Raw genomic sequence first — 57,671 nt, forward strand, 5'->3', positions numbered from 1 at the left:
TGACATATTGTCATTCAGTTTTCAATGTTCATTTTAAAAGCAATCTCTTTTATTATACTTACAATAACTTCAAAAGTCAATTGCTTTATGTCGTTTACTTAAATTATTATATTTCAATTTTATAAGGTTTTCAATGGTAAGTTTTACACCATTTCAATCTTCTTTAAAATTGCTTTACAATTGTTTTTCGACGACTTTTATATCTTATCAAGACTGTTTGTATAAGTCAATCATTAAATCGATATAAATTAAAATAATTATGTGTGCATAAAGTTAGATGTATTATAGCTCACAAATGAATATTCTATCATCTTTTATAAATAATGCAATAGAAAAAGGTGCACTTATAAAAATAAATTAAAGTGCACCTTAATTGATACATAATCACCGTTATTTTATAGTACTTGCAATCACCTTTTGTGCGATAGACGTATAAATTTTTCCTAGTCTATCATCTGGTTGATATATGGATGGTGAAAAATCTTTAGGATTCCATGATGGCTGTTCAAGTGGCAATTCGCCTAATAATTGTGTATTAAGTTCATCAGCTAACTTCATGCCGCCGCCTTTACCAAAGACATACTCTTTATTTCCTGTTTCTTTACTTTCAAAGTAACTCATATTTTCAATAACACCGATTATTGAATGTTCCGTATGCTTTGCCATTGCCCCAGCTCGTGCAGCGACAAATGCAGCAGTTGGATGTGGTGTCGTTACTATAATTTCCTTACTTGAAGGTAACATCGTATGGACATCTAGTGCAACATCTCCGGTGCCAGGAGGTAAATCTAGAATCAAGTAATCTAATTCTCCCCATTTTACTTCAGTAAAGAAATTCGTTAGCATCTTTCCAAGCATCGGACCGCGCCAAATAACGGGTGCATTTTCTTCAACGAAAAATGCCATTGAGATAACTTTCACACCATATCTTTCGACTGGAATTACTGTCTTTCCTTCAATGCCCGGTTTCTCATCAATTCCCATCATATCGGGGACACTAAAACCATATATATCAGCATCAACAAGACCTACTTTTTTCCCTTCTCTTGCTAAAGCAACTGCGAGATTTACAGCTACGGTTGATTTTCCTACGCCACCTTTACCAGAAGCAATAGCAATAAATTCTACTGGATTATCTTTTGACAATAAGCCTTCAATTGTATTAGGCTGCTCTTTAGTAGTTCCACGATATTGTTCTACAATTTCGTCCGGTAATTGTTCAAATCTTATTCCTACTGTATTTGCCCCATTTTCTTTCAATGTGTTGACAATTTTCATCTGAAGATCTAATTGTGTTTTTCCACCAAGTTGAGCCATAGCAACCTTCACGCTGACATGTTCGATTTCTTCTTTTATTTTTATTTCTTTAATGCCGTTGATTTCACTCAAGGGCACATTAAGTATTGGATCTTTAATTGCACCAACGAGCGCGCTTACTTTTTCTTCTGATAACAACTTTAATCCCCCTTTTAGTTGTTTTAATACTATTCATTATGTATTATTTTAACATTCGAATTCAGTATAAACGTTTTATAATTATAAAAAAAGCAGTTAGCTCAAGCCTTTACACTGAGCAAACTGCTAAATTTTATAATTTACGGCTATTGGTAGTCTTCTTTTCTTGAATAAAAAATGAGCATATAAATGCAATGATAATGAAAGCAGTTACGACCATAAATGCTAAATCTACTCCTGCCGCCACAGCTTGTCTTTGAGCTACTACCTTACTCGTTTCTTGAGAAATAGAAGATTGTATCCATTTAGCACCAATACTCATCAATGTTACCATTAGTCCAGTCCCCAGGGATCCAGCCATGACGCGTGCAAAATTCATAATAGCTGTTCCGTGCGAAATATCTTTATTGTCGAGCACGTTAATCCCTGTGGTATTAATTGGCATCATTAGTAAAGAGATTGCTACTAATCTTAACGCATAGATTATAACTAGAAACATATAAGATGAATCATACTGCAAGAAACATAATGGTAACGTAGCTAGTATGAGTAGAATAAATCCAGTATAAACGAGTGGTTTAAGACCATATTTATCATAAAACTTTCCAGTAAATATAGATAATATACCATTTAATATTGCGCCAGGCATAATGACCATACCTGATAAAAACGCAGACAATCCTAAACTATTTTGCACATATAATGGAATAAGTAATGCAGGACCGACATTCGTCATCATTAAAATCATAGAAGTAATCGTACTAAATGTAAAAACTCTACTTTTAAATACGCGCAAGTTTAAAATAGGATTATCGATGTGTAGCTGTCTATAAATAAAGATACCTACAATCGTGAGACCAATTACAAATGAAACTACGACTAATAAATTAGTAAATCCTAAGTTGCCCGCACTACTAAATGCATATAATATCAATCCAAAACCAAGTGTTGAATATATCACAGAACGCTTATCCAACATCGTATATTTAATGTCATTATAACTCGTTAAAGCGCTACATCCGAAAATAAAAATAACAGCTGAAATAGCCACAACTATTATGAATGGCACACGCCAACTCGTATTATCGATGATTAATCCCGAAAATGCAGGCCCTATCGCAGGTGCCATTTGAATGACTAAGCCAGCTAAACCCATGGCAAAACCTCTTTTTTCTTTTGAAAATAAAGAAAATAAGGTGAATTGCATCAAAGGCATGATAACGCCGGCTCCCATAGCTTGAACTACTCGGGCGATCATAAGCACTGCAAAATTAGGTGCAATTGCTGCAATAATAGAACCTAATAAAAATGTTCCCATAGAGGCAATGAATAAAGTCTTACTTTTAACTCTATCCATCAAGTATGCAGTCAGTGGAATCATTGTCCCATTAACTAGCATAAACCCCGTTACAAGCCATTGTGCTATATTTTCACTGATATTTAACTCTCGCATAATGTGAGGAAGTGCAGTATTTAACAGTGTTTGGTTAAGAATCGCGATGAATGCACTAAGTAACATTACTGCTACAATGATATTTCGTTTATGTTTAGATATCGATTCAGCCACCATATTACTTCCTTTCATCAAAGTAAACTATTTAATTATTTTTCCAATTTCTGTCTTATTAAACAAGGGTTTTGCTCACATTATGAGTTACGTTGATTTCTATTTAAATTTTCACTATCAGGATAAAAGACAATTTTACACATATATAAAAAGCCAATAATGAGCATAATTACCCAAAAATCTATTTTAATATATGCGTAGTTAATATGAATGACAAAGTAAAAAAGAATGGTTGTTACTACATATGATATGAGATGAAAGGTACCACCATTAAAATAATCATTTTCTGGTAATTTTTTTCTAAAATAGTCCATTAAATGTTCTATAGCAAAAAAGATAAAATAACCAAAAACAATGTAGCTACCATAATATATTAAATTGTCTATGAAACTTTTATCATAATCAAAACTTCCTAGATGAAAGTATATGAGCAAACGACTTAAACCAAACAGCCCAAACCCTAAGAAAGTTAAAAATACTGCTCCGGAGACAACAAAGACAGCAAAAACTAATAATGTTACTAATATGTTGTTATTAAATCGTTTCATTCTTTCTGCCTCCTCCTAAAATTATACAATAGTATTTTAACACTATTTAGTAGCTATTGATATGGAAAGACCGCCTATCATAATAGATAAACGGTCAGATGAAAATTAATCATGCTGTTCTTTATACGTCCATGACCATGAAATCATTAAAATAATCATTAATATAACAATACTTCCTAAAATGTTCTGTAAATTTGCTCCAAACAATCCATGTGTCGTTGCATATAAGTACCCCATCAAAGAAGAACCTACTGAGGAGCCCAAGTTTTTAGTCAGAGCATAAAATGACATCATTTTTTTCATATATATAGGACTTGTTTCTTCTTGCACGATTACACTATCCTTTGTATAAACAAATCCAAAGCTTAAACCAGCAAAAATCACCGCAGTCGCAATGAGCAATGGTAAATCTAAATTTAAATAGATAATTATACTCGCAACAAGTAGCACTGTAAACGCTCCAATATACAGCATTTTTCTACTACATAAATTTTCAATTTTAGCCAAATTAAAATTCAAAATAATCCAAGCTACAGATAAAGGAAATATGATGAAACCACTTTGCAATGGAGATAATCCCAAATGATCTTGCAAATAGATTGGAATATATAAATTATAGCCCATGAGCGAAAGTGCAATAACAAAGTCTGTAATAAATACTAACGTTATTGATCGATTAAATTCAACAATAGGTAAAAAAGGTTGCTTTATTTGCGCTTCAAATTTAAACAAACCGAACAATACAATGACAGCTAATAGAATACTTATAATATTTATTACTATCATATGTTGATAAAGTAGTCCTATCATTAATAACAAAATAAATATATAAAATAATGTAATGCCTTTAACATCAAAGTTAGACGCTTTAACTTCCTGTTCATTAGGAAAGTGGTAAGTTATAAAGACAAGTATAATAGCAATGATAGCAATAGGTATATTAATAAAAAATAGCCAATGCCATGTTGCAAATTCTAAAATGCCTCCCCCAAGTACAGGGCCAATAATACTAGAGACACCCCAAACACTACCAACTATACCCATAATTTTATATCTTAGAGGAATTTCAAATGCTAATTTTGGCACAATTTGAGTTAACGACATCATTACCCCTGCACCAAGTCCTTGAATAGCTCTTGACGTAATTAAAAATGCAAATGTTGGACTAAGGCCAGACATTAAACTTCCAAGACCAAATAAAAATAATCCTGTTGCAGCTATGTATATAATTTTGTATCTAGTCAGCAATTCTCCAACAATAGGATTGGCTATTACAAGAGCAACAAAATATATTGTAAAAACTAATGATATATTGTTTCCAGCATGGAGGTCTTCTCTTATAGTAGGCATGGCTAAAGAAATAATCGAAGTTTCAATTGCAGCCATAAACATTGTTAAAATCAGGGCAACAACCACACCAATTGATTTTAATCTCATATTAGATACCTCCCTTTCTTTCAAAATATTGCCTATATATATTATCAATGTTTGTAATTAAAGTATATATCACTGCTTAATTATCTTCTTAAAAATATAAAAAATAAGACTGATGGCCTATATGCTAAGACCACCAATCTGTTAATTTATATTATTTATTACATAAAATAGAGGATAGCAATTAAATGGAAAAGTGACGCAAGTACAATAAATAGATGCCATATCATATGAAAATAATTTCTATTCTTTTGAGCATAAAACCAGGCGCCAATAGAATACGCAACTCCACCTAGAAATATAAATAAAATAAACCAAAGCGATGTTCTCATTAAAATGATAGGAAGAAAAATGACGCCTACCCATCCCATTACAAGATATACGATTAAGCTTAATTTAGGATTAACACGGGTCGCAATTGATTTGTATAGAATACCCCAGATGGTTGTTCCCCATAATAAAGTAAATACGGCCCAACCAATCCATCCTCCTACAACATGTAAAAGAACTGGCGTATACGTCCCTGATATTGCAACATAAATCATACTGTGGTCGATAATCCTCAACACATATTTATGAATACTATTATTTTTCATTGTGTGATAAATGGTTGATGATATAAACATTAAGAAAATGCTAATAACAAAAATTGAAACACTTAAAGACTGTAGTGCACCACCATCATTATAACTATGCACTGCTGCATAAGGTAAGATAAGCAACGTCAGAAATGCTGCAACTCCGTGCGAAACAGCATTACCTATTTCTTCTCCAAATGTTAGTGGGATGATGTCTTTAAAACTTTCTACTACTGAATCCTTTGACTTCTTAATTGATATGTGAGGCATCTCTATATCACCGTCCTATGAAATAATATTCATTCGTTCTAAATCAGCTGTCGCTGTAGCTACACTATCTTTACCTTCTTTATTCTTCAACGGTGAAAACTCTTCATCGCGTTCAACTTGTAACGTGATAAAGCTTGTTGCATAACGGAATATATCAAAATAAAATAATTCGAATTTAAGCGTTGGCTTTTCAACTATACCAAAATCTTCATCTAACTGTTTTAAATTTTTAATAGCTAAATGATAAGGTAAATCATAGTTAACAGCTTGATTAATAAAAGCAAGTTTAAATGCATGTATACCAATATTGGCATTATTAAGCTTATTTGCCAATTGCTCATCTAACTCTGAATATTCTAGCACGGTATCTTTACAATCTTTATTAACTAAACGTCCAACACTTTCGCCTTGCTTAGGCTGAATAGATTTAGTTGTTATGTCTAAATCGTGCACAACAGTGAAACCAGCAAATAGCGGATCAAGTACTTTCACTAATACATTATCTATATTATTTAAGAAAATATATTTAACGCCATTATCCATCATCTGATCTAAATACCCGGCTTTTTTCAGTGATTTAAACACCCCACCATTACCATTTGGTGTTTCCATGATATAGCCTTGTTTATTAAGAACCAGCTGACCTTGCTCACTCAACGCTACCATGTTGTCTTGTTTGAAGAAATGGACATTTTCAGCATTAAAACCAAAGAATTGATGATCTTCAAAATATGTAACTGTAGCCTCATGATTAATATCACTTGTCATGATATACCAGTGAATTAAATGTCCAGTTTGATGTTGTAATTTCAATAATTGACGTGCTTGCAATTCAAATAGACTTATTCCTTTAATTTCAAAAGAACCTTTAGGACCTTGATAACCTAACCTTGTGCCTTGTCCCCCAGCCATTAATAATACCGCAAACTCACCATTTCTTATTGCTTCTATACCTTTTTGCTCATATGCATGTTTATCTTTATCATTCATAGCTGCTTGATTTACATAATTAATCTCTGAAATATCATTAATATCATCTATTTGTCGTCGATTAACATATAGATCTTGATATAATGCTTGTATTTCAGCCAAATCTAATGAATCAACCTTCTCCTCTAATTGCTCTTTTTCATTATTACTCATTAATTTTTCATATTCACATAAATGTGCTTGATTATATTTTTCAAGTTTATTTTTATCCAAAATGCTAATACGCTCCTTATGTAAATTACATATCAAATGCTGCTATTGATTACAACATTGTCAATAATAATTTATATTCATTTCAAATCACATCATAATATAAAACGCTTTGGAAGCGGAACAGAATCCATTATGAATTTGTTGTGCTGCCCTGGCAAGATTGACTTGCATTGAAAAAAGCTTAGTATTAGCGTATTTTCAATCTTAGTCAACTACTACCAAGATTTAGTTCATAACTTAAAACATAATGATGTCCCTAGCTCATGCAAAGTATTTTCCTATATAAAAGAAAAAATCCTCAAATGCGGGTTGAAATAAAGTATATGCTGCACCGACTGTTAACGCAGTAGCCAGTGATAAATCCATCCATCCCCCTGTTTTCACGGTAATTGGAAAGTGAATATTCTGAGGAAGTGGATAAAATAATTGAACTCCTCTAGGTGTTAACATATCTAGTATAACATGAGATAGCAATCCCCCGATAATTGAAACTAAATAATACAATGGACTATGAATTAAGACAAGCGCAGATGCAATTAAAAAAACGAATATAAGCGAGTGTGTGAAAGTGCGATGACCAAAAAGTAATCTTATTATAAAACTTATTAATTTTAATCTTCTTCCAATTTTACTTCTCATATGGCATATATCTGGCAATAAACTTGCCATTGTAGCTAAACACATGACAGTAACAGTAGTAAATATATCTGTTTGATAATACTGTGTTGTCCATGCTCCTACTAAAAGACCACACGATGCATGTGTCTTTCCCGTCATAGTTCACACTCCCTTTTCTTTCAAATATAATAGCATAATTTGACCCTAAAAGCGAACATACTTTCGCTCAAATAATTAGTATGTCACAAATTTAAAAAAGTATCACATAAATACTTGAAAACGATTGCAATTTGCATTATTATTAAATTACAAATTGTTAAAAGGAAGTGTTCTATAATGGCAATGACAGTAAAAAAAGATAATAATGAAGTTAGAATTCAATGGCGTGTTGCAGATATTAAAATTCCAACACAAGATATTAAAAACATTTCACAAGACCAAGATATACATGCTGTTCCTGAATTAGATGAGAAAAATATTTCTCGCATTGGATCTACATTCGGTAAAACAAATCGCGTTATTATAGATACTAACGATCACGAATATATTATTTATACACATAACGATCAAAAAGTTTATAACGAACTTACAAAATAACATTTTATAAATTAGCATAGAAGCATTTAGAGCAGTCTGAGACATCATTATGTTTTAGACTATGAACTATATGGCAGCAGTTAGCGGGGCGGGGCTACGAATTCATAATGAATTCTGTTCCGCTCCCCTCATTTTACGTTAATTTAATAAATAACATCCATTCATAAAAAAAGCATACGTAGTTAAAGCCTTATCAGCTTTTTTACGTATGCTTTTACAATTTTTATAACTCATTTTATTACAAAAATAAATGTGCCATTAAAGAAATAATTGGTAACGTAATCAATGTTCTTATTAAGAAAATCATAAATAACTTCCCTACACTTACTGGTATTTTAGAACCTAAAATAACACCGCCAACCTCAGATAAATAGATAAGTTGAGAAATACTTAAAGCACCTACGACAAATCGAGTTATTTCACTATGAGCACCTTGAATTAATATTGAAGGTAAAAACATATCCGCGAAACCAATTATCAAGGTTTGTGATGCTGCAGCAGCTTCCGGAATTTGTAAAATATTTAATAATGGAATAAATGGTTTTCCAATAAATTCAAATACCGGTGTGTAATTAGCAATTATAGTCGCTATTGTTCCGATTGCCATAACCACCGGAAGTACAACAAACCACATATCAATAACCGTTTTAAAGCCAGATTTGAAAAAATTAATAAAACCAGGCGCGTTTAAACCTACTTTCGTCGCTTCTTCTAAGCCATAGCCTAAAGCACTTTTACCCTCTGGCAAATCTTCATCATGAATTGAACCGTTCGTATCTTTAGCATATTCATCTGGAATTGTGTTTAACGGCCAAATTCTTGGCATAATAACAGCTGCAATTAAACATGAAAGTATGACAGATGAATAAAATAATAAGAACCTAGATTCCATGCCAACCGTTCCAGCTATAACAATTGCAAATGTAATAGAAACAACACTAAACGTTGTTGAAATTACAGTTGCCTCTCTTTTTGAGTAAATACCTTTTTCATATTGTTTACTGGTAATGAGCACTCCCACAGTACCATCTCCAATAAATGAGGCCAAGTTATCTACTGTTGAACGACCAGGTAAAGTAAACAATGGTCTCATGACCGGTCTAAACACAGGCCCTAAAAATTCTAACAAGCCATAGTCCATTAAAAATGGTAAAAATAATGCTGCAAAGAAAAAAACTGCAACCAATGTAGGTAATAAATCGGAAAATATTAATCCACCTGTTTCATTTGAATAAATCACATGAGAGCCAAATTTAAAATAAGTCATCCAGACAAAACATACTGCTAATACTCTTAATATAAGCCAGCCCCATTTAACATTAAAAGCACTGTACATTAACCCTTCTGGATTCAATTTATTCTTATAGAATGTAGAACATAAAATAGATAATATCCCAGAAAGCGTAACAATAAACAAGATGATTAGCGGCATGGCCTCTCCTAAAAGAGATTTAAGTGCGCCTGCTAAATAAGCAACCGGTAACGTTGTGGTTTTTTGACCATCTTGTACAACTGGTACTGGAATTAAAAATAAAATGATACCTATGATGGACATCACAATAAACTTTGCGCGACCTCTAATAATTTCTTTCTTCGAATAACCTTCCATTTAAACACCTTTTCTATTTATATATTGTGTCTACTATATACATTCATTTTGCATTTAGAGTCTAAACAATCCCCATAAAGCAATTAATAATTTTTGTAAATGCATTTTTATGAAATTTTTCGTATTAATAAACTATATCTTATTTTACCTAAATCTTCAATACCTAAAAAAAGATTGAAATAATATGTCACAAATTGTTACATCCATAAATGTTAAACATTAGATATTACAAATTGCTAAATACTATTTCAATCTCTTAAGTGATTATAATTTTTTCAATAAAAATAGGAAATATGGCACGCCAATAATTGCTATTATGACACCTACTGGGATATCTAAAGGTGGATGTATGCCTCTGGCTAAAGCATCACTGAATAAAATAAGTGCTGCACCTATAAGACCAGACATCAAAACAATATGCAAATAGCGTTGTCCGACAATTGAACGCGCAATATGCGGTGCAATTAATCCTAGAAAACTAATACCACCCACTACTGAAATCGATGCACCTGCAAGAACTACAGATAATATCAGTAATGTCATTTTTAAACCTTTTACTTTGGCACCTAATGCGATTGCCAACTGATCTCCCAAATTTAAAATATCAAGTTGATAACTTAAAATTAAAATCAGTGGAATTGCAATGATAAACCATGGAAAAATCGCCAATACATTTTCAATCGTATGCCCATATAAGCTACCAGTTAGCCATAATAAAGCATTATTTGCATCCATAGGATTTCGTATTAGTAGAAACTGTACAATTGCTGTACAAATCGCACCAATTGCTAATCCAATAAGTGCTAAACTAGACCCTTTTACATTAAATCTAGATATGAGAATAGACAAAATCAAACTAATACATAGCGCACCGATAAATGAACCCACTGGTAATAAAAACAAGGGTGCTGATGGAAAAACCATTATAAGTATAACCGCAGCTAAACTTGCACCTTTAGAGATACCGATAACATCTGGAGATGCTAACGGATTTCTAACTACACCTTGAATTATCGCACCTGAAATCGCTAGACTGCAGCCAACGAGTAAACCTAATAATGTTCTTGGAATACGATATTCATTTAAAATAAAGTCATCAAAAGTGAACATATGTTTTAACGCATAAATGGGTGAAAACATAGTAGAACCGACACATAAGCTACTGACAAATGCAATCAATAGCACAATCAGCACAATAGTATAACGTCGAATTAGTACTTTTTTAGTCAATTCTTTTCACCCCTTTTAACGTAAATAATAGGAAGTATATAGCGCCGACAAACGACGTCACAATACCTACTGGAGACTCAAATGGAAATGTAATAAGTCTACTTAGTACATCGGAAAGCAGTAATAAATCGGCACCAATGATAAACGTTAAAGGAATTAATACTGAATAATTTTGTCCTACATAGTGTTTAACAATATGAGGTACAATTAATCCGATAAATCCGATTGGCCCAACAATAGACACAGACGTACCTGCAAGTACAACGATTAATAAACCAGCTATAATGCGAACTAACTGTGTTTTTTGACCCAATCCTTTGGCGATGTCATCTCCTAGATCCATAATACTAAGCTGTCTACTAATCATCAATGTAACAACCACCGCAACAATAATCCATGGAACAACTGCCAATAATTGCGTCCATTTTAAACCATTTAATGAACCTACAAGCCAAAACATTACTGTATCGTTTGAATCTTCATTTAATAAAATGATACCTTGCGTTAAGCTGCTAAAAAAGAGATGAATTGCCATTCCAGCAAGCGCTAGTTTAACGGGTGTGATTTGACGTGTCGATCCGGATAAAACATATACCGTTAAACCACCTAAAAATGCGCCTAAAAATGCTAATGGTGTCGCAAAATTTCCTAATGAAGGCACTAATACTGTTACTAATACAACAACAAATGAAGCGCCTGCGTTCACGCCGAAAATTTGAGGTGAAGCTAGCGGATTTCTAGTCATTGCCTGCATTAGCAAACCTGCGAGTGCCAATGCACCACCTATAATTAAGCCCCCAATCATTCGAGGCATTCTTACATTATGAATTAAAAATGTAGCTCTTGATTCATGTGTCGTAAAAAAATAATCTATCACATCGTGAAAATGTATTTTGGATGATCCAACCGCTAAATTAAAGTAGATACAAATAAAAAGAAAGCACAAGCTCACCACATAGGTGAGCATAGTGCGTTTCTTGTTTTGTTTTTCGATAGCGGATTGACTAGATAGTTTTGTCATAGTCTTTCCTTACCACCTTACTTTTGCTCTTTCGTTGATAAATCTACAATTTCTTTCGCCATTTGTTCTGAAGAAATTAAACCACGTGCACGTGCCCATAAGTCTCTATCTACAACATCAACACGATTATGTTTAACTGCATCTAATTTTTTCCAGACTGGATCTTTTTGGAATTCTTTATATGATGGTTCTTCTGGACTTGCTTTATCTGTCATGATAAACATTCTTTGTGGATTAACATCTGCAAGTGTTTCTGAATTTAATTTCAAATATGGTCCTTGTAAATATTTACTTAAACCTTTCGTTACATCATCATTTAGTGCTTCTTTGAAACCTAACTCACCTAAAAGTTGTCCAACATATGAGCTACTAGGGTGTGCTAGTAAACCTGATTTAGATGCAACAGCAGGTAATACTTTTTCATTTTTGTCAAATTTGATTTGCTTTTTATATTCTGCCATTAATTTATTATGTTTGTCTAAGCGTTTTTGACCTTGTTTTTCTTTATTCAATGCTTTGGCAATCGTTTTATAAGCGTTTATGTTTTCTTTATAGTCCCCATCAAAGCTTTTCAACATCACTGTTGGTGCAATTTTATTTAATTCTTTATAAATACCTTTATGACGCTGACTATCAGCAATAATTACATCGGGTTTTGTTTTACTAATTTCTTCTAAATTAGGCTGTTTACGTGTCCCTACTGATGTATAGCCTTTGATTTTATCACGTAATGGTTTGATTATGCGATTTGGTTTGTTATCATCTGCCACACCCACCGGTTTAACATCTAAAGCAGCAAGTGCGTCAATGAATGAGTATTCTAGGACTACTACACGTTTTGCATCTTTAGGAACCTTGACATTCCCTTGTTCTGTTTTAACTTCAATCGTATCTTTTGAAGACGATTTTTTATTAGAACTACTTGATCCATTATCACTGACATTGCCACAAGCAGCAGCAGTTACTAATAAAAACAGTAGCCCAATGATACTTATGTATTTCCAAGCCTTCATTCCATGTCACTCCTTAATTATAGTATTTACATTATATAGTGTATTGATAACGATTATCAATGTCAACCTAATTTTATTAAAATTTATATAGAGAAAATATGTTGTGTAAATACAAATGTTATTTATTTTATCTAAAATATTTCCTATTGATTAAAGACTGAAACAAGGATAAGTCAAGCATAGATTCTGGTAAAACAGTCTGGGACAGAATTCCTAGAAAAATACTGAGCGGGACAGAATTCATAATGAATTCGTAGTCCCGCCCCGACAAGGTTGACTAGGATTGAAAAAATTTGGTATAAGCTTATTTTCAATCCAGTCAACAACTAACAATGGAAACTTCAACATTAATCCGTTACATTATTTACAGATATAAGTCTTAATATAACAGTTTCTGTTACTGTTTATGTTCTTAAACATATGACAATCAAACTAATTATCACAATTTATACCAATCATATCCTTTATTGGTCTGCTTCTTAATTTTTTAGATGTTGATGGTGTTGATGACATTGTCGCATCGTATTTTTATCAAAATTTGCAATTAACGCATTTATAAGGTCATCATTTACATAATTCTTTTCTAAATGGCGCATATACATTGACTGGGTTAGTGCTTCATGACCTAAAGTAAAGGTTATGGTATCGCCTAATTGATAGCCATCTTGATTATTTAAGTCAATCATTAAATAGTCGCTTGATGCACCTATAATTTTCAATTCTTTATCCATCGGTTGAATGTTGTTAGTCACTGTATCTATATAACCAATATTGACGATAGCTTGTAAATATGACTGCTTTGTCTCCATATTTACTCTTGGCTTAATTTCGATAATTTGCGCTTCTAACGTAATCGCATGTTGATATAAATTAGGCATAGGCTGACCTGACGTAGTATTTTCACCCCTAAATAATGTATCACCAATGCGTAGGTCATTAATTTTTCCTAAGTCATTATACATTAATTGTGGCAACATACTGGAATTGCCCCCAGAGATAAGTTTTAAACGATATCCAAGTTCTTTCTCTACCGCACAAATAAATTGATTCATCGTAAAAATATCATCATCACTAGGTGCCTCAGATTTAAAACTCATAAAATTAAATGCCAAGCCAATAACTTTGATATGTTTTAAAGACATAATTTCATGTAAATATTGCAACACATCATAGGTTAAAACACCTTCACGTCCATCTTTCCAGTCCACCATCAACACAATTTGATGCGTAGTCCCTAAGGTCTGTGCAACCTCATTTAAACGATATATTGACGTTAGTTCTGTTTGAACACTTATCTTAACATGCTGAATAATCTCTTTATCACAGTCTTCTGCATGGGATTTCAACAGGATAAAATTTACATCTGGATCACCAAATCGCTGAATATTAGCTAATCTTGAATCTGCTATTTCAGTTAATCCTACTTGCTTCAAAACCTTCAAAATTTCACGATCACCTGCAATCGCTGTGACAACTGGTGTAAAGTTAATATCTTTTGAAGCTAAAAAAGACTGCAATACTTGAGCATTATATTTAATTTTAGCTAAATTAATATTCAATTTAGGCATGAGCTACACCTCACTTTCTAATGGATTATCAAATTCTATACATTTTTCACGTGCAAGTTCAGGATATAGGTATTGTTGAAATGAGGAATGATCTTTAACTTTCGCTCCAAAAAACACCTTTTTTAAAATATCTGCATGTGGTCTAGTGTCATCTATTGCCGTATAAATCACTTGCTGAACAATGCCGTATAAACCATGTTCTGTAATACCTTCATATTGTGTAAAATGATGAACTAATTCTGCAAGATGATACTGTATAACCGTTCGTTGTAAGTTAGCAACAACTTCTTCGATTGAAGCACTGTATATATCATGATGCGTCAGTCTTAAATCTGAGAATTGTTGACATAGTGTTGGCATATGAATACTTATTCCATTTATATCTCTAAAAATAAATTTCATTTGATAATCATTGCCTAAATGTACAATGATATTTTGCATGCTAGCATCTAATGCTACCCCATAATCTTGGATAGCATTAATTAATGGCGTCAATAAAGTATCACTATATGAAGAAATAAAATGTATCACACTTTCTTGTGTGACGCCGTTACCAAGCCATTCTAAATAGCTATCAATAACTGTATGTTGATCAACCGGATTAGTATTAACTAAACTTGAAGAAGCAATAGTAGATCCTGGTTCAAAGATAGCTGGCTTCTGATTGACACTACAAGCTAATTGGCTTGAATGTTCAATATCTGCCTTTACATGTGATACAAAAGGCTTACATGTAACTTCTAAGTCAGAATCATCCTTAAAGATATGTTGCAAAATTTGAGTTATTTTTGGTGCATCTTCCATAGTTATAAAACAATCTCTACGAATTGAATGAATATCTCGAACATCAACTGATACTTCAACTTGATAAGGTTGATGTATTAAATCTAATGTCTTAAATGATTCAGTAGCTTTAGCTTCAATTGTTAAAGGCGTTGGCAACAACCAGTTTTCACTAACCCATGATTCAAAAAATTTTGCAATGACATGCTTATATTGCCATGGATGGACAATCATAACTCGATAGCGATCCAATTTAAGACCCAACGGTTCAATATAGCGCTTAAGTTTACTTCGATATTGAGGAATAACTTGATTTAGAATAAACTGACTATCGTTATTTATTGTAGCTGTCTTGATTTTATCTTGATGCACGAGCATTATCGGTAAATGAATTGTTTTTTCAAATTCTGCCGTATATTTTTTTACTGCCTCTATGGACATAGGTAATTTCATTTTCTCAAGCGGCTGAAGCGCTAGCCCTTCAGTCACTAAACTTTCAGAATACATCAAATCTTGCGTGACACCATTATCAGCTAAATGCTGTAACCAAGTAAAAAAATTTAATGCCTCTGGTAATCTAGCAAATGTCATACTTTGAGTAATTACATCGTGTCGATGTTCAAAATGTTTATAACTTTCAATTAAACAATCTCTGCTATGGATAAGTTCTTTAGAAAGTTTTGTAGATATTTTTATACTAAAAGAATCTCTTAATATATCAATAAGTTGTTCAACTGACATGATTGAATTCTTATGATTACCACATTGATAAATAATATCTTGTGTGAACTCAAACCGTTGAAATGAACTTTTTCTAATGACAGTCATATAAAGTACATGACAATGATATTGAATTTCTAGTTGCTGAGGGCTTTCTGTAATCTTAGTACCTTGTGCAAAAAGACGTTCTTTGATTAAAGTATTCATAAGTCGAAATTGGATATTTTTATCAGCACGCACCTTAATGTGATGTTTTATCATGCCCTGCCTCCATCCATTTACTTCATTATAGTTTTATCTATGTATATCAATTGTTCAATTGATAATAATTATCATTATCACTAACATGGATTATACAAATAAAATGCTTATTTGTAAAATTTTTTCATATCAAGTATTGAAGTAATCACACCAAATTTTTTGTACACAAAAACGCGCTTCGATTTTATCTATCGAAGCGCGTAATATTATTTATTTAATGATAACTTATTGTAAGCCTTGTCTCTCTTTATTATTGTTATCATTGTTTTTTTCATTTTTTTGTTGCCATTCTTTTTTAGTCATAACGTCATCAACTTGCATATTCACTTCAACAACGTCTAAACCAGTAATATATTTTACTTGTTCTTTAACTAAATCAGTGACTTTACGGAAAATTTTAGGTGCAGATTCACCATATTCTAGAATAACTTTTAAATCTACAGCTGCTTGTTTTTCTCCAACTTCAACTGATACACCAGTAGTGACATTGTTTCCACTTGAGAACGCATTAGAGAAACTATCAGCAATACCACCTTTCATATCTAGAATACCTTTAACTTCACGAGCTGCAATTCCGGCAATTTTTTCAACAACTTCATCGGAAAATGTTAATTTATTTTCAAATTGTGGTTCTTGATTTTGTTGTGCTTGTTTTTGTTGCTCTTGTCTTTCTTTTTCGTTAACACCCGTTTGATTATCATATGCTTGTTTAGCTTTGTTATTATCTACAGTCATAGTCATTCTCCTTTTAATTTTATTTGATTTAATAATTGATGAATTTTTTCACTTCGTTTATTTTGTTAACTCCATCTATTTAAAAAATTCATAAAATCTTGAGTACGGTCTTTAATATACCCAATGCCAATACCTATTAAACATAAGACAATGATTAAAATTGTCTTCCAGAATCCTAAAGTTAGGAATAAAATTGCTATGAGTAAAAAGGCAAAGAATCCAATGATACGCCATTTATATGCTTTAATCATATTAATAATGTGTTGGCTAGAATCTTGTCCATTATGATTATTATTGTCAGCCATATTATCCCTCCCTTACAATACGCGAGGACCAGATGTTTTTTGGTCTCTCACATTTACTTCTAATTTTCTTACTGGAATTTCGGCAAAATATTCAATGTTTTGCTTAATGTCTGAACGAATACCTTCAACTAAAGAAGTTGCCTGAACATCATTCGGTACTAAGAAATCCGTTTTAACATCGATATAAGATTTGTCTTTTTTGTTATATAGCTTTGTAATCACATTAGGTTGTCGAACTTGGTCATAATTTTTTAGAGTGTCATAAGCTGTGCGTTCAATTGCTTTTCTTGAGATGTATACATGACCATCATCAAAATCTTTATATAAGCCAGGTTTTCTATAGGTTGGTTTAAAAATGCTAAATACTAAAATTAAACCAATCAATATTAAAAACGCAGCTAATCCAATTAATAGTGGTTGGAACCAATTGAATTGTAAGAAATAGTCTTGATATTCTGAAATACGACTATCTTGTATATACATAAACAAGAGGAAGCCAACAATAACCACTATTAATAGGCCGAGGATGAAATTTTTCAATCTTTTCACCTCAAAGCACCTCCTTAGCTATTGTTGTATGAATTATTTATTATGGTTTACCCTTAATTAAATTTAAAAAACATTAATACATTCTATAAAAACATTTTTCTAAATTTATTATTAAGAGTAATTTATTTCCACCTTATGATTATTCCCAATTTTTTGATTTGAAAACCTTTTATTACTAAATATTAATGACAATATGATAAATATTTTGATTAGGCTTATATTGTCTGCCGTTTTAGAACACACAAATCATTTATATTTAGAGATTAAATGCTTGATAATGGTTATTAAAAAACATTCCTTTTTTTGTTCAAAAAAATACCATGAAGCATTAGGATTTACGTCTAACACTTCATGGTTCCAAACAACCCAAAACATATTTATTTTTTAAGCTATGAACTAAATATTGTAGTTGACTAGGATGGAAAATACGCTGATACCAAGCTTTTTTCAATCCTAGTCAATCTAGCCGAGGCGGGACTACAAATTCATAATGCATGCTGTCCTCGTCCCTCTTTTGTCATTTCAATGGATTAATATATATTCAAAGCCTCTTATAGCTTAATCACAAGTTTTCCTATCATTTGATTGCTTTCAATAATTTGATGCGCATCATATAAATGCTCAGCTGATAAGCCCTCAATAACTTTTGTTGTTGTAGGTTGATAGATACCCGCTTCTATTTTCTTTGCAACATCTGTCAGATACTCTTGATGCTTAATCATATCATCTGTATTAAATACTGGTCTCGCAAACATAAATTCATGTGTTAACGTAAGACTTTTGGGCTTTAATGCATTTAAATCTTGCTTTTCTTTAAATGCCACAATGGTTGCTATCTTTCCAAGCGGTTTTACAAGTTCAATCATCGTATTGTAATACATATCAGTATCGTATGTACAAAAAATAAAATCTACAAATTCACCATGTTCACTGTGCAATTGTTGTACTAAATCATCATGATGATTTAATACGATATCCGCACCCATCTTTAATGACCATTGAATAGATTCTGGTCGAGATGCCGTAGTTATAACTTTTAAACCATATGCTTTAGCAATTTGTGTTGCAATACTACCGACACCACCTGCACCGTTAATAATTAATATTGTCTTATGTTGATTAAGCTCAGGATCAGTAGCAATGTTAAATACATCAAAAAGTACTTCTGATGCTGTAATTGCCGTTAATGGCAAGCTTGCACTCGCTTGGGCAGAAATATTTGTTGGTGCTTTAGCTATTAGACGCTCATCTACAGCATGATATTCAGCATTTGCACCGGGTCTTGATGATGTGCCTGCATAGAATACGACATCTCCAATATCAAACATTGAAACCGACTGTCCTACAGCTTCAACTTTACCTACGGCATCATATCCTAAAATACGCTGTTGACCATTAATAGGTCTGATACGTGTTTTCCCATCTACTGGATTAACACTTATTGCTTCTACTTTTACTAAGACATCGTGTGCATTTAATACCGGCATATTAATGTCTGTTTCATAGAAAAAATTACCTTCACTTAATTCAAAGGGTCTATTTGCTATAATTGCCTTCATTTCATTCACCTCAAAGTTTTTCTAAGTTACTCAGAAACTTTTACGATTTGTTTACCAAAGTTATCTCCGGTAAATAAGTTTTTAAATGCTGTAGGTATTTCATGGAAACCATGCGCAATGGAAACTTCAGTTTTAATTTTACCTTCTTTAACCCATTGTGCTAATTGTTCACTTGCTTCTTTAAATGTATCCGAAAATTCTGCAACTAAAAAGCCTCTCATCATAGCTTGTTTTTTTATTAATGTTCCTTGAATACGTGGACCAATATCCCTTTCTGGATGATTATAAGATGATATAGCCCCACAAACCGGAATACGAGCAAAACGGTTTAAATGTTTAAATACTTCATCACTAATCGCACCACCTACATTTTCAAAATAAACGTCAACACCATCTGGAAGCGCTGATGCTAATGCCTCAGCAAAATCGTCTTTTTTATAATCAATACCTGCATCAAAACCAAGTGTTTCTGTTAAATAATTAACCTTTTTAGTACCTCCTGCTATACCAACCACTCGAGCACCTTTAATCTTAGCAATTTGACCAACAACTGCTCCGACAGCACCAGATGCAGCAGATACTACAACGGTTTCTCCAGCTTTAGGTTGACCAATATCCAGTAATCCATGATAAGCTGTTTGACCAGTCATACCCAGTGTACTTAAATATAATTCTAATGGCACATCTGTTGATGGTACTTTATTCACTTGATTACTTGGTAGCGTATGAAATCTTTTCCAAGGTAACATCCCAATAACAATATCACCTTTTGTAAAGTCATCACTCTCGGACACGACAACTCTTGCCAAAACATGACCAATAATTGGTTGATTTAATTTAAAAGGTTGTACATAGGAATCTGAAGGTGTCATTCTGCCTCGCATATACGGGTCAACAGAAATATATAATGATTCAATTTGAAGCTCACCATTTTTAGGCGTTTGAACATCAATATTTTCATATTTGAATGTTTGATCATTAGGTATTCCTTCAGGATATTGATTTAATACAATTTGTTCATTTTTCATGACAAAGCACCCTTTCTCTCTTTCTTTCAAGTATAGTAGTCAAACGCCAATAGCTCAATTTCATTGCTTTTAAAGTTAGGTATATCCAGTAATTCTATGATTTCTTCCATAAAAATTGGATTATTTCATTGGCAACTTTGTTATTTTCGTGAAGTTGACTATGTTGCGCCGTAGCACCAGTGTATTGTGACTCTTTATAAGATTTGGGACTGTCAGCCAATAAATATTTTAATGACTTTGAAGAACTGTTAGATACGCGACCATCAGAGTGCGTACCATCTTGGATATCACCGTAAATATTTAATACATCAATCTGTTTGTCTTTATAGTTATTTTTGAGACCAAGTAATTGTTGATAATTCTCTGTCATTTTACTCGGCTTCCCATTTTTATCAACACTAATTTCGTTTACCTTTTCATTAAAATTTAAAACACCATTAAATGTTCCCGCAATGTTTACTTCTTTATTAAGTTGAGGTAATTGCGTATCTTGACCATATAATTTCATAAAATAAGCAAAAGATAAGTTTCCCATAGAATGCGCGACAAAATTGTACTGCTTAATATGAAAGTCGTTTTTTAATTTAGTTAACACATTTTTGATATGACTTGCATTTTGCTTAACATTACCATTTTTATTATCTTTTAATTCTATTTTCACAATTGGATTAATTGCATTTTTAGCTAACTTTCCTTTAAACGTAATATCTCCATTCTTGTCTACAATTGCTGTTATGACTTGATTGGTCACACCATGATTTACAGCTTGTTGCACCATATATTTCTCTGAATTTGCACTGCCACCATAACCATGCAAAAATAATGTTGCTGTATGCGAATGATTATAACTTGAACTATTTTGTTTTGATTGTGAGGATGATTGACATCCATAAGTTAAAAATAACATCAACGTTAATATTGCTATGAGTAAACCTGTTTTTTGAAATTTCATTGATTATACCACATCCAATTATTTTGTATTCAGTATACCTAAGTTAGTAAAAATTGCCATGAAAAAAACTCATATACTGATGTCTATGACTAGATGAATTACCTTTGACTTTAAAATATCTACTACTTCAATATATTGCCTTTTCTATAATAGCATTTTATGTTTTACAGAATAAAAAACACCCATCACAAATTAATTGGATGAGTGTTCTTAATCATATTAGTTATTTTATTTCTTTTGATTCAGCTAATTCTTTATACCAATAAGCACTTTTTTTAGGATAACGTTCTTGCGTTTCGAAATCGACATAGAATAAACCATAGCGTTTTTCATAACCATTTGACCAAGAGAATACATCCATCAATGACCAAATGAAATAACCTTTAACATTAGCACCATCACGGATAGCGTCGGCTATTACTTCTAAGTGTTGTTTAACATAATCGATACGCGCATCATCATGCACAGTTTTTTCAGATTCTATAAATTCATCTTTATAACCTAAGCCATTTTCTGTGATATAGATTTTATGGTAATTCGGATATTCTTTAACTACACGCATAATTTGATCATATAAACCTTTAGGATAAATCATCCAATCCCAGTCCGTTCTTGGTACATCAACATCAAACTCACGTTGTCCTACGCCTTTAAGTTGATATTTAGAGCCACCTTTATCACCTGTAGCATTGTGTGTAATTTCAGATTCTCCATCATAACCTCTCATCCAATCACTCATATAGTAATTGATACCTAAGAAGTCATTTAAATCTTTGGCAGCATCTAATGTACGTAAATCTTCATCAGATATATCAAGCTTTCCTCCGTTTACAGAGAGGATGTGTTGCACACCTTCTCTAGTTTCACGTGAGTAATGACCTAAATAAGTTGCATCTAAAATAAACTTGTTATGAATAATGTCTTCTAATTCAGCAGCCTTTACATCTTCAGGATTAGTAGGATCATATGGGTATTTTGTTGGTAATGCATGTACAACACCAATCTCTCCAGAATAGCCATTATCTTTGAATAATTTAACTGCTTTTGCATGAGCTACCATCATATTGTGATGTGATTGGAAGACCTTTGCAAAATCATATTTAATACCTGGAGGGAACTTACCAACTAAATATTGACCATCGCCGATAGGTCCAATTTCATTGAACGTTGTCCAAAAGTTAACTTCTGAAAATTCTTCAAAACAGAATTTGGCATAGTCAACAAAATAATCAATCGTGTTACGATTTAAGAAATCACCATCTTTATGCAATGTTTCTGGAGTATCAAAATGGTGTAATGTCACAAATGGTTCAACATGACGTTTATGACATTCTTTAAATAAATTATGATAGAATGCTACACCCTTTTGGTTTACTTCGCCATAGCCATCTGGAAAGATACGTGACCATGCTATTGAAATTCTTATCCCATTCACTCCGAATTTTTCACTTAATTCTAAATCTACAGGATAGCGATGATAAAAGTCACTAGCAGGTTCTGCCGTATACCAATAATTTTCTTCTAAATACGTATCCCAGGCAACACGACCTTTACCGTCTGCTTGCGTTGCACCTTCAGCTTGATATGCAGCAGTTGCGCCACCGAAAATAAAATCTTCTGGTAATTTCTTCATTATACATTCATCTCCTAATTATTTTTCAAATTGTTTCTGAACGAATTCTAAAGCTGCTTGCCCATCTCGTGTTAAATTGATATATTCTACCCCTTGCGTTTTCGCAAGTTTAATACCTAATCTATCAGTGTCTTGTTTAATATCTTCATAGTTTGAAGCTACTTGAGGTGCTAAAATAATTAACTGATAATCTTTCATAATATCCATATGTGCACCGTAACCACCTGCTGCTGCTTTTACTGGCACATTGTATTCTTCAGCTGCTTTATTTAAAGCATTAGCTAATAAACCACTTGTACCTCCACCAGCACATAACACTAACACATTGGTTTCTTCATTAATGTTATTCGTTTGTGCGACATCAGCTTGATGTGTTTCCTCACTTGCTGTTACTTCACTTGCTCCAGCAGTTGCTAAAATTGCGTCTGCTTTTTTAGTATCAAAGTTAGCTGATACTTTTTCTTGTAATTCTGTATTTGCTTCTTTATTGCCTAGTTCTTCTTCTAAAATTTGCTCATCATATACTTTTACAAACGGATAATAAATAATGACGTCGACTACGATTAATACAATCGCTAAAACGAACGACCAAAAAGCAAAACCGGTACCCATCACGATACCTAAAGGACCAGGTGTTGTCCAAGGTAAAAATATACTAAAACTATTCATGCCAATGACATCAACAAAGAATTTGAAAATCCATACGTTAACAATTGGCGCAAATATAAACGGTATAAAGAATACTGGATTCAAGACTAATGGTGCACCAAATAAAATAGGTTCATTTACACCAAAGAAAGTAGGCACTACTGATGCTCGACCAATTGCTTTATTTCGTTTTGATTTTGTTAACCACATAAACATAAATGGTACAACTAATGTGGCACCTGTACCACCCATAGTTACCACGAACATTTGTGTCCCTGGTGTAATCACTTTGTCTGCATGCTCACCAGCTTGTAATAAATGCAAGTTGGCTTCAAGGTTTGCATACGTAATCGCTGCAATTGCCGGTTCAACTATAGAAGGACCGTGAATACCTACAAACCAGAAGAATGCAAATGCACCAAAGATAATTGTTACACCTACCCAACCGTCTGCAGCAGTGAACAATGGCTCAAACACTTTTAACACTGAATTGGCAACATTGGCATGAATTGTTGCTCTTGAGAGTAAATCTAAGCCATATAAAATTAAGATAACTGCAGATAAAGGGAAAATGTCTTTAAATACTTGCGAAATATTTGGTGGCACTTCTTTCGGCATTTTAATTGTGATGTTACGTTTAATAAAGAAATTATAAACAATAACTGTCACAAAGGCAGAAATAAAGGCTGTTAATAACCCTTTTGTTCCCATAAAACCACTTAAAAATCCACCATCTTTGGCAGGATCAGCCGCTAAAAATAAGAATCCACACATCGCTGCCATCATTGTTGAAATAAAGTTAATTTGATTCGTTTTCTCCAATTTACGGTTAAATGAATCCGTCAACGATTTCGCAGTCGTGCCGGCTACTAAGAAACCTACAATCCCCATCGTGTAGTTATAAGGTTTCATAAGCATACCTTCAACAGTCTTACTCCAAAAGAAACCAAAAACGTTAGGAACGTATGCAATTAAAATAAAAATACTAGAAAACAAAATTACAGGTATCGCCGCAATGAATCCATCACGAATGGCTCTTAAATAAATATTACGTGATATCTTTTCAAAAAAAGGCTTGCCCTTCTCGATTTGCTCAATTAGTTTATTCATCAAGGTCTTCACCCTCTTCTGTACAATTCAATTAGATGTTTCATTAAATCTTTTAATAATAATGTCGTCATTAAATGGTCTTGACCATGCATCATTGTGACACTATAGGCAATATCATCTCCTTGCGCTTCTTTTGCAAGTAAGCTTGTTTGTGCTTTATGTGCATTAGCAATACACGTGTTTGCTTCCTCAACTAAGCTTTCAGCTTGGTCAAATTTCCCATTTTGTGCTGCAGTAAGTGCTTCTAACAATTTTGATCTAGCATCTCCTGCATAAGCTACGATTTCAAAGCCAAGTAATTGAACTTCTTCTCTATTCATTAATCTTCCACCTCACAAATTACTGTTTCCAAGATGTTGCAGTAGTTGCTAACACTTTATTTAAATCATCTATATTTTTAAATCCTGTTGTACGTAACCATTCACGAGCCGCTTCTTCACCTTGTTCAATATAAACTTTAACTGAACCAGCCCATGTTGCACGACCACATAGAACGCCATTAAAGTTTGCGCCTGCATCATGTGCGAATTTTAATGTTTCTTGGAATAATTCTGCAGAAACACCTGCACTTAAATAGATATATGGTAAGTTTGTTGCTGCATCTTGTTCTTTAAAGTATTGTGCTGCTTCTTCTTTGCTATAAACAACTTCTCCTTGAGCAAATCCCTCAACATAGTTCATGTTGACTGGAACTTCAACTTTCAACACATCTACATTAAAACGTTCTTGTGAGAATAATTTCATCGCTTCATTAACTTTATGTGGTTTTACTTTAGCGAATTCAGCACTTTTATTATCAGCAATCTTATCATCATAAGATAAAACTTCTAAGAAGAATGGAATATCTTCTGCAACACACTCTGAACCAATACGTTCGATATATGCTTGTTTTTGAACATTAATTGCTTCATCATCATCCACATCATAATAAAGCAAGAATTTCACAGCATCTGCACCTTGTTCTTTTAAGCGTTTTGCTGACCATTCAACCAAGCAATCTGGTAACCGTCCTTTTGCATTGACGTCATATCCTGTTTTTTCATAAGCTAACAATAAACCACAAGATTTGTTGCGCACTTCAGAAGCTGGAAGACCGTATTCTGGGTCTAAAAGTATTGATGATGCATATTGCGTTAATTCTTCTGATACAAGTGATTTTAAACGTTCAATTTGTTCTACTGATGGCGTTTCAGTTTGATGTTCTGCCATCATACGTTTTAATGCACCACGTTGGTCAAAAGCAAGCGCTGAAATAATACCTTGTTCATTGCTAAGTTTTTCAATTGAAGCTACTTTTTGTGTTGATTTAGTCATTTTTTACACCTCTACAACTTTAATTTGTTGATATAATTGATCGTAATGCGCGATATTGATATGTCCTGTTTGCTTTTCTTGTGCATTGAGCATGCCAAGTGTGTTCGCTTTTTTTAGCAAATCTTCATCAGATTCATGGTGCAGTAAAGCTGAAGCAATACCTGCTACTGTAGAGTCTCCAGAACCTACTGGATTTACTACCTCTATTGTTGGAATATTCACTCTATAATATTTATGATGATGTTTTGCAAAAGCACCTTTACTACCTAATGACACGATAATCCACTCTATTCCTTCAAAAATAGGTTGTTCTAGTGCAACTTTTAATTCATGAACATCTTCTGAAATATTTAAGTTAATTAATTGATTGAGTTCATCAATGTTAGGTTTAATTACTGTTGGTTTAACTTGAGCATTTAACACGCTTTCCAATGATGCACCGGAACTATCTACAATTGTAGGAATATCTCGTGCCGCTGCCAATGCTACTATGTCAGCATAATAACTCGTTTCAAGTCCTTTTGGTAAACTACCTGACATCGCAACGACTTGTGCTCGATTTAACAACTGTGTTTCTAAATATGTTTTAAACTCTGCTGCTTCATCTGTGCTTACTGTAGGTCCTTGTTCTAAAATTTCAGTCTGTTGTCCCTCATGTAATATGGCGATACAATTTCTTGTTTGACCTTGAATGTGATAAAAGTTACGTTGAATTTGATTGGAATCAAGTTGACTTTCGATAAATGTACCTAATTCACCACCAAGCAAACCACTAGCTAAGACCTCATCACCAAGCTCACTTAAAACACGTGTAACGTTAAGTCCTTTTCCTCCAGCAGTTTTACCAATTTGACTCACACGATTTACTGTGTCTAATTTAAACTGGTCTAAGTGATATGAAATATCTACTGAAGGGTTTAAAGTTAATGTTAGTATCATTGTTAACCACCCTTAATCGTGATATACACCTTGTTTCCATTTTTCTAAAAATTCATCGAAGAAATGAGGATCCGATTGGTTATCATTATGAGCTTCTAAATGTTCAATTTTTGCAATAAGTTTTTTATTTTCTTCTGTTGGTTTATATTCCGCTTTGATAAAAGCATCTACAATATCAAACAATAATAATTTACCAATAATTGCGCCACCAAAGCTAACTACATTGGCATTTAATTCTTCTTTTGAATATAATGCAGATGTCATATCTCTTACTAAAGCAGTTCTAACGCCTGGAACTTTATTCGCAGCATTGCTAATACCAACACCCGTACCACAAATACAAACGCCTAAGTCTGCTTCACCACTCGTAACTGCTTCGCCTACTTTTTTACCAAAGATAGGATAATGTGTACGTGTAAAATCATAAGTTCCTACATCTAATACTTCATAACCTTCTTCTTTTAAATGTTTAGAAAGTTCCATTTTTACATCAGTAACGATATGGTCACATCCGATTGCAATTTTCATTATTAATTCCTCCTATTAGCACATTTTATTTAACATATCTACACGGATTTGATGACGACCACCATCATAATGGCCATTAACAAATTCTTTAGCAACATTTTTAGCTAACGTATCACCAACGATTTCTGCTCCCATAGTAATCATACGCGCATTGTTATGGCCTCTAGTCATATACGCAGAACGTTCATCAGATACTTCCGCAGCAATCATACCTTTAACTTTAGTAGCTACCATAAAACTACCTGCTCCGAATTTGTCTATAGCGATACCTAGATTGTCGTCGTTTTTTTGAACTTCGTTTACAACAGCCAATGTTGCATCAACAAAATCTAAATCTTTACCTTCTGTTACATCTACCACATCGTGATTTTGTTCAATTAAAAATGCTTTGACTACATCTTTCAAACGTTTACCGTCTACATCTGAACCAATAATTACAGTCATAATGATTCTCCTTTTTTAATAAATTTCGCGAGTATTATCTATTTTTACAAAAGCGCTTTCAAACTCTCTATGTTTAAATTATAAACATAAATAAACATAAAATCAACATTTATTGTTTGAATTATGTTTGACAATTTCGATTTTGACTGTATTTCAAACATCCTTTTCGTATCCAAAAAATAAAGACAAGATTGTCAAATTGAACAACCTTGTCTCAGTTAATTAGTTGGTTAATGAATTACTTCTGTGTATTTTTTTAGTTTTTCTATTTTTTCATCATCACTTTGATTGATAATTACTGCTGTTAGCTCAGTTAAATCACACATTTGGGTGAAATCCTCTTTATCTATCTTGGAATCATCTATAAGCAAGTACTTTTCTACAGAATGATTTAGTGCAATTTGCTGTGTATAAGCCTCATCAATAGTTGATGTTAAAACGTTTGAACCTTTTATCGCATTACAACTAAAAAACATTTTACTAAAACGTTTTGTCTTAAGTAGCGTATTTGCCATTTCACCAACAAAAGATTCTGTGAGCTCTCTCATTTCGCCTCCTAATAAATATACATTAAAGTGAAGCGATCGTTTTTCAAATAAAATTTTAAATACTGGCAAACAGTTTGTAATTACAGTTAGATATTCTTTTTCCATAATATTGGCCAATAACTCTATTGTTGTTCCTGGTCCTAAAAATATCGTATCACTTTCTTCAATTAGTGACACAGCCTTTTGGGCAACTTCTTTTTTTTGTTCTATATTTTGTGCATGCTTTTCTTGATGTGATTTTTCTTTAAACTGGAATACTGAGTTGCTGCGAGCACCACCATGTATCTTAGTCAATACCCCTTTTTCTTCCAGTTCAGCAAGATCTCGTCGAACGGTCATATCAGATACATTTAAATCTTCGACGATTTCATTTGTTCTAACTGTTCCTTTTTTATTAACTATCTTAGTAATTTCATCTAAGCGATCATATTTATTCATAGATATCCTTTCACATCCTGATATTAGTGAATTTTATAAATTTTGAATACATATTTTAAGATAATAACGAACTCTCCAGCAATCTAAGTATATCAGATGTATGGAATTAATAATAACAACACTTTTTAAACTTTAGTATATCTATAGTATAATTAAATATTGAAGATAAATGATCAATATGATTTATAGAGGTGTTTATATTGAAACAACAAATAGAACAATTGAAGGAAATTATTAATACATCGCAACGTATTGTCTTTTTTACAGGAGCCGGCGTATCAGTAGCAAGTGGCATACCTGATTTTCGATCTTCAGGGGGATTATATGACGATGTTTCAAAAGATGGATACGCTCCAGAGTATTTGCTAAGTATTAATTATTTTGAAGACGATCCTAAAGGTTTTATGAATTTCGTTCATCAGCGATTACTTTTTGCAGATAAAACACCCAACCCAGTTCATTATTGGATTGCAGAGTTAGAAAATAAAGGTAAATCCCTCGGTGTGATTACTCAAAATATAGATGGCTTACACGAAGATGCAGGCAGTAAAAATATAGACGAAATACATGGCACACTCAATCGTTTTTATTGTTTGAATTGTGGAAAAAAATATACTAAATCATATGTCATAGAACACGATTTAATATACTGTGAAGATTGTGGTAAAGCCATTCGTCCTGACATCGTGCTATACGGTGAAATGTTAGATCAATCTGCTGTATTTAGTGCATTAAACAAAATCCAAGAAGCAGATACAGTAATCGTATTAGGTTCTTCTTTAGTAGTCCAACCTGCTGCTGGATTTATATCAAATTTTACAGGAGATTACTTAGTCATTATTAATAGAGACGCTACACCGTATGATCATCGTGCTGATTTAGTCATCCATGATGATATGACAAAGGTAGTAGAAGACGTACTAAAGATCAGCTAAAAGGGAGCGGGACAGAATTCATAATGAATTCTTAGTCTTGCCCCGGCAAGGTTGACTAGGATTGAAAAAGCTTGGTATAAGCGTATTTTTAATCCAGTCAACTACTGCCAATATAGAGTTCATAACTTAAAACATAATGATGTCCCAGTCTCGGTTTAAATTCTATTTGTTGGTGCCCCGATTTGCAACTTTCCTTGCTCGTAGTATATCTTTATTGGGGCACCATTTATGTTATATTTAACGCTATATTTTGACTAATTCGCGTTTTTTCAGGGTATTGACGATTTACCTTTCAATCTATTGAAGATATGTTAAACTTCCCTTTGTGACCATAACATCATTTTGTAAGTCTACCAAAACTTTATTAGCTAACGCTCCTTCTGTTTCATTGATATACGTTTTAAAATGAGACGTATTACAGTGGATATTATATGCTTTTTCATCGTTGTAAACTTCATAAAAATAGAATCGTTGAGAATTATTACGATCCTGAAGTGCATACATGGCAAGTACATCGTCTTCTGCAATGATTGAAGCCTTCATATTTTTTAATACACTTTCTCTAAAATTTAATTCTTCATTTTCTTTTACTAAAATTTGTGCAAATTTTAAGCAGAAATGTTCTGCACCAATCCATTTCGATGATGCTAATTTCTCTTTTAAAAAGATTGGCTCTACCTCAAATGCTTTTTGTTGCGTCAACTTCTTTCCAACTTGATTAGTAAACTCTTGATATTGGGAAGAATTTAAATGTTGTTGATAAGCATATTCATCTTTATATACCTCAAAAACAATAAATTGATTAGGATTTTCTGTTATTTTACTAGCGTACATTGCCAGTGTACCATCCTCATTTTGATAAGAAGTTGATAAGTTATTCACACCTGCTTGATGAAATACCTCTATATCATGATTACTGACTTCTAATTTAAATAGATGTGCTACTGGTTTTTCCATGGTTCAAACTCCTTCTCGATTCCATTAATCATAAATATAGTATTCAAATGATTTAAATTACTAATAGTTTAGACTACTAGTTAAAAAGTATCAATTGTATAGAGCAAAATCCGACAAAGATGTTTAGGATTTGAGCAGATCCTAGCAATAAGCGAAAATGTTTTACCAAATTTTTGTAAATGGTGACAGCATGATTAACACGCGTTGTCCGTGAAAGCGTTCTTAATTGTGTGAAAATTATGTAACGATACCAAAAGACAAATGAGAGTTCTATGAGCTACTTTCAAAATACCATAATAGATAATTAGTTTAGACAAAGTGGAAATGATTGTTTGTGACATTGTCTTTAAAAGACTAGAAAGTTATACGAATATGAAATAAACTTTTATTTTTCACAACAAAAACCACTATTCAAAATTTTCATTTTTTCAATTCTATAATAAATCACTAGTCCGATTTTTAAATTTTGAATATAAAAATAACGCAATTATCTCTATAATTACTAAGTGATTAATATAAATAAAAGAGGTAATAAGCCTTTATTCATGTAACAGACATACCGCAACGTAAATGTGGCTGCTAATTATAAACTTAAATCATTAAAAGAACATTTCTATCGATATCCATTAATGATTAGACTAAAAGTTAGAGCTATAACAATTGATGTGTATGAACTTTATATATCTAAATTAGCAATTATTCAGACATACTAAGATAAATCTAGTTTGTTTTCATACAATCCAATTTATTACATAGAGATCTCAATATGTCGGTGATTTGTATTATAAATCGATTCAGAAAGACAGATAAAATCCTTTATAATCAATACAAAAATTATTGCAATCTTTTTCTTATACATTGAATTATAAAAAGTTTATGGATTAAGAAAGTTATTAAAAGAAAATCAAACAAATTAGTTACTTAAAATTTTATTTTCTATTAATTTATCAGCTATTTTGTACAAAGATCCTTCCAATAATTAGAACATTAAAACAGATAATAACCTTAATTGAAATATAATCAATTATTCAAGACTTTACAACGGTCTATAGAGATAATTAAACATAAAATTCAGATAATAAAAAGATTATCTTTTGACTATGGAATATATGATAATTTGTGTTTTAGAATGCTCATAGGTTCAAGACTATTCACATCTTAATTTAAAAAGAAGTTAAGCATCCGTCACTTAACTTCCATAACTTAAATGAATTGTCCTATTTAAAAAACAGCCTCTTAGTTCAAATTCTATTTAAAAACTAGAAAATGACTTTAAAAAATGAATTAGTTCCTCAAACTGAATGATTTTAATACTATATGTTTTTAAACCGTCAGCAGTAACCGAACAATAGTAATTATTCCATTCAAAAGTAATAAAATCATATTTTTTAGTTACATTTACTTTTTTTAAATTATCTGAAATACCAGTACCTTTTTTCTTTAAATATGCTTCTTTTTTTGTCCAAATATCATAAAATCGCCTCTTATATTCACGTTTTTTAGCTCTTTTCATTAATTTTTTTTCTTCTTCATGAAAGCAATATTCAATAATTTCATTAGGAACGTCATTTAATTCTTCAACGTCAATTCCTACTTCACCATGTTCATAAAATGCAACATAAACAACTTTACCAGAATGTGATATATTAAAGTAAATGTTATTATTCTCAATATACGGTTTACCGTATTTTTCTTTTAATATATTTACATCATTAGGAGAAATACCTCTAAGCTTATACATTCCATACAAAACCACTAATCTACTATATAGCAAATTTAGTTTATCTCTATCGTAATATAAAGCGGCGATTTTGTTCAAATCTTCTTCCTGTATAAAATTAAGTAACTTGGTCTCTATTGTAGAAAATACACTTTTCTTATTTTCATAAATATAAATCATCAGCATTATAGTTTCACCTTTCAGTTAATAGAGTTTCTAACTCTTTCACTGAGTTATTTTCATACAGTTCAATCATTTCTAATTCTCGCCCAATTTTATTTTCAATCCAAATCTTAATCCTCATCATTTGAATGGAATCAACTCCAAAATCTAACAAAGTATCTGTAGATTGAATATTTGTCACATCAAGTTCCAAAGATAACATCTTTCTTAGCTCAGTACTCACATCATCGGTACTATCTTTATTCTTACGTATAAAGTGACGCTGCTCCATGTAGATATCAAATAACTTATTATAATCAGTTTTTCCATTAATTGTGATAGGAAATCTTTCTACCTTAAATACATAATTGGGCATTTCGTAAGGTAATAAATAGTTAGATAATTTTTTTAATATTTCATTTTTATCTGACGAAATTTCACCTTCATATGCAATAATCATCTTTTTAGGAGTATCTTTTGTTAAAAGAATACGGCTTTCAGTATTGAAACACTTATTAAACTTATTGGAAATTTCGCTTAAACTCAATCGATAACCATTAACTTTAAAATCATCATTCTTCCTACCAAGTATTTTAATATAATTATGTTCCGTATAGATACCTAAGTCACCAGTTAGATAAATATATCCCAATCTAGGATGATGTATAAACGATTTACTAGTTTTAAACTGGTCATTTATATACCCATGTGCTACTCCCATTCCACCAATAGCAATTTCTCCAACTTCCCCTACATCACAAAAATCATGTTCATTATTTAATATATATATCGTTTGGTTGGTTAAAGGATACCCGTAGGGAATATATTTCAATTGATTTACCTCATTTTTCATAACATTATAAGTAATTGACCAAATAGTACCCTCAGTTGCTCCTCCTAAACTATGCAAATTCACATTGGGTAATTCTTTATAAAAAAGTTTAGCTAATCCTACTGAAATAAAATCTCCACTTAGTAAACAATGTTTTAATTTATTCTCTATAACTTTATTGGAGTTTAAATAAAGATACATTAAGTTAGGTACGGAATTCCAAATCGTTACTGGATATTTTGAAAGAATCATATTAATTTCATTAAAATCTCTAGGATCTTCAACTAAATGCAATGTCCCTCCAACAATTATTGAGGCAAATATATCAAAAATGCTTAAATCAAATGATAGGGATGATAGATTTAAAAAATAATCAGTATCATCTAAATCAAATCTTTCAATTAAATCGAAGATGGTGTTCACAACTTGATAATGAGATTCTATGACTCCTTTTGGCATTCCAGTAGTTCCCGAAGTAAAAATCACATAAGCAAGGGAATCATCCCCAACTAATGGTTTAATAGTATTGACGACATTTACTTTATCATGTAAAAAATAGGTGTTCTTGCAGTCAATGAACGCTTTCGCTTGTGTTTTATCTAAAATATAATTTATCCTTTCATCTGGCGAAGCTGGATTAATTGGTATAAAGAAATTGCCTGAATTCAAGACTCCTAAAATTTGTCCAACTACATCTATATTTTTATATCCCATTATTGCAATTGGCTGATTATTAAAATCAAATAAGTTAGTTACCTCAATCATTTTATTGTATAGCTGTTCATAAGTAATACTTTCTTTTTTGTTTCTAACTGCAATCTTATCTGGATGTTTCTTCACATTGTCCAATAAGAACTCATGAAGCTTTTTACTTGATTCTATCAGCTTTTGAGTATTGTTATATTTTTTATATAATTCATTTAAATGCAATTTAGACATATAAATTCTCTCCTTCTAGCTAAGCTTAAGATATAAATTAGCAACACAAGAGTTCGAAAGTTAACTTCGGATCTTGAAATATATTATTGATAAAAAAGTGATCTCCTTTAAACTTTTTAAAATTGCATGAATTTACAGCGTAATCCTTCCATTTCATAATATTTTCTTCTTTTACATGAATATCTTGATCACTATACCAAACTTCAACATTAGACTTTACCTTTTTAGAACTATTATTCATTTTATATTGATTGATAAACTGCATATCCTGATAAAATATTTCACCATAGAATTCCATTAGTTCTTTATTATTAATTATTTCTTTAGGAGTTCCATTAAACAATGATATATAAGTTTTCGTATTATCCAAAGATAGTTCATTATATTCTTCTAGGCTATCATTATTGTTGTCAACAGGGCATTGCCCACTAATAATGACTTTCCGAGGTTTATGGAGCTTATTAATCTCAATAAACCTACATAATTCATTTGCTAAATATCCCCCCATACTATGACCAAAAATGACATATGGAGAATTAAAATTAATCACATTACAAACCTCTATCATGACTGAATTTAATGAATCCAATTTCTCAGATATTCTAGAACGTCTACCTGGTAATTCATACTTTATTAAATCTATTCCATCAATATGGCATAATTTTGAATAACTATCTAGTGAGCCACACGCATAAGGAAATGCTAGAACTTGAATATTTGTCATAATAACCTCTCACTTTCTAAGGCATTATAGATATATTTATAAAGTGAATCATAACTTATACTGCAATTTATATTGTAGTTAATTTGATAACCTATATCTTCAGAACTTGAATTTTTAATTGCCTTTACTCCAGAATCATAAAAGATATTTTCTTTAAATAGTGGGATTAATATTTTTATATGATTATCCTTCGAATTTTCTGCTTCAAATATCCAATCTTCTAATGAAACTTTTCTAATTTTTTTATCGATAATCTCTTCAATAATACGAATACATTCACCAAATGAAATCATTGATTTCGTAAAATAATTTATAATTTGATTTTCATTATGAGAAGCATTCGAATTCATTAAGCATTTAGCTACCTCATCCACAGGTGTTAAATCTGTTTGCTGTTCTAAAAATTCTTGAGGACAACATCCAATCTGAGCAATGGATAAAATCAATCTCCAAAACAAATCTTTACTTGGGCTCATTTTATTACGAGAGTTACCATTTAAACGACCTACTCTTGAAATTTGTACACCATTCCTTATTGTACGGTATTTTCTCAATAATTTTTCTGCTTGTATTTTCGTTTTAATATAACTTATTGGCGCCTCATCCAAATTTTCAATTAAATAATAATCATGTCCAACTACAGACAATGTCGATATATGGTTGACCTTCTTAACTAATTTATTATTGGCAAATTTCATTATATTTTCAACGCCAATAACATTGGACTTATATGCTTCCTTATAGGGAGCCATAAAATTCACGTTGCTAGCACAATTATAAATAACTGAACAAGTTTTTGATAATTTATCATATTCTTCTTGTGACATTCCGAAAAATTCTTTTGAAATATCCCCAACAACCACATGTAAATTTTCTAAGGGTAGCTTCTCTATTTTTCCTGATATTTTTTTGAGCTGTTTTAACACTCTATTTCTTGCTGATTTTGAACATTCTGCTCTAATAACTGTATAAACACTAAATCCTTTTATAAGGTGTTGATATAACAATTCGCTCCCTAGCAATCCCGTTGTTCCTGTAATAAAAACATGATTATTACTATTTTCTACTTTTAAGATTTCAGTAGAGGGCAATTTAGGTAACTCTATATCATCACCCTTCATTACTTTTTTTGACTGCTTGCCTAAACTGTTTGCATTGTTTAAAATGTTTTGAATTGTTGGGTCTTGAAAGAAGCTAATAACATCCATTTTTAATCCCATTTTCTCATTTAATAAAAATACTAATTTAGAAAGCTTTAACGAATCGCCACCACTTTCAAAGAAATCATCATTAGTTGAAACGCTGTGTGTACCTAAAATTTCTTCCCACAGATTGATAATTTCTTCTTCACAAATCTTGTTATTTTTATTTGTATCTTTTTTTACTGAATTGATTTCGTCAACATTTTCATTTGAAAGTTTAATCTCAATATCAGGTACTAACAAATCATTGACTCTAAGTACATATTTTAGAGAGCATACTTGTTTTAGCAAATCTTTAAATATACTACTTATTTTTTCTATAGCTTCTTCTGAAATAAGTGAACTGGAATATACTAATTTAAAAACAATATCACTTGATAACCCTACACTCATACTTAATGGCATATTCGATTGTTCACTAGCATAAAAGTCTTGAATACTGTCTGGTTGTTCTTCAACTTCTGGAAAATTTTCAATTACAAGAAGCGTATCATAAAGTAATTGCCAACTTGGAATGTTAAGTTTTTGTTTTAATTTACTTATGCTTATTACATTTGCAAAAATATTAGATTTAACCTCTTCTAGTTTTTTAATCTCATTGATTATTGTTTTATCTTCATCTCTGCTAAAAAGTATTGGCAATGTCTTAATAAATAGTCCAACTTTATTTTCTATATCTGGTACATTTATTTCACGGCCAGAGTCGACTAGACCAAAAGTTACTTTAGATTTTTTAGATAGATGGCTAATAATATATCCCCATAGATAGTTAAATATTTGAGCAACTTTTATATCATTATGTTTGGCATATTTGTAAATTTCATTAGTTAGCTCTTTTTCTAAAGTAATTCTAACTTCCCTATTTACTTCTCTAGAACTTTGTAATAAATCCCTGTTATTAAACAGATTGCTACAAACTCCATTGAATTCACTTAATAGTGATTGAAAATCAGTTGACTCAGAAATGGTTTCTTTATTTTGATTTAGCCAAAGTACATAGTCCCTGTTTGAAACTTCATTGATTCCAAGTATAGTCTTTTTATTCCACATTTCATTAATAAGAATCGATAAACTCCAACCATCGAATAAAATATGATTGAATAACCAAACAATTCTTTTATTATTATTTGGAGTAGTTATGATTAAAAGATAATGAGTTACACCATTTTTAAAGTCTCTTAATTTTCCAATGATTCTTTCTTTAATTTCATTCATCTTCTCAATTATCTCATTCGAATCTACATATTTTAAATCTATAATTTTAATCGGTAACTCAACAAAAGAACTTTTAATTACCTGATACACTGAGCCATTATCTGAAATCCAAAACTTAGTTCTCAAAGCTTGATATTTTCGGTGAACTTTGGAAAAAGACTCTATAATATCAGACATATTAGTTTTAGTGGTCCAAGAAATTTCATTAATATAACTTTGTGAATAATCTCCAACAGATGAATACAGCATTTCTTCTTGTAATGGAAACAAAGGATATATTTCTTCAATTTCTTTTTGATTAATTAGTTCAGCATACTCTTTAAAAGGGATAATTGGGTTACCAATTACTTTTAAATCAGCAAAATACCTTAAATAATTTACATTTTGAATATAACAATTAAATTCATGAATCGCATTTAAAAGATGTTCTTCACAGTTTTTGATATTCATTACGCTTACCATCAAGTTCGAGCCCTGCTTAATAATATTTATTGTTGGCGGCATTGATTGTATATTTTCTTCAGCAATTGATTGAATTTCTTCAAAGATAAAAAATTCATTATATTCATGGGCTTCTTCAAGATTTACAACATTTAAAAATACTTGGCTATTAATCTTATGATGAAATTTATAATCACTTTCTTTTTGCAATATTAAGTATACTTCTTCCACTGAAATAGCTGGTTGTATATCTAAATTATATATTTCAGTGTACCACCCAACAGTATCGGATAGATTAAAATCTTTTAAAGATTCTGAAAGTCTTGAATCCTTTTCAACAGCAATGTCAAGTTTCAAAGACTCATCAGTCAAAATTTCTTTAATAATACTGCTTGCAAGTATTTTAGGAAAATTCACTTGTGAATATTTGCTATTTTCTATCGAAATATTCCTTGAAATTACTCCTGATTTTGAAGAATAAATTAAATTCTTCTGATTTGTTATGGTATTAATACTAGGTAGGTTTTGTATTTTTTTATTCAAAAGTTCAGTATTAGAAATATCTCCTGTTGCTCTCTTTGTATACAATAAAAAATCATTAATTTCATTTCTAATTATATTTATTGAAAATGTATCAACAAACATATGATGACAAACAAAATAAACACCTACACAATTCTTTTGATTATTAAAAAAATATAATATTTTTGATGTTGGTCCATTGTATATATCCAGTGAAAAGTCAGCTTGTTTAGCTTTATTATAGAATTCCTTTTCGTTCTTACATTCAATAAATATTTGCTCATATTTTAAATTTTCAATTTCCTGAATATAATTAAATAATTCTCCTCTCTCTTCTAGAATTACAGCACGCAACATTGCATGTGATGAATACAGAGATTTAAAAGCTTTTAATAATTCATCTTTAGTTACATCAATATTGATGTTTTCAAAAAATGATTGGTTAAAATGATGAAAATTCTTTTTATCTTTTTTCATGAACCATTGCTGCATTATATTCAATTTGAATTTTTGTAGATATTTATAATTAACCGCCATATTATTATTTTTTATGTTTTTCTGTAAATGCTTCGTTAAGAGGGAAACACTTGGATTATTTAATAAATCATTTGTAGATAAAACGTAATTTTTCTTCCTTAAGGCTGAGATAATCTGGATATTCTTGATTGAATCCCCACCTAATTTAAGAAATGAATCATCATTATTTATATTTTTAATCTTAAATACCTTTTTAAATGCTTCTTTAACATCACTCAGAATTAGCTCATTTAATTTAAAACTACTTTCATTTACATTATTTTTCTTCATATTACAATTTAAAAACGGAATTATATCTTTAAATGTTTGATCGTCATTATCTTTTATAAATATTGATTCTCCACTTTTAAATCCCTTTAGCCTTGTATTTAACATTGATTTATTTAAATCTCTTGAGTCTGAAAAACGACATTTATGAACTTTATTAATATTTTCAGTCATTTTTTGATTAGAACTTTCTACTTTTAATTTTATTAAAAATACATTAGCTATTTCATTTTCAGGTATTTCATTTGAATTTTCATCTAATATCTGTATATCGTAATTATTTTCATTTACTAAATATATTATTTGTTCAAACCTAAATTCTTCTTGATTTTCAGTAGGTAATGGTATAATTTCTTTTTTAGTTTCTCTAATAATTATATCTGATACACAAATGTCTGATTTAAGTAATACCTCTTTTGACCATATTAAGAATAAATCTATAAGAGATTTAATTTCTTGGCTAGTAAACAATTCAGTAGCATAATCAACTTGTAACTTCAAACAATTTGTAAATTCATAAATAGTTAATGATAATGGAAACTGTGAGTATTTGTGATTTTTTATAATTAGATCATCATAGAATTCATTGCTATGTTTTTCAGAAAAAGTTTGCATAGCAAAAGTTGTTTGTGTTATAGGTTCGTAATTATTTCTTGTTGCTTGTATGTTATTTATATCCTGAAATTCTATATCACTATGATCATATAAATCGAATAGTTCTAATTTAAAGTTTTGTACATCTTCTTTAAATGTATTGATGTTACTTTTTTTATCCAAGACAGGCAAAAATTCTATAAATAAACCAATCGTATTTTTATATTCTTCCGTCCTCTTATTTAATGGAGTTCCAACATATACAGCATCTTCATTAAAATAGTTTAATAAGAATTGACTATATAACTTCAAGCAAAGATTAAATTTTGATATATTATTTTTTTGTGAGAACAATTCTATAAGTACGCCTAATTCTTCTGGAATATCAAAATATTGCATTTCTCCTTGATGATTAAATTCCTTTTTATAAAAGCGCAAATAATTCTCTATATTAACTACTTTTTCCATCCAAAATTCTTTATCCTTTTTATACTTTTTTTCATCTTGTTTTGTACTCAAATATTGAAAGTAGTTATTAGTATTGTCTAAATGTTCATCGTCGAATATCATAGAGATAAATTTCTCCAGAGAGATACCATCAAATATAATATGGTGAACTACAAAAATTAAATAAATATAGCTTTTTTCTTCAATTAAAGTTACTTTTATTAAAGGTTCTAAGCCATCACTTAAATTGAATGAATGATTTAAATAAGTTATAATTTTATTCTTATCGAATTGTCCCGGCACAAAAATATGTTCTATCTCAAAATTTTTCTTTTGAGTTACCCATATTAAATCGCTATTTTTATCTTCAATAAGTGCTGAGTTAAATATATTGTGATCACCTATTACTTGTTTTACTTTATTATTTAAATCTGAAACTTTCATATCTGTTTTAAGGATTTTTCTAACATAAGGAATATTAAACATTGTATTTTCCGGATGCTCTAATTGGTAATAGTACATGGACTTTTGCATGTTTGTTGCAAAACCTAAATATTTGCCGTTTGATTGCTTGAATTCATTTTCAATATCGTACATATAATACTCTTGAACATCATTAATTGTTTTAAACTGAACAAAGTCTTTTAATGATACTTCCAAATTAAAAATTTTGTTTAATTCTTTATTCAATCTGATTGTTTTCATGGAATCAATACCCAAATCATGAAAGCTAGCATCACTTTCTATATTTTTAGAATCTGTATATTTTAAAATAATATCACTCAATTTTGGAGCCACAACTTTTATTTCAGATAAATTTTCTTGGTCATTATCATTCTTTATAGTTAAAAGTTTATCTTTATCAATTTTTCCGTTAAGAGTTAGAGGCATGGTCTTTATCTGATATACAAGTTTAGGATTCATATAACTAGGGAACTTGTTAGCTAAAGTACTCTTTAATTCTCTTTTTGAAATACCACCTGTATAAAAAAGAGTAATCAGTTTATCTTCTCCAATCATAACTTTTGCATTTTTGACTCCAATTATCTCTTTGATTCTATTTTCAATCTCTAATACTTCTACCCTATACCCATTAATTTTTACTTGGCTATCTTTTCTATCAATATAATGGAATCGCTGGCCATCAAAGCTTACAATGTCACCTGTTCTGTAATAAGTTTGCTCATTAATTTCTACTAAGAAGTTTTTATTATCATTAACTTTGTTTTCCACATAACCTTTTGATAACCCTTTCCCACGAACCAATAGCTCTCCTTGAGAATATATCGGTACAATTCGATTAGAATCATCAACAACAACCGCTTCTGAATTAGCTAATAAGCTTCCAATTGAAATTGCTGATCTTTCACTATAATCTGTTGGTATCTTATATGTCGTAGTAAATGTTGTATTTTCTGTCGGTCCATAGCCATTAAAAAAATTAGTATTAGGGTTAACTGAAAGGGCTTTCAAAACATGCCCTCTTGAGAGTGCTTCACCACCAACAAATACATTACTTATTTTTGAAAATAAATACGGATCTAGATCAATAAATACATTAAATAAGCTCGAAGTAAACCAAGAGGCCGTAATATTATATTTATTCAGCACTTCTTTCCAGCTTAGTACATCAAAAACTGGATCCGGAATAAAAGCAATTGACCCATTATTTAAAAGGGGTAACCAAATTTCAAAAAAGCATGCATCAAATGCTAATGAAGAAGCTTGAGTAAAAATATCTCCTTCTTTAACATCGTAAAATCCATTATTGATTGACAAGGCAAAGATATTGTTCGTAGTTATTTTTATTCCTTTTGGGTTGCCCGTAGTACCAGATGTATATATTATTTGAAAATAATCTTCTCTTTTGTTTTTTGTCAAATACTCGTTAGACCCTTTAAAGTTGAATAAATTTTTACTGCTAATACTTATTCCCCGAATTTTAATATCACTTATATATTCCGGCTTTTTTTTATCATAGAAAAGATAAGATGCATTTGAATCATTAAGTATAAATCGATTTCTCTCACTAGTATTTTTGGAATCTAAATATACAAATGGAATGCCATGCTGTTCTAATGCAAGCATTAAACATATTGCATACGGAGCTCTATCACAATCAATAGCAACTGTTTCTCCATAGGAAAGCTCTAAATCGTTTAATAAGGATGAATATCTTTTTGTCTCATTAATTAAAGTATTATAGTTTATTTCATTATCGTTATAGTAAAATGCAATGTTATCATTTTTCCCTTGCACTCTCTCCTCAATATGAGTTATTAATGGAATATCTTTAGGGACAGGAAGTACCTCTCCGAAAGCCTTACTTAATCTAATTTTATTAATCACTTCACTGATAGTTTGTTTCTCATCTTTTAAAACTTCGCTTAACAAAACTGTATAGGATTCTATTAAGGCCGATGCTATATCTTTGTTTATTAATTCTAATGAAAACATCATTTTTACTAAAACTTGATCATTCATTACTCCAGCAGATAAAGTTAATTCGCTTGACTGCTTTTCAAATGTATTTAATATTTTATAAGATTTACTTTCATTTACGGGATAGTTTTCATATACAAAAGCACAATTTGTGTATTCATTAACCCCAATATCTGATAAATATTTTTTTGCTTGGTACATTGAAAATTCTTGCTTTTCTCTTGTTTCAATATCAGTAATATGATTATTTTCAATGAAATCTGTAAGAATCTCATCATCGTAAATTTTATATCGTGACGGGTAATTTTCAATAAGTAACCCAACAATTTGTTCTTTTTTTTTGCTATCCCGTCCAGAATGCGTTTTATTCAGTAAAATATCACTTTTACCTGTATAAGCTGAGACAACTAAAGACCAAACTGAGCTAAAAAGTGAAGATAGCGAAATTTTATATTTCTTGCAAAAATTCTTAATGACTTTCATATCTAGAGTGAGTATTTTATTTATTGTTTCAAAACCTTCTTTTTCTATTGGTGTAAGAGAAGGGAAACTAAATCCAGGAAAATCAGTAAGTAAATTTTGAAAATATTGATTCGATTTTTCATTGTTAGCAGTTAATTTATTTTGAATAAATTCACTGAATTCAGTATTATTATAAATATATGATTTTTCTTCATTAAATAATTGATAATAAAGTCTATTCACATCATTCAAGACTATAGACAAACTCCATCCATCTAAAATAATATGATGGAAAGTAATAATCAAATAGTTTTTCTGATTATTATTAATATGTTTAAAACGAATAAGTGTGGGTTTCTTTATATCTGATAATCTTTTTCTTTCTTTTTCTTCAATACTTTCTATACTACCATTGTAATCAGTTAACACTTCCCATTTGAAATCAATATGATTATTAACTACCTGAACATCATCTTTCATTTCTCCAAAATAAAATGCCGTTTTGAAGGTTTCATATTTGTCAATAATTTTTTCCCAAGCAGCTTTATAAATCTCTATATTTTCATAGTAAAGCTCTATTGTCATTTGACTAATATAAAATTCTCTGTCTTTATTTAAATAACATTCATACGCTATTCCTTTTTGCACTTCAGTCATAGGATATGCAGCTATAGCTTTCATATTAACACCCCATTCTTTTAAAATAAATCGCTTAAAACTTTCAAAGAATCTTCAGAGATACCGAATACATTCTGTCTCTCCATTTTAGTTAAAAGATTTATCAAGCTTGATAAATTCTCACTTATTTTTTCAAAATATTGAAACATGTCACTTTGATAAATAATAAACACTGAATATTCATTTTCTCTCTTTAATACATTAAAAGCTATTTTGTCCGGAAAATCATACTCACCTATATCATTGAATGATTGCATGGCATTTACATCTAACTCTTTTGATAATTCGCCTAAAAAGTTAAATGATATTTCCGGTCCACTAACAGGTTGTGAAAAAAAATATTCATTAAAAAAACTTGTTTGCTTTTCAATGTTAAAGATATTTGTAGATACAAAGCTTTTATAAGGTACAGTACAATCTACTTCAACAGGACAAGTTTTTGTAAACCAACCGACAGTTTGATCAAGAGAATATTTTTCTGGCAAATAATTTCTGCCACTTAATTCTTTATTAATCAAAATCTTTTCTCTTCCCATTTGTTCACTCAGTACCTTTGCAAAAAGTAATAATAGGAAATTTTCTTCAGACAAATTATGTTTTTGATAATATTCTTTAACTTTTTTATAATCATCTTCTACAATATTTATTTTTTTAGTTTCATATTTGTGTTTTGATGAATTTTTATTTGAATTTATATCATTTGAAAACCGAGGCTGTTTTATTATATATTTTCCCCAATCTTCTATACTCGAAGATTTGGGATATAAAGTTATTTTCTTATTATTGTTCAAGCAATTAATTGCACGTATGAAATCCCTTTTTAAAATTAACCAGCTAATGTTATCACATATTAAATGATGCATAACCCACAGCACCTTAAAATGCGTTTCATTTATTTTGATAATCTTTATTGCAGATAATGGTCCATCAAAAATATTTATTGTTTTGTGAAGGTTTCTTTTTAATTCATTTATGTTATTAATATTAAAATGACTGCTATCAACATATTGAATTTCTTTTTTTGAATCCTCTAAATTATTTTCTTTAACCAACCAGCAATATTCCATATTAATTCTTTGAAAATAACTCCTAATTGCATCGTGTTTCTCCCTAATTGCATAATAAATTGTTTGAAAATCTAATTCATCGAATTGACCAAATATTTCAAATTCATTTGATTGATTCCAATGATGAATATTATGAAATTCTTGAGAAAAAAACCATTTCTGCATTGGGAATAAATTGATTTTTCCAAAAACAGGATCTTGATTAAATTTTGAATTATGTTGTATATTTTTTTGAAATAATTCATTAAAATCATTTGACTTCATTATTTCTACTGAAGAAATATTAAATCCATTATCCTGTAATTCACTGGCAAGTTTAATACTCAAAATAGAATCCCCACCAACATCATAAAAGTTATCATTTTTACTTAGTTTTTTATTTTGAAACACTTTCATAACAATATTCATAAATCCTGTATCCCTACTATCGGTTGTTTCATAACTATTTAGACTACATTTTTCAGTGTTTATTTCTTTCAACTTTTTACTATCTATTTTCCCATTAATTGTCATAGGAAATGCATCTAGCTTATGAATAGTTGTTGGAACCATATAATTTGGAAGAATGTTTTTTATTTTTTTTCTTATTTCAATCGCATCTACATCTCCAATATAATAAGCTATGAGTTGTCCATTTAATACCAGTGTAACTGCATTATTAACTTCACGAAGATTTATTATTGCAGAAGTTACTTCATTAGGATTTATTCTATAACCTCTTATCTTCACAAAATTGGAACTCCTGCTAAAGAAGTGTATATCATAATTTTCATCATAATAAGCTAAATCTCCAGTACGGTATATTGTATAGTCCTCATTATTCAATGTTATTTTTTCTAGCTTATAATTTTTATTTTTGTCTAAATAACCAAGAAATACTGATTGTCCAGTAATACAAATTTCACCGACAACATGACGATTTATTATCTCTCCATTATTGTTTAATAAAATAACTCCTGAGTTTAATATTGGTTTACCTAAGTTTGAGGTTTTTACTTTTTTTGTCATTAACTTTATTAAACACATAACTGTTGATTCAGTTGGTCCATAGGCATTAAATATCTTAACTTTTTCAGGTACAGTATCATTAAACTTAAATTCATCTCCACCAACAATTATATTTTTTAATGAATTACATTTACTAAAGTCTAGTAGAGCATAATAATCAGGTGTCATTAAAAAATGGGTAATACTATTATCTATAATAAACTGATTGAAGTTCTCATAACCTCCATTATTGTTAAAGATAATCAATACAGAAAATGTTGAAAAGGCTAATGTCATTTCAAATATACTAGCATCAAAATTCAAACTGGCTATTTGAGCAACTCTATCTCCTTTTTGAATATCAAATAAACTTTTGTATTGAGTAATTAATCCAGACAAATTCTTATAAGTAATCATTACACCTTTCGGCTTATCAGTTGATCCAGAAGTAAATATAATATATGATGTGCCAGGTGAATAGTTCTCATCAGTACCTCTAATTATTGTGTTTGGGCTCAAACAATGACATTTATTTAATTTACTCACTAATATTTTATCTGTTTCACTTCCATCTAAAATGTCTGAAAAAATAAGGAGCGGGTTTGATTCTTCAATTATAAGCTTAACTCTATTTAAAGGTGTGTCATTAGAAACCGGTATAAAACAACAATTGTTTTTCTGTAAGCAATAGAAAATTCTAACAGCTTCAAGAGTATCATTCATATAAACGAGGCATTTTGCCCCCACTTTCAAATTCCTATTCCTAATAAATCCAGAAAATTTGATTGAATCTTCTTCTAATTGTTTATAAGAAATTTTTTCGCTTCCACTTATTATCGCCGTATTATACATTAAGGTTTTTACGTCTAATTTCGATTTATTATAATTAATGTCTTTTTTAGAAGCTGCAAAGTTACTTATATTTATAATTTTATTTAATTCTTTTATTGGCATACCAACATTTTTTTTCAAATAACTTCCAGATTCACTAATAATATTGTTAATAAAGAAGTTAAATCCTTCATGAAAATCCCTAATCTTCCAAAATGGGAAAAGTTCTTTTTTAAAATTGGAATTCAAAAACACTTGCTGATCTCTAATGATAACTTTAACTATCCATGGGTACTCTGATTGTAAATTCCACATTCTTACTTTATTATCTAAATAGGATTCTTCTTCGACAATATCAAATATACATTTATAATAGTCCTCAATATTCTTGGAAGCACTTTTGCTTAAATTAGATAATTCAATAATTGAAAGATCAGAATGCTCTAAAAGTTCATAAAGCAATTGATTAGAATATTCTTGTAAATCTTCATAATTTTTCTGTTTCTCCACCTTCATTACATGGGGAAATACCTGCGTAATGTACCCTATAGTTTTATAATCTTGTTCCGAACGTCTAGAAGAGACAGGTATTGCGATAGACAATGTTTCTTTATTAAAATGTTTAGATGCATAGAGACGAAATAAACCTAAGAGTGTTGAAAATAAACTTTGTTTTAGTTGATGTGAATGCTCTTTTAAATTATTTAAACTTACACTTAGTTCATTCTCATATTCAATCCTTTCGTTTCCTTCTTTATTATTAATCATGAAATAATCATCAATCTCACTATTAAAAATCTTGTTCCAATATTTTTTATCTTCCTCCAAAACAATTTGATCACATGCTTTATTTAAATAGCTCTCATAAAAAGTGTTATTTTTTATACATATATTTTTTTTAAAAGACAGTTGCCTTTCTAATTCTTCTTTAAATATTTTTCCTGAATGACCATCGAAAATAATGTGATGGAATTTACAAACTAGAAAGTTTTTTTTCTTATGTTGAAATAATTTAAAATCGCATAATTTTTGGTATAGAGACATTGGTTCTTCGATATATTTTTTTATTTGATATTCAAAATCATTTTCATTATCTATTAAATTTATATTTCTTAATTCAATATTTACTTTTTCATGAATCAATTGTTTCGGGAATTTCCCCATCATTATTTCTACCCTTAAAGCAGAATTACTTTTAATAATTTCATTAAGTGCTGATTCAACATCTTCTTTTTTTATACCTTCATCAAGTTGAATGACTAAAGGAATTAGGTATTCATTATTTTCTCTATATTGTTGGATTCTTGACCAAATACCTTTCTGCTGTGGACTCAATTCATAAAGTTTATTTACCACTTTTATCCCTCCTTAATAGTAAATAAATTTCGCTAAAGTTACTGGCTTTAAACAATTCCTTTATTTTCATTTCAACTCCATATTCCCTATTTAATGCTCTAATCAGCTTCATACCTTTAATTGAATCACCTCCAACACTGAAGAAATTATCATTTAAATCGATTTTCCCTATTTCCAATGTATCAGAGCATAGTGTTAAAAATTCTAAAATATCGTCATTATATTGATTGATATCGATATTAAAATTCAACTCTCTTTTTACTATACTTTCAATTTCTTTGAAATCTATTTTCCCATTAATTGTTATCGGAAAATCTTCGATATATTTGATGAAATTAGGAACGGCATAACTAGGTAAATTTCTCTTCAAAAATACGTGTATTTCTTCCTCATTGTAGTTCGCAGTATAAGCTAAAATTAAATCCTTATTATTACTAAAAATCAATTTATAGGAGTTACTAGGCATTATCTTATTTAACGCTGATTCTATATCTCCTAGCTCAATTCTATAACCCCTAAGTTTAATTTGATTATCTAACCGATTAATATAATGGGTTAGATAATTTGATTGAATATAAACAAGGTCTTTTGTATTAAAATGATTTTTCCTGTTATTTTCAATCAGAAAATTACTATTTAAATGTTTATCTGTATACCCTTGAGTAACTGTAGAACCTTTTAACACATATTCTCCTACAACTCCAAACGGCAGTATTTGTTTATCGGGTGATATTGTAAAGCCATTCAAACTACTTATAGGTTTGCCTATTGGATAATGGAGATAATCATTTATATTTTCGCTGTTTATTCGAAACATATTCGAAATAATAGTTGACTCCGTTGGACCATACATATTAATTATTTCTATTTTTTTTGGTAAATTTTCAATATCATTTTTAGTTAATTTTTCTCCACCTATAATCATTACCCTCAAACTGCTATTATTTTTCAGTTCTAAATTTTTAGCAAGCGAAGGAGTCATCGAAAAAATTGTAATTTTCTCTTTTTCGAGTAAATATTCAATTTCAGTAGCGTATAATCTTTTCTCAGGAATATACATAGAACATCCACTAATAATAGGCATTAGAAGATCGAATATGGATGGATCAAAATTCATCACTATATTTTGATACCAAATATCTGACTCGTTAGCTATATGTTCCCTAGCCAATGCTTTTAAGAGGTTAGTAAGATTATACTTTGAAACTTTTACTCCTTTTGGTACCCCAGACGATCCTGATGTATAAATGATATAAGCTATATCATCAAGTGAAGTTGTTGAAGTACCTTCCAATCGACTAAAGGAACCATCGCCATTAAACAAACAATTTACTCCGGCATTATTAATCATCATTTCAATTCTATTTTTATTAATTTCCTCTGTTATAGGTATATAAGTTGCTCCGGATATGAAACATGCAATTGCATATAAAGTCATTTTTGTTCTATCTTTTGTCATCACCGCAACTACATCACTATCTGATAGTTCAGTACGATTAATAATATTTCGAACAATATTGTATACATCATTATAGGTGTATTCTTTTTCTTTGCTTTTTATCAACAATTTATTATTATATTTTAAAAACTGTTGTATTAATACACTCGAAACAGTCTCATTAATTTCCGTAATAACCCTTACTTGCGGATAAAGTGAAGTATTGCTAAGTAATTTATTTGAAATTTCACTCACTTCATTAATCTGATTTTCTAAAAACAGATTAATTTGTTTAAGCAATATTTTACAGCTATGCAACATGTCTTTATTAACAAACTTCTCATCTAATTTTATATCTATTTTATAATTATGTTTCATATCAATCACAGATAATGCCAACAAAAAATTAACCTGTTCATGTCCTTTTGAAGTATCAAATGAAAAAATTCCATTTGTTTGTACTTTGGGATAGTTTTCAAATACATAACCAATCTGAATTTCATTATCTATATTTGATTCCATTATTATATCTTTCCATGTAATAAAATCATTTTCTAAAATAGAATTCATTTTATCTTTAATTATTGGAATTAAATCTTCTTTTATTGTTTGGCAATCTCTAAAATCAATTCTGAATGGTAGAGTGGTTACAAACATACCAACTCCATCTATCTCATTACTATGAAATTTACTTCTACCAGATGTTGTCACTCCAAACAAGATATCGTTCTTACCAAATAAATATTTCAATGTCAGAGACCAGAGTAATAGAAAATAATTATTTGGTGTTAAACTGTTACTTTCTAAAAAACTATAATGTTTATCACTTTTTTCTATATAGATTGTTTCTTCCTCTAAACCTTCATTAGAAATCTTAGGTAAGTTAATAGGTTCATATTTTTCAAAAATATCTTTAAACTCATCTAGATTTTTTGGCTTAGTATTACTAATTAATCTATCCTGAAGAATGTTAATATCTCTGAGTTTTTTATCATTATCATATAATTTATTGAAATAATTAAAGATTGTTGACATACTCCAACCATCAATAATTAAATGATGATTTTCCATAATTATTTTATAACCATTTTCAAGTTTAACAATAAGAAACCTTATTAATGGTCCTCTCTGAATATCAAACGGTATGTGTCTTTGACTTATAAGCAGATTATTTATAAGATTATTTGAGTTGCTATTGTTACTAAAGTCAAAAATTTTTATAAGCTGATTTAATCCAAAATCATCAAGTTCATTAACCTTCTGATACCATTCTCCATCTATCTCAGAAAAAGACACCCTTAAAGGTTCTACTTTTCGAAGCAATTCTCTAATTGCACTTAAGATTTTTTCTACTTCCAAGTTTTTGGTTTCAGATTCCCATTGAATAATGTAATTTCCACTTTTGGGATTTTGATAATAATCCATTATCATTGCTTCTTGAGTTCGATTAATTGGATATATTTGACCATTTTGAGCATCTTTCAACAAATATAGTGAATCTTGAAATTCCATTTCCACTTTTTTAAAATCCGAACTATTATATAGTTTTTTATTATATTTAAATTTAATACTTAATTCTTGATTATTTAAAATAACATCTACATGCAGATTTGATAAAGCCTGACTGTTTGGAGAAAAGTCATTTTCTGAAAAAATATCTACTATCTTAAACTCAGGATAGTCATTAAATGTCATATCACCCAAAAAGTTAAAACTCCAATCATGACAAAAATTCAAATCAAAATATCTTTGATAGCCGATTCCTTTATTAGGGATTTTTATTTGATTAAAAAAGATCTTTTGAGCTGATATTTTAATATCATCATTTAGTTCTATCTTCATTGGATATATATTTGTGAACCAGCCCATTGTATTAATAAACTCATTCTTTTCTTTTGGTCTACCATGGCCTTCTAATAGTAAAATAGATTTTTGGGGTATGATATTATTTTTACTTAGAGTATGTGCAATAACTGCAATAAGAACAGCCTCCATGTTTCCATGGTTCTTCTGATTCGCGAATCGAATTATAACTTCAGTTTCCTCTTTACTCAATGCTATGTCATAATCTTTTAAATCTTTATATTTACACTTTTTGTTATTATTAATCTGATTCTTCCATTCCGAAAAATAATTTTCTGATAGCCCATCTTCATAATTTTTTATATATTTTACCCAACTATCAAAGTTACTCGATTCATAATTATACTTATTATTACCTTCTAATAATTCAGAGAAATCATTTAAAATAATTCTCCATGATACCCCGTCAATCACTAAATGATGTATAATAAAGTGAATATATACTTGATTTTGATAATATATTATTTTAAAATTGTATATACCTTTGTGAATATTTAGTGATGATTGCCCAATATTTAATAAGTTATTAAATTCACTTAAACTCTGTACTTTCTCTGAATTTATCTCATATTTTCTTTTATCTATGACTTGCCTATAGACACCGTTATCTAAAATAAATCGTGATTTCAATATAGGGTGTAATTCGATAAGTTGTTTTAAGCAATTAATAATATCCTTTTCTTCTTTTATGTTTTTTAATTCAATTAAAGCACTTTGATTCCAATGAGATATGTCTTCTTTCTGTGTTTCAAAAAACCATTTCTGAATTGGACTAAGTTCATTTGAATTCCAAATCTGATTATTTTGGCGTACCTCTTTATTATTTTCTTTTTTAAAAAATTCTCCTAAACTTTTAATATTTTGGCAGTCCATAAATTCGCTCATAGTAATGTTATAACCTTTATTTCTTAATTTAGAACAAATTTGCATCGATTTAATGGAGTCTATACCAATTTCATATAAATTAGTTTCCGTACTAACACTTTGACTATGCGTGGCATCTTTTATTACTTCCATAATCATTTTTTCTTCTTTAGTGGCCGGAATATTATCACTGTTTTCTATATAAAACTTTTCTATAATTGATTTATCTAATTTGCCATTTAACGTTAATGGAATCTTATCGGTATGAATAATTTGATTTGGCACCATATAATTTGGCAATACATTAGTTAAAAACTCTTTAGCCTTATTAGTCTTTAGTTGACCTTCATAAACTAATACTAATAAATTATTGATAACTTCAGTAACACAATTTGACACTAAATCATGCTTAAGTAGATTTTCTTCAATCTCAGATAACTCTATTCTGTATCCTCTCAGTTTAATTTGGCTATCTATTCTGCTAATATAATTAAGCGTTGAATCACTTGAAATATAACCAATATCACCACTTTTATATAACTTGTCAGTCACTTCATCAATCGTCACAAATTTTTCTTTTGTAATATTTTCATTTAAGTATCCTGAACTAAGATTTTCACCACCAATTACTATTTCGCCTTCGCAATTATGTGGTAGAAGCATATTTCTTTTATTTACAACGCCGATTTTCACATTGACTCCAGGTTTTCCAATAGGAACGTTAGAAAAGAATGAATTATTAAATTCCATTGTAGTCGTAAAAGTAGTATTTTCAGTTGGACCATAACCATTAACAATACTAACATTCTCTAAGTTTTTAATTGCTTTTTTAATATGTTTTGCTAAAGCTTTTTCTCCACCAATAAAAATTTTCCTATGATCTTTGAACAATTGTATTGACTCATTATCAATCATAGAATAAAACAACGATGTTGTTAAAAAAGAAATAGTAGGTTTTAATTGTAATTCCTCAAAATTCCAATTTTCAATATCAATTATTGGATCGGGAACCACTAATAAACTACATCCATTAAGTAAAGACATCCATATTTCAAATGTAGAAGCATCAAATGATAAAGAACTGCAGTGAGTAAAGACATCCTTATCATTTAAACCATATGCTTCAAAATTCCGGGTAAAATTGAAAACATTTTTATGAGTTATTTTAACACCTTTAGGAAAACCAGTTGTACCAGATGTATAAAATACCTCCAGACAGTTTTCATCTTCCCTAAAACAAGAGTTTTTATTGTAATTCAAATTATCATAAATGAATAAATTTCTATCTAAAACTTTTTGTTTCTCACTTATTTTTAAATGATTTGCATTATCTGTAATAACATATTTTGCATTAAAATCATCTAAGATATATTTAATTCTTTCTTCAGGATAGTTATTATTTAAATGTAAAAAAGGAATATTCATTTTAGCTAAAGCTATCATTAATGCAATATTCTTAATTCCTCTATCTAAAAAAATAGCTATCCTGTCATCCTGAGAAATTTTATAATTTAACATTGCATTTACTAGTTTATCGACCAATGTATTTAATTCGAAATAAGTAATTTGATATTGTTTTGACATAATTGCTATTTTGTGCTTATATTTTTCGTTAAATGCTATATTTCTAAATTCTTTATAAAGATTATTATTTTTTTCTAGACTAACTTTTTTACCTTGAATTAAGCTATCATTACTTCCTCTATTTTCAAAATCATTACCTTTTAAAGCTTTATCAATTATACTTTTATAAGTATCAATCAAAAATTTCGATTCTTCTTCATTAAATATTTCATCAGAGAACTCGATTTCCAAAAACGCTTCATTTCCTAAAACTTTAACGTTGCCAGTCAATTCAAACTTTGCTCCTGTTTGATTTGTATTAATCTCATAAAAAATGTCCGAAACATTCTTATCTGTTTCTTGGTAGCTAAAAACTACATCTTGCATTCTGTTTAATGGCGAATCAAAGAATGTAGTTAAATCCCGATAACGTGCATTCTTATATTCAAATGTTTTAAATATTTCTTTTTGAACAAGTTTAAACCTATCTAACCAGGTATAACCTTTATCATAAATACTATCCTGAATATATAAAGGCAATATATTCACAAAATATCCCATTTTTTTAAAATCCTCACTATTATTTCGAGTAGAGAAAGGTATACCTAATCTGAAATAATCCTCACCGGTAATATGAAGTAAAGTGTAATAAAAAGTAGTTAGAAAAAAAGTGTATTTTGAAATTTTATTTATGTTACAATATGTTACTAATTCTTGGAACTTTTCATTATTTAGTTTTAAATTCTTAGTATAGCCAGTAAATTTAGTTTGTGAAATTCTATGAGGCTTAATACGACGAGGTATATCAAGTGCTTTTTGTATGTATTTATCTTGTTTGAGCTTTTTTAATGGCTTTAAGTGTTCTTGATAATTAGTAGATAATTCATGATGAATTTTTTCAGTAACCCTACTTGGATCTAGTATCTCTTTTAACCTTCGAAGTATTAAATTTTTTGTTTGAGCATCTGATACAATGTGGTGGTGGTTTATAATAAGATAAGTGCTATTCATTTCATTATCTATTAAAATATAAAACTGACATAGGACGTCATTATTTAAATCAAACTCTTCCGTTTTGTATTTATTTATAAACTGATATAAATTTGTCTCTTTCACTTTTTCAGTTATCACAACAGGATTTGTATGATTTACGTATTTATATACACGATTATTTTTAAATATGAAATTTGATTTTAGAATATCATTTTCTTCAAAAATTTGACAAAGTGCTTTCACAAGTTTATTTTTGTCACATTCAATTAGTAATTTAAAACACCATGTTTCCGTATATAACGATCTAGTCACAGATGATTTATTCCATATCAAATAAAGTTGTTCTTCTTCCATAGAAGCTTGTGTCATATAGGATGATTTAATTAATTCCATCTGATTGACCTCCTTTAACTAAAACTTATTCAAAAATCCTATCAACGGTTATGTCAATTAAAAACTCGATTGTTCCATTTTCATTATATATATCTAACTCTTCTTTTGATAAAGGAGTAAAGATATATCCTAAGGCAGAAATCCCTAAATTTTCATCAACTTTATATTTCAAATTTGATTTCCTAATTTCATTACGAAGATCATAGTGTACATTTTCCATTAATTTTTTTTGTTTTTTTACATCTAGTTTATTTAAAAATTTGATAAAATCCTGTTGTGATGTCTCATTTAAAAAATCTAATTTTGTATATTCCTGATATAACAGTTTCAAAAAATTAGCAAAATCATATTTAGTCATACATTTTTTTAAACCGTCCTCTGTAATTTTCACTAACTTATTGTGTGCACTTATGATGACTTCATAAAATAATGCCTCCTTCGAATCAAAAAAATTATAAAAAGAACCTTTTGATATTCCAGAAATTTGGCACAAGTCATTAATATTTGTTTTTTTATAACCGTATTTTGACCAATGCTTTTCACAATTTTCTAATAAATTTTTCTTAATATTTTCTTTTTCAATCTTAGAGAATGCCATATTAATACCCCTATTCATTTATGACTAAATAAATTTTTCTAGTCACTTTTATCTTAATCTATTTAATTAATATGTCAACTATATTAAGCGAATATTTTTTTTAATATTGATTTTTCTTTATTGTGTCTATTACATCTCTAAAGATAAAGAATAAAATATTTTGTCAACTAATCTTCTAATAATAAGAATATTCTATTGCGGATTTTATACTACATTTACATTGTATTTCTTATTACATACTTTATTATTTTAAAATTAAACTATCTGCTGTAATTTTTTTAAACATAATTATAATCACTGCCATTTCTATAAAAATTACCAATAAAGTCAGCAATGAGTTATTTATTAGAACAAATGCAATAACTATCGGAATAATTATCATACTTATTATTGCAGTTACAATAGTTCCTTTACTTTGTTTAACAACTTCCATTTCAGAACTCCAGTTATAGGATGGGAACCGTAAATTTACTAAAAACCCAATAATACTTATCAAAGTGAGGGTAGATACTAACAACGTACTGATTATAATTAAATAAAATATACCTGCATGAAATACTGTATAGAACACAATAGAAGTTAAAACAATACCTGGTAAAAATAAAAGTATATTAACTAATATTTTTCCAATCGCTATTTTCTTAATATTAATAGGAGCCACTAACATAATCCAAATACTCTTTCCTTCAAAAGAAATGCTACAAGAAGTTGTAGTAGTAAGAATTACAAAAGTAAAGACAATAAGTACATATATTTGCTGAGAACTAATAGTAAATCCTAGTAAATCATAAGAAATTGAATCAATACTGGGTATTATTCCAATTAGAATACTTATATTTAATATAACAATAACTACTGGAGTTATGATTGTATTACTAACATAAGTTAAAGAGGAAAAATATAATTTAAATTCCTTTATTATTAAACTGAATACTGGTGAATTTATTTTAAATACCGTATTCCCATTTCTTTTTTTCTTTCGCTTATTTGTTTGATTTCTAAGGGAATCATGAAAATTAATCAGCATATAAATAACTATGAACGTTGTAATAAAGGTAATAACAATTAACAAAAACATATTAAATAAAAAAGGAGAGCTAGTCATCTTGTTAAGCGGGTACCGTAAAATAGATGTATTTATAAACCATTCTTTATAACCAACCATTTCAGAGTTAAAGATAAAATAAATTAACGGAGCTATAAATGCGAATAATGTAAAAATTGACTCTGTTATATTATTACGTAACTTGATAAATATTAGTATATTTCTTACTAATATGGAAATTATAAAAGGTATATTTGTAGCTAGAAGAGGAACAATAAAACTTAATAAAATAATCATAAGAATTACTGACAATAAATGAGATAACAAAGGTATTACGAAGACAACACTTAGAATAAAAATGGTAAAAGTCAAAGTAATATGAATCAAATATT

Annotated in this window: 38 protein-coding genes (1 of these 38 running past the window's edge); 2 read left to right on the top strand and 36 right to left on the bottom strand. The window is 29.9% G+C overall.

From position 1 onward, the window contains the following. Positions 1–390: 390 nt before the first annotated feature. From HMPREF3267_RS11560 to HMPREF3267_RS11590, 7 genes are all read right to left on the bottom strand, one after another. Entirely contained in the window at positions 391–1,455 is a 1,065-nt protein-coding gene (locus HMPREF3267_RS11560) for an Mrp/NBP35 family ATP-binding protein (RefSeq protein ID WP_002459975.1), read from the bottom strand. A gap of 133 nt (positions 1,456–1,588) precedes the next feature. Next, the gene (locus tag HMPREF3267_RS11565) at positions 1,589–3,025 is read right to left on the bottom strand and encodes an MDR family MFS transporter (RefSeq protein ID WP_002478928.1); all 1,437 of its coding nucleotides are present in this window, start codon (positions 3,023–3,025) and stop codon (positions 1,589–1,591) included. 77 nt (positions 3,026–3,102) lie between these two features. Continuing rightward, positions 3,103–3,570, bottom strand: coding sequence for a SepA family multidrug efflux transporter (locus tag HMPREF3267_RS11570; protein WP_002478927.1), 468 nt, complete (start codon positions 3,568–3,570; stop codon positions 3,103–3,105). A gap of 105 nt (positions 3,571–3,675) precedes the next feature. Further along, the gene (gene sdrM, locus HMPREF3267_RS11575; protein ID WP_002478926.1) at positions 3,676–5,007 is read right to left on the bottom strand and encodes a multidrug efflux MFS transporter SdrM; all 1,332 of its coding nucleotides are present in this window, start codon (positions 5,005–5,007) and stop codon (positions 3,676–3,678) included. Positions 5,008–5,165: 158 nt separating this feature from the next. After that, the gene (locus tag HMPREF3267_RS11580; protein WP_002459981.1) at positions 5,166–5,852 is read right to left on the bottom strand and encodes a PAQR family membrane homeostasis protein TrhA; all 687 of its coding nucleotides are present in this window, start codon (positions 5,850–5,852) and stop codon (positions 5,166–5,168) included. 15 nt (positions 5,853–5,867) lie between these two features. Beyond that, positions 5,868–7,058 (bottom strand): UTP--glucose-1-phosphate uridylyltransferase, encoded by a 1,191-nt coding sequence (locus HMPREF3267_RS11585; protein ID WP_037540597.1) that lies wholly within the window; start codon positions 7,056–7,058, stop codon positions 5,868–5,870. A 258-nt stretch (positions 7,059–7,316) separates the two neighbouring features. Then, positions 7,317–7,832, bottom strand: a complete 516-nt coding sequence (locus HMPREF3267_RS11590; RefSeq protein WP_002478924.1) for a metal-dependent hydrolase — start codon at positions 7,830–7,832, stop codon at positions 7,317–7,319. Positions 7,833–8,009: 177 nt separating this feature from the next. On the opposite strand from HMPREF3267_RS11590, the gene HMPREF3267_RS11595 reads away from it, so the two are divergent. After that, the gene (locus HMPREF3267_RS11595; protein WP_002459987.1) at positions 8,010–8,270 is read left to right on the top strand and encodes a SunI/YnzG family protein; all 261 of its coding nucleotides are present in this window, start codon (positions 8,010–8,012) and stop codon (positions 8,268–8,270) included. A 238-nt stretch (positions 8,271–8,508) separates the two neighbouring features. Here the strand turns inward: HMPREF3267_RS11595 and HMPREF3267_RS11600 are convergent, their stop codons facing one another. The 20 genes from HMPREF3267_RS11600 to HMPREF3267_RS11695 all read right to left on the bottom strand — a co-directional run bounded on the left by HMPREF3267_RS11600 (position 8,509) and on the right by HMPREF3267_RS11695 (position 29,205). Beyond that, positions 8,509–9,879, bottom strand: a complete 1,371-nt coding sequence (locus HMPREF3267_RS11600) for a YjiH family protein (RefSeq protein ID WP_002478923.1) — start codon at positions 9,877–9,879, stop codon at positions 8,509–8,511. A 264-nt stretch (positions 9,880–10,143) separates the two neighbouring features. Beyond that, positions 10,144–11,109: a FecCD family ABC transporter permease gene (locus HMPREF3267_RS11605; protein WP_037545058.1), complete on the bottom strand. Its 966-nt coding sequence runs from the start codon at positions 11,107–11,109 to the stop codon at positions 10,144–10,146. Further along, positions 11,102–12,130: a FecCD family ABC transporter permease gene (locus HMPREF3267_RS11610; RefSeq protein ID WP_062077916.1), complete on the bottom strand. Its 1,029-nt coding sequence runs from the start codon at positions 12,128–12,130 to the stop codon at positions 11,102–11,104. Before HMPREF3267_RS11610 ends, HMPREF3267_RS11605 begins: the two co-directional genes overlap by 8 nt. A gap of 17 nt (positions 12,131–12,147) precedes the next feature. After that, positions 12,148–13,143 (bottom strand): ABC transporter substrate-binding protein, encoded by a 996-nt coding sequence (locus HMPREF3267_RS11615; protein ID WP_012990779.1) that lies wholly within the window; start codon positions 13,141–13,143, stop codon positions 12,148–12,150. A 479-nt stretch (positions 13,144–13,622) separates the two neighbouring features. After that, positions 13,623–14,711, bottom strand: a complete 1,089-nt coding sequence (locus tag HMPREF3267_RS11620; RefSeq protein WP_002478919.1) for an alanine racemase — start codon at positions 14,709–14,711, stop codon at positions 13,623–13,625. A 3-nt stretch (positions 14,712–14,714) separates the two neighbouring features. Next, on the bottom strand, positions 14,715–16,475 hold the full coding sequence (locus tag HMPREF3267_RS11625) for an IucA/IucC family protein (RefSeq protein WP_070648195.1): 1,761 nt from the start codon (positions 16,473–16,475) through the stop codon (positions 14,715–14,717). Between the two features lie 225 nt (positions 16,476–16,700). Continuing rightward, positions 16,701–17,210 carry an Asp23/Gls24 family envelope stress response protein gene (locus HMPREF3267_RS11630; protein WP_002478917.1) on the bottom strand — a complete coding sequence of 170 codons (510 nt, stop codon included), beginning with the start codon at positions 17,208–17,210 and terminating at the stop codon, positions 16,701–16,703. A 65-nt stretch (positions 17,211–17,275) separates the two neighbouring features. Beyond that, positions 17,276–17,515 (bottom strand): DUF2273 domain-containing protein, encoded by a 240-nt coding sequence (locus tag HMPREF3267_RS11635; protein WP_002459996.1) that lies wholly within the window; start codon positions 17,513–17,515, stop codon positions 17,276–17,278. Positions 17,516–17,527: 12 nt separating this feature from the next. After that, positions 17,528–18,064 carry an alkaline shock response membrane anchor protein AmaP gene (gene amaP / locus HMPREF3267_RS11640; protein WP_002459998.1) on the bottom strand — a complete coding sequence of 179 codons (537 nt, stop codon included), beginning with the start codon at positions 18,062–18,064 and terminating at the stop codon, positions 17,528–17,530. A gap of 551 nt (positions 18,065–18,615) precedes the next feature. After that, the gene (locus HMPREF3267_RS11645) at positions 18,616–19,623 is read right to left on the bottom strand and encodes a zinc-binding alcohol dehydrogenase family protein (protein ID WP_062077920.1); all 1,008 of its coding nucleotides are present in this window, start codon (positions 19,621–19,623) and stop codon (positions 18,616–18,618) included. A gap of 26 nt (positions 19,624–19,649) precedes the next feature. Then, positions 19,650–20,651 carry an NADP-dependent oxidoreductase gene (locus HMPREF3267_RS11650; RefSeq protein ID WP_037545065.1) on the bottom strand — a complete coding sequence of 334 codons (1,002 nt, stop codon included), beginning with the start codon at positions 20,649–20,651 and terminating at the stop codon, positions 19,650–19,652. 94 nt (positions 20,652–20,745) lie between these two features. After that, complete coding sequence (locus HMPREF3267_RS11655) at positions 20,746–21,603, bottom strand: alpha/beta hydrolase (RefSeq protein ID WP_062077922.1); 858 nt, start codon at positions 21,601–21,603, stop codon at positions 20,746–20,748. A gap of 223 nt (positions 21,604–21,826) precedes the next feature. Further along, positions 21,827–23,239, bottom strand: coding sequence for a 6-phospho-beta-galactosidase (gene lacG / locus HMPREF3267_RS11660; protein ID WP_104013903.1), 1,413 nt, complete (start codon positions 23,237–23,239; stop codon positions 21,827–21,829). Positions 23,240–23,254: 15 nt separating this feature from the next. Beyond that, the gene (locus tag HMPREF3267_RS11665; RefSeq protein ID WP_172952947.1) at positions 23,255–24,997 is read right to left on the bottom strand and encodes a lactose-specific PTS transporter subunit EIIC; all 1,743 of its coding nucleotides are present in this window, start codon (positions 24,995–24,997) and stop codon (positions 23,255–23,257) included. Positions 24,998–25,002: 5 nt separating this feature from the next. Further along, on the bottom strand, positions 25,003–25,314 hold the full coding sequence (lacF, locus tag HMPREF3267_RS11670) for a PTS lactose transporter subunit IIA (protein ID WP_002460006.1): 312 nt from the start codon (positions 25,312–25,314) through the stop codon (positions 25,003–25,005). A 19-nt stretch (positions 25,315–25,333) separates the two neighbouring features. Then, positions 25,334–26,308 (bottom strand): tagatose-bisphosphate aldolase, encoded by a 975-nt coding sequence (lacD, locus tag HMPREF3267_RS11675; protein ID WP_002460008.1) that lies wholly within the window; start codon positions 26,306–26,308, stop codon positions 25,334–25,336. Positions 26,309–26,311: 3 nt separating this feature from the next. Next, a complete protein-coding gene (locus HMPREF3267_RS11680) occupies positions 26,312–27,247 on the bottom strand; it encodes a tagatose-6-phosphate kinase (protein WP_002478851.1) in 936 nt (311 codons plus the stop codon). 12 nt (positions 27,248–27,259) lie between these two features. After that, positions 27,260–27,775 (bottom strand): galactose-6-phosphate isomerase subunit LacB, encoded by a 516-nt coding sequence (lacB, locus tag HMPREF3267_RS11685; RefSeq protein WP_002460010.1) that lies wholly within the window; start codon positions 27,773–27,775, stop codon positions 27,260–27,262. A gap of 15 nt (positions 27,776–27,790) precedes the next feature. Next, positions 27,791–28,219 (bottom strand): galactose-6-phosphate isomerase subunit LacA, encoded by a 429-nt coding sequence (gene lacA, locus HMPREF3267_RS11690; RefSeq protein WP_002460012.1) that lies wholly within the window; start codon positions 28,217–28,219, stop codon positions 27,791–27,793. Between the two features lie 230 nt (positions 28,220–28,449). Then, positions 28,450–29,205 (bottom strand): DeoR/GlpR family DNA-binding transcription regulator, encoded by a 756-nt coding sequence (locus HMPREF3267_RS11695; protein WP_002460013.1) that lies wholly within the window; start codon positions 29,203–29,205, stop codon positions 28,450–28,452. Positions 29,206–29,405: 200 nt separating this feature from the next. Between HMPREF3267_RS11695 and HMPREF3267_RS11700 the strand changes: the two genes are divergently transcribed. Beyond that, positions 29,406–30,140 (top strand): NAD-dependent protein deacylase, encoded by a 735-nt coding sequence (locus HMPREF3267_RS11700; protein WP_062077926.1) that lies wholly within the window; start codon positions 29,406–29,408, stop codon positions 30,138–30,140. 297 nt (positions 30,141–30,437) lie between these two features. Here HMPREF3267_RS11700 and HMPREF3267_RS11705 read toward each other — a convergent pair whose 3' ends face one another. The 9 genes from HMPREF3267_RS11705 to HMPREF3267_RS11745 form a co-directional block, all read right to left on the bottom strand. After that, a complete protein-coding gene (locus tag HMPREF3267_RS11705; protein WP_062077928.1) occupies positions 30,438–31,097 on the bottom strand; it encodes a putative quinol monooxygenase in 660 nt (219 codons plus the stop codon). A gap of 1,252 nt (positions 31,098–32,349) precedes the next feature. Further along, positions 32,350–33,003, bottom strand: coding sequence for a 4'-phosphopantetheinyl transferase family protein (locus tag HMPREF3267_RS11710; protein ID WP_002478847.1), 654 nt, complete (start codon positions 33,001–33,003; stop codon positions 32,350–32,352). Between the two features lie 7 nt (positions 33,004–33,010). Next, the gene (gene lugD / locus HMPREF3267_RS11715; RefSeq protein ID WP_002478846.1) at positions 33,011–34,750 is read right to left on the bottom strand and encodes a lugdunin non-ribosomal peptide synthetase LugD; all 1,740 of its coding nucleotides are present in this window, start codon (positions 34,748–34,750) and stop codon (positions 33,011–33,013) included. Between the two features lie 37 nt (positions 34,751–34,787). Beyond that, positions 34,788–35,474, bottom strand: a complete 687-nt coding sequence (locus HMPREF3267_RS11720) for a thioesterase II family protein (protein ID WP_062077930.1) — start codon at positions 35,472–35,474, stop codon at positions 34,788–34,790. Then, positions 35,471–44,284 carry a lugdunin non-ribosomal peptide synthetase LugC gene (gene lugC / locus HMPREF3267_RS11725; protein ID WP_062077932.1) on the bottom strand — a complete coding sequence of 2,938 codons (8,814 nt, stop codon included), beginning with the start codon at positions 44,282–44,284 and terminating at the stop codon, positions 35,471–35,473. Before lugC ends, HMPREF3267_RS11720 begins: the two co-directional genes overlap by 4 nt. 17 nt (positions 44,285–44,301) lie before the next feature. Further along, entirely contained in the window at positions 44,302–48,522 is a 4,221-nt protein-coding gene (locus tag HMPREF3267_RS11730) for a condensation domain-containing protein (protein WP_081095642.1), read from the bottom strand. Then, complete coding sequence (gene lugA / locus HMPREF3267_RS11735; RefSeq protein WP_002478842.1) at positions 48,512–55,636, bottom strand: lugdunin non-ribosomal peptide synthetase LugA; 7,125 nt, start codon at positions 55,634–55,636, stop codon at positions 48,512–48,514. Before lugA ends, HMPREF3267_RS11730 begins: the two co-directional genes overlap by 11 nt. A 25-nt stretch (positions 55,637–55,661) precedes the next feature. Continuing rightward, positions 55,662–56,252, bottom strand: a complete 591-nt coding sequence (gene lugR, locus HMPREF3267_RS11740; RefSeq protein ID WP_002460032.1) for a lugdunin biosynthesis transcriptional regulator LugR — start codon at positions 56,250–56,252, stop codon at positions 55,662–55,664. A 226-nt stretch (positions 56,253–56,478) separates the two neighbouring features. Next, positions 56,479–57,671, bottom strand: partial view of a hypothetical protein gene (locus HMPREF3267_RS11745; RefSeq protein ID WP_002478840.1) — the 3' portion only. It continues 349 nt past the right edge of the window; the window shows 1,193 of its 1,542 coding nt (coding positions 350–1,542); its start codon lies beyond the right edge, outside the window; the stop codon is at positions 56,479–56,481.

This window comes from Staphylococcus sp. HMSC62D11, assembly GCF_001839145.1.
Classification (GTDB): domain Bacteria; phylum Bacillota; class Bacilli; order Staphylococcales; family Staphylococcaceae; genus Staphylococcus; species Staphylococcus lugdunensis.

What these genes read in the sequence shown, in the direction of transcription:
- HMPREF3267_RS11570 (WP_002478927.1), bottom strand. Translation starts at nt 3,570, where the DNA reads ATGAAACGATTTAATAACAACATATTAGTAACATTATTAGTTTTTGCT.
- HMPREF3267_RS11615 (WP_012990779.1), bottom strand. Translation starts at nt 13,143, where the DNA reads ATGAAGGCTTGGAAATACATAAGTATCATTGGGCTACTGTTTTTATTA.
- HMPREF3267_RS11695 (WP_002460013.1), bottom strand. Translation starts at nt 29,205, where the DNA reads ATGAATAAATATGATCGCTTAGATGAAATTACTAAGATAGTTAATAAA.
- sdrM (WP_002478926.1), bottom strand. Translation starts at nt 5,007, where the DNA reads ATGAGATTAAAATCAATTGGTGTGGTTGTTGCCCTGATTTTAACAATG.
- lacA (WP_002460012.1), bottom strand. Translation starts at nt 28,219, where the DNA reads ATGACTGTAATTATTGGTTCAGATGTAGACGGTAAACGTTTGAAAGAT.
- HMPREF3267_RS11580 (WP_002459981.1), bottom strand. Translation starts at nt 5,852, where the DNA reads ATGCCTCACATATCAATTAAGAAGTCAAAGGATTCAGTAGTAGAAAGT.
- HMPREF3267_RS11705 (WP_062077928.1), bottom strand. Translation starts at nt 31,097, where the DNA reads ATGGAAAAACCAGTAGCACATCTATTTAAATTAGAAGTCAGTAATCAT.
- lacD (WP_002460008.1), bottom strand. Translation starts at nt 26,308, where the DNA reads ATGACTAAATCAACACAAAAAGTAGCTTCAATTGAAAAACTTAGCAAT.
- HMPREF3267_RS11645 (WP_062077920.1), bottom strand. Translation starts at nt 19,623, where the DNA reads ATGAAGGCAATTATAGCAAATAGACCCTTTGAATTAAGTGAAGGTAAT.
- HMPREF3267_RS11710 (WP_002478847.1), bottom strand. Translation starts at nt 33,003, where the DNA reads ATGCTGATGATTTATATTTATGAAAATAAGAAAAGTGTATTTTCTACA.
- lugR (WP_002460032.1), bottom strand. Translation starts at nt 56,252, where the DNA reads ATGAATAGGGGTATTAATATGGCATTCTCTAAGATTGAAAAAGAAAAT.
- HMPREF3267_RS11565 (WP_002478928.1), bottom strand. Translation starts at nt 3,025, where the DNA reads ATGGTGGCTGAATCGATATCTAAACATAAACGAAATATCATTGTAGCA.
- HMPREF3267_RS11590 (WP_002478924.1), bottom strand. Translation starts at nt 7,832, where the DNA reads ATGACGGGAAAGACACATGCATCGTGTGGTCTTTTAGTAGGAGCATGG.
- lugA (WP_002478842.1), bottom strand. Translation starts at nt 55,636, where the DNA reads ATGGAATTAATTAAATCATCCTATATGACACAAGCTTCTATGGAAGAA.
- HMPREF3267_RS11610 (WP_062077916.1), bottom strand. Translation starts at nt 12,130, where the DNA reads ATGACAAAACTATCTAGTCAATCCGCTATCGAAAAACAAAACAAGAAA.
- HMPREF3267_RS11680 (WP_002478851.1), bottom strand. Translation starts at nt 27,247, where the DNA reads ATGATACTAACATTAACTTTAAACCCTTCAGTAGATATTTCATATCAC.
- HMPREF3267_RS11595 (WP_002459987.1), top strand. Translation starts at nt 8,010, where the DNA reads ATGGCAATGACAGTAAAAAAAGATAATAATGAAGTTAGAATTCAATGG.
- HMPREF3267_RS11620 (WP_002478919.1), bottom strand. Translation starts at nt 14,711, where the DNA reads ATGCCTAAATTGAATATTAATTTAGCTAAAATTAAATATAATGCTCAA.
- HMPREF3267_RS11600 (WP_002478923.1), bottom strand. Translation starts at nt 9,879, where the DNA reads ATGGAAGGTTATTCGAAGAAAGAAATTATTAGAGGTCGCGCAAAGTTT.
- lugC (WP_062077932.1), bottom strand. Translation starts at nt 44,284, where the DNA reads ATGAAAGCTATAGCTGCATATCCTATGACTGAAGTGCAAAAAGGAATA.
- HMPREF3267_RS11720 (WP_062077930.1), bottom strand. Translation starts at nt 35,474, where the DNA reads ATGACAAATATTCAAGTTCTAGCATTTCCTTATGCGTGTGGCTCACTA.
- HMPREF3267_RS11625 (WP_070648195.1), bottom strand. Translation starts at nt 16,475, where the DNA reads ATGATAAAACATCACATTAAGGTGCGTGCTGATAAAAATATCCAATTT.
- lacF (WP_002460006.1), bottom strand. Translation starts at nt 25,314, where the DNA reads ATGAATAGAGAAGAAGTTCAATTACTTGGCTTTGAAATCGTAGCTTAT.
- HMPREF3267_RS11655 (WP_062077922.1), bottom strand. Translation starts at nt 21,603, where the DNA reads ATGAAATTTCAAAAAACAGGTTTACTCATAGCAATATTAACGTTGATG.
- HMPREF3267_RS11635 (WP_002459996.1), bottom strand. Translation starts at nt 17,515, where the DNA reads ATGGCTGACAATAATAATCATAATGGACAAGATTCTAGCCAACACATT.
- HMPREF3267_RS11650 (WP_037545065.1), bottom strand. Translation starts at nt 20,651, where the DNA reads ATGAAAAATGAACAAATTGTATTAAATCAATATCCTGAAGGAATACCT.
- lacB (WP_002460010.1), bottom strand. Translation starts at nt 27,775, where the DNA reads ATGAAAATTGCAATCGGATGTGACCATATCGTTACTGATGTAAAAATG.
- HMPREF3267_RS11630 (WP_002478917.1), bottom strand. Translation starts at nt 17,210, where the DNA reads ATGACTGTAGATAATAACAAAGCTAAACAAGCATATGATAATCAAACG.
- lugD (WP_002478846.1), bottom strand. Translation starts at nt 34,750, where the DNA reads ATGTCTAAATTGCATTTAAATGAATTATATAAAAAATATAACAATACT.